Here is a 54896-nt window from a genome sequence, read left to right on the forward strand (position 1 = left end):
GACCCGGAGTTCGGGTACCGGTTCTTGGCCGATGAGGCCCGCGCTGCCGGCCAGCCGATGGTCGAGCGCACCGCCTGGAAAATCTGTTCCGGCATGGGCTGGTTCAGCGCGTTCAGCAAAAAGAAGCGTCGGGGCAAGGGCGGCAAGGTCGGTCCGCCCGTGCACGACGATCTGGTGCGCCGCGACTTCACCGCCCACGGCCCGAATCGGTTGTGGCTGGCCGACATCACCGAACACCGCACCGGTGAGGGCAAGCTGTATCTGTGTGCGATCAAGGATGTGTGGTCCAACCGGATCGTCGGCTACTCCATCGACTCACGCATGACATCGAGGCTGGCCGTCAACGCCCTGCACAACGCCGTAGCCCGCCGTGGTGACGTGGCTGGCTGCGTGCTGCACACCGACCGCGGGTCGCAGTTTCGAAGCCGGAAATTCGTCCGTGCCCTCAACCAGCACCACATGATCGGGTCGATGGGCAGAGTCGGCGCCGCCGGCGACAACGCCGCCATGGAATCGTTCTTCGGCCTGCTACAGAACAACGTCCTCGACCGCCGGACCTGGACAACCCGGCAGCAGTTGAGGACCGCGATCGTGACCTGGGTCGAACGGACCTACCACCGCCGCCGACGCCAACGATCCCTGTCCCGGTTGACCCCTATCGAGTACGAGACCATCATGACCCCACCGGCCAGTCAGGCCGCGTGACTGAAACTGTCACCTATCGGTGCAGCAGACCCCTGTGATTGGGTCAGCTTTGGAGTGACCAGTCGGCGTCGCCGTCTTTGACCGTGGCATCGCTGAACTGGCTTGGGGTGGCGTTGGGCCATTTGCCGCCGGGGAAGGCACTGACATCGATCGCTTCTCCGTGTAGGACCACCATCTGGCTGGCCTGGGCGCCGAGTACGGCGACGAGAGCACCGACCGCCGCAATGATCGCCTGAGAGACCGTGACAACTATTCGGCCCGATGCGTCCGTGCCGGTGCCGACAGCGGCCAACGGTGACGCCGCAGCGAGCGCGTCGACATCATCGGCGGCGCGCAGCACGTCCTCGACCAGGTCCTCAAGCGGGCGTGGCTGCACGCGGTTCACCTGATCCCGCCACTGGGCCGGCAGCGGCTCGACTGGCGCCGGCTCCGCCTGCTCGGCCAGGTGCTCGCGCAGCCGCTCGGCGCCGGGGTGTGCCATTTCGTCGTGCAACACCTGGGAGACGGCAGCCATGCGCTCACCGGCAGCTACCTGGCAAGCCTCCATCACCGCCACCGGGAACTCATCAGCGGTTAGACCGCGCTGCCAGGCCGGCCCCACCACGATAAACTCCGGCAACCCGTCAGGGCCGAGCACCGCTCGGACGGCACCGCTGGCATCTGTACCTCCACCCGTTCCGGCGCACCGGACTGGGCTTGAGCAAGAAGGTCCTGGATCCCGCCGGGATACCGCTGCAGTTGCTGCAGCGACATCACGATGTCGTCGGTCACGAGCGGTCCTCTCGTATCTGCTCGAACCGCTCCCGCAACCGGTCGCGACCCCCGGTCGCTCGTACCCGGACCAGGTGCGCTGCGACTGCCGCCATCCCTGCCGTTGCCACCAGCAGCAGCCCACCCAAAACCACGTCACCGCTTGTCTCAGAGCCGGCCATGCTGCCAATCCCCAGCACGACCACCGCAACCGCGACAGCAAGCAGCGGACCAGCAATGCTCCACCGGCGGCCGGACGACCAGTCTTGCCCGCCATACCACACGACCACCGACACCACCGCACCGATCGCTGTCAGTAACAGGGCCAAGACCAGCACCGTGAGCGAAACCGGACGGTCGAACACCACGTCGTCTGTCGTGTCAGACGACCGAAGCGACGCGAAGAGGACCGGTGCGATGCACACCGCGGCGACGATCCCCCACACCAGACCCGTGTCGCGTCCACGGGGGCCTGCCAGTCCACCACTCATGGTCAGCGAGCGTAATGGTTCGTGTCACCACAATCAGTCCCCATGAAAGGTCATCACGGCGAACAACGGGCAAGCTACCGCTGCAGCGTTCGGTGCCCTGCGACTGTTCGGCACGGGATATGACGCCCTGCTTACAAGTTCTGGGCGCTCCGTCCGGCAAGGTCCGTCCACGTCTGCGACCTCGGGCGGCTGTCCGTGATCGGCCGCCGGCGGTTGCCCTCGTCCCGGCCGGTTGCTGTCAGCGCTGCTGTCGGCGCCGGGCCCCATGCCGGTCAGGGTGTCCAACCCGCCGGCGGTGGGGGCAAATCTATGCGTCGGCAGGCAAGAGCTTCAGCGCCGGGCGCGGTTCCGCCGAGAGCCCTGATCGAGCTGGCTCGGGCCACTCCGGGAGGTCGTTCAGGTCACCACCGAAGGCCAGCACCGTCTGGGCAGATAGATCGCAGGCGGCTTGGATGAAACCTTCTGCGCCCATGAGCCGCATCGAATGGCCCCCGTTCGCCAGCGTCCACAGTGCGCCCGAAGCCTGAACGCCGGGGAGAGCATCAAGGCCCTGCCGACCTATCTGGGCCACGCCGACCCGGGCTTCACTCTGCGGACCTATACGCATCTCCTGCCGACCAGCGAGGACCGCACTCGCCGCGCCATCGACACCGCCTTCGACGAGGACCAGGCCGCTAAGGACGGCCCGGAAGCCGTTGACGGCCTGGAGACGGCATGATCATGGTTCAACGGCCTTCCTGACAGCCTCAGGCGCAGGTCAGGGCACCTGCGCCCGTTACTTGGCGTTGAAGTAGCTGGCCTCCGGGTGGTGGACCACGATCGCGTCGGTCGCCTGTTCCGGCATCAGCTGGAACTCCTCGGACAACTCAACCCCGATCCGATCCGCCCCGAGCAGGTCCACGATCTTCGCCCGGTCCTCCAGATCGGGGCAGGCCGGGTAGCCGAACGCGTACCGGCAGCCCCGGTAGTCGTTGCGGAGCAGCCCGGCCAGGTCCGCCGGGTCGTCGTGGCCGAGTGGACGGCCGTCGGGCAGGGTCATCTCGGTACGGATGCGCCGGTGCCAGTATTCCGCGAGGGCCTCGGTGAGCTGCACGGAAAGCCCGTGCACCTCCAGGTAGTCGCGGTACTCGTTGCGGGCGAACAGCTTTGCCGCGTACTCGCTGACTGGTTGCCCCACGGTGACCAGCTGCAACGCGACCACATCGAGCTGGTCGCCCTGGGGCTTGAAGAAGTCCGCAAGGCAGAGCCGGCGCTCCTGCCGCTGCCGGGGGAAGGAGAACCGGGCGCGCTCCGCGTGCCCGTTCTCGTCGAGCACCACCAGGTCATTGCCTTCGGAGTACGCGGGGAAGTAGCCGTACACCACGGCTGCCTCAAGCACCTGGTCGGCGATCAGCCGGTCCAACCAGTACCGCAGACGCGGCCGACCCTCAGTCTCGACCAGCTCCTCATAGGACGGACCGTTGCCGCCACGGGCGCCGTTCAGCCCCCACTGCCCGCGGAACGTGGCCCGCTCGTCGAGCAGCGCCGCGTAGTCGGCCATCGGCACGCCCTTGACCACCCGGGTGCCGAAGAACGGCGGGGTGGGCACCGCCACGTCGGCGGCCACGTCGGAGCGGACCGAGGAGTCGTGCAGCTCCGGCAGGGACTCAGACACCATCGACCGCTGCCGTTCGCGGCGGGCCCGCCGCGCCGCCAGGGCTGCCTCGCGCTCCGGGTCGATCACCGGGGCGCCGCCGCGCTTGGCGGTCATCACCTTGTCCATCAGGGACAGGCCCTCGAACGCGTCCCGCGCGTAGTGCACCTGCCCGGGGAACATCGACCGCAGGTCGTCCTCGACGTACGCCCGCGTCAGCGCCGCCCCACCCAGCAGGACGGGCCAACGCTCCGCGACCCCACGCGTGGCCATCTCGGCCAGGTTTTCCTTCATGATGACGGTGCTCTTGACCAGCAGCCCGGACATGCCGATCGCGTCGGCGCGGTGCTGCTCCGCGGCATCGAGGATGGCGCTGATCGGCTGCTTGATGCCGATGTTCACGACCTCGTAGCCGTTGTTGGACAGGATGATGTCGACCAGGTTCTTACCGATGTCGTGCACGTCGCCACGCACGGTGGCGAGCACGATGCGGCCCTTGCCGCCGTCCTCGGTGGTCTCCATGTGCGGCTCCAGGTAGGCCACCGCGGTCTTCATCACCTCGGCGGACTGAAGCACGAACGGCAACTGCATCTGCCCGGAGCCGAACAGCTCCCCGACGACCTTCATGCCGTCCAGCAGGATGTCGTTGATGATCGACAGTGGGGCCCGGCCGCCGGCCATCGCCTCGTCCAGGTCGGCCTCCAGGCCGTTGCGCTCACCGTCGATGATCCGCCGCTTGAGCCGCTCGTCGAGCGGCAACGCGGCCAACTCCTGTGCGCGGCTGGCCCGTGCGCTCGTCACGTCGACACCCTCGAAGAGTTCGAGGAAGCGCTGCACCGGGTCGTACCCCTCGCGGCGCCGGTCATACACCAGGTCCAGTGCGACCTCGCGCTGCTCGTCGGGAATCTTCGACATCGGCAGGATCTTGCTGGCGTGCACGATCGCCGACGTCAGGCCGGCTTGCACGCACTCGTGCAGGAACACCGAGTTGAGGACCTGCCGGGCCGCCGGGTTGAGCCCGAAGGAGATGTTCGAGATGCCCAGGGTGAAGTTGACCCCCGGGTAGCGGTGGGCGATCTCCCGGATCGCCTCGATCGTCTCGATGCCGTCGCGGCGGGTCTCCTCCTGCCCGGTGGCGATCGGGAACGTCAACGCGTCGATCAGGATGTCGGAGCGGTCCATCCCCCATCGACCGGTCAGGTCGTCGATCAGCCGCGCCGCGACCCGGACCTTCCACTCCTGGGTACGCGCCTGCCCCTCCTCGTCGATGAGCAGCGCCACCACCGCCGCGCCGTGTTCACGGACGATCGGCATCACCCTCGCGTACCGGGAGTCGGGGCCCTCGCCGTCCTCGAAGTTCACCGAGTTGACCACGCATCGACCGCCGAGCATCTCCAGCCCGGCCTCCACCACGTTCGGTTCGGTGGAGTCCAGCATGATCGGCAGCGTCGACGCGGTCGCGAAGCGGCCGGCCAGCTCCCGCATGTCCTGTGTGCCGTCGCGGCCGACGTAGTCCACGCACAGGTCCAGCAGGTGCGAGCCGTCGCGCGCCTGACTACGGGCGATCTCCACGCAGGCCCGCCAGTCGCCGGCCAGCATGGCCTCCCGGAACGCCTTCGAGCCGTTGGCGTTGGTCCGCTCCCCCACCATCAGCACCGACGCGTCCTGGGCGAACGGCACCGGGTGGTACACCGAGGAGACGCCCGCCTCGTGCCGGGGCTCGCGGGCCGGGGCGGTGACGCCGTGCAGCCGCTCCGCCAGCACCCGGATGTGCTCCGGTGTGGTGCCGCAGCAGCCGCCGATGAGCCCCACGCCGTACTCGGTGATGAACCGCTCCAGGGCCTCGGCCAGCTCCACGGGAGTCAGCGGGAAGTACGCGCCGTCGGCGGTCAGCACCGGCAGGCCGGCGTTCGGCATCACCGACAGCGGGATGCGGGAGTGCTGCGACAGGTACCGCAGGTGTTCGCTCATCTCGGCCGGGCCGGTCGAGCAGTTCAGCCCGATCAGGTCCACCCCGAGCGGCTCGATCGCCGCCAGTGCCGCGCCGATCTCGCTGCCCACCAGCATGGTGCCGGTGGTCTCCACGGCCACATGGCAGATGATCGGCACCGACTGGCCCAGCTCGGCCATCGCCCGCTTGGACCCGACCACGGCGGCCTTCACCTGGAGCAGGTCCTGGCAGGTCTCGATGATCAGCGCGTCCGCGCCGCCGACGATCAGACCGGCGGCGTTCTCCTGGTACGCGTCGCGCAGGGTCGAGTACGCGGCGTGCCCCAGGGTGGGAAGTTTGGTGCCCGGCCCGATCGAACCGAGCACGAACCGGGGCCGCTGCGGGGTGCTGGCCGCGTCGGCGGCTTCCCGGGCGATGCGGGCGCCCGCCTCGGACAGCTCCCGAATGCGCTGCGGGATGTCGTACTCGGCGAGGTTGGCGAGGTTGGCGCCGAACGTGTTGGTCTCGACGCAGTCCGCGCCGGCGGCCAGGTAGGCGTCGTGCACCCCGCGCACCACGTCGGGCCGGGTGACGTTGAGGATCTCGTTGCACCCTTCGAGGCCGTCGAAGTCGTCGAGCGTGAGGTCCGCGGCCTGCAGCATTGTGCCCATCGCGCCGTCGGCGATGAGAATTCGGTCGGCCAGCACATCCATCAACGAAGTCCGCACCCGTTCAGGTTAGTGCGGCACCCGCCGCACCCAACCCCCGTCAGCACCCGATCCCATATTGTGTCAGCGGGATCACGCTGTCTGGTTCGTTCGTGTATGACCGGGCCTCGGCGGAGCCGACCGGCGCGGCCGACAGGCCGTACCCCCGCCCGGCACGTAGGCTGACGGACGTGAAGGACAACAGGGACGCCGCCGTGCCCCACGGTAGGACGACCGGGCGCCATCCCGGCGCCGGCCGCGACAAGCAGGTTGAGGTGACGGCGTGACCGAGTTCGACGGACTGCCGGTGCTGCGGTCCCCGGTGGCCATCGCCGCGTTCGAGGGCTGGAATGACGCCGCCGACGCGTCCACCGCCGCGGTCGAGCACCTTGAGCAGGTCTGGAACGCCCGACAGGTCGCCGAGTTGGACCCGGAGGACTTCTACGACTTCCAGGTCAGCCGGCCCACCATCACCATGGCCGACGGGGAGACCCGTCGGGTGGAGTGGCCGACGACCCGGTTCATGGTGGCCAGCCCGGAGGGCACCGAGCGCGACGTGGTGCTGATCCGCGGGATCGAGCCGAGCATGCGCTGGCGGACGTTCTGCGAGCAGGTGCTGGAGATCTGCCACAGCCTCGAGGTGGAACGGGTGGTGTTGCTCGGCGCGTTACTGGCCGACGTTCCCTACACTCGGCCACTGCCGATCAGCGGCAGTGCCTCCGACGCGCAGGCCGCCGAGCGCTACCAGCTCACCCCGACCCGCTACGACGGGCCGACCGGCATCGTCGGCGTGCTGCATGACGCCTGCACCCGTGCCGACGTGGATGCCGTCTCGTTCTGGGTGCACGTGCCGCACTACGCCAACAACCCGCCCTGCCCCAAGGCCACCCTCGCCCTGCTGCACCGGGTCGAGGAGGTCGTCGACCTGCCGGTGCCGATGGCCGACCTGGCCGAGGAGTCCGCCGAGTGGGAGCAGCGCGTGCGCAGCGCCGCCGAGCAGGATGCCGAGCTCGGCGAGTACGTCCGCGAGCTGGAGGAACGGGTTGGCGACGAGGGGATCACCCCGCTGACCGGTGACGAGATCGCTCAGGAGTTCGAGAAGTACCTGCGCCGACGGGGCGGTTCGGCCGGCCCCACCGCCGGTTCCTGGTAGACGCCTCTCCCCCAGTTCTGTCGCGGGCCCCGGATCTGTCCGGGGCCCGCTTTCGTGTTCGCAGTCCTGTTTTCCTGCTCGCAGTCCCGTTTTCGCGTGTCAGGGGTAGCGCCGTCACACCCTCTAAGGCATCCTAGGAACCTAGATGTGATCAAGGAGGCGGGTGTGCAGATCAATCCCGGGGCTGCGGAGTTCCCGCACCGACAGATCGCCGCGCAGCTCAAGGCCCAGGTCCGCCGCGGCGACTGGGGACCCGGCGAGCGGTTGCCGTCCATCCCGGCCATCGCCGAAATGTTCGGCGTCGCCAAGCAGACCGTGCAACGCGCCGTCGACCAGTTGCGGGTCGAGGGCATCCTGATCACCAAGCCGGGCTCCGGTACGTACGTCCGGGGCACCCGACGCCGACTCAACCGCCTCTCCCGGGGCCGGTACGGCGGCTTCCGCGGCTACCACACCGATCTTGCCGCCCGATACCGTCAGCAGCTCGTCTCCGTCGGTCGCGCCCCCGCCCCCGCCGAGGTGGCCGACGCGTTCGGAGTGCCCGACGGCACCAACCTGCTCTGCCGCCGACACCTCGTACGCACCGACGACTCCCCCGTCGAGGTTGGCGCCTCCTGGTTCCTACCCACCGACACCGCAGGCACCTCTTTGGAGCGCACCGAGGCGTTCGGCCGGCCTCTCTACCAGGAAGCCGAGGAGGTCACCGGGCGGCGGTACGTCTCCGCCACCGACACGATCAGCGCCCGCCAGCCCAGCCGGGAAGAGGCCGAGACGCTCCAGATCCGGCCGGACACCCCGGTGCTGCACCTGCTGCACGTCGCGTACGACGCTCACCGCAAGCCGATCGAGGTCTCCCAGGCCACCTGGCCCGGCCCGATGACCACCCTCACCGAGGAGTACAAGATCCCCGCCCCAACCCCAGACCCCGACCCCAACCCCGGCCTAGTCCTAGGCTGACCGCCCAGCCCGGCCCGGCCCAGCCCGCCGATCTTGCACTTTCAGTCGCGGTTATGCCCGGGTCTGCCCCAAATGCGGGGACAGAATCTGCAAGATCGCGGGAAAGTCACGGTGCCCGGCCGGAGCCCGCCGGGCACAGCAGGGCAGAGCACGCAGGGCAGAGGTGGGACTACAGGTGGACTCCCAGGAGGGCATCCACCGTGTTCGCGAAGAGGGCTGGAGCCTCGGGGTCATCCGTGGCACCCGCGAGGACCGCATCGGCCCAACGGTCGGCCACCGCCAGGGCTCCGGGGGTGTCGAGATCGTCGGCCAGGCGTTCGCGTACCCCGGCCAGCAGCTCAGCCCCGGACGGCCCGGCAGGCGCGGCGGCGGCCCGCCGCCAGCGGTCCAGGCGCTCCTGCGCGGTGGACAGCAACTCGTCGGTCCACGTGCGGTCACTGCGGTAGTGCCCGGAGATCAGCGCCAGCCGGATCGCCATCGGGTCGACCTTGTCGGCGCGCAGCCGGGACACGAAGACCAGGTTGCCGCGGGACTTGGACATCTTCTCGCCGTCCAGGCCGATCATCCCGGCGTGCACGTAGTGCGCGGCGAACGGCGCCTGACCGGTGAGCCGCTCGGCGTGCGCGGCGGATGCCTCGTGGTGCGGGAACAGCAGGTCGTTGCCGCCACCCTGCACGTCGATCTGGTCACCGAGCAGGTTCAGCGCGATCACCGCGCACTCGATGTGCCAGCCCGGACGGCCCGCACCCAACTCGCCGCCCGGCCAGGATGGCTCGCCCTCGCGGGCGCCGCGCCACAGCAGCGGGTCCAGTGGGTCACGCTTGCCGGCCCGGTCGGGGTCTCCGCCACGCTCCGGGAAGATTTCCAGCATCTGTTCGCGGGTCAGGTTCGACTCGTAGCCGAACCGGCCGGTGGCGGAGATGTCGAAGTAGACGTCGCCGGTGCCGTCGTCGAGCCGGTACGCGGCGCCGTCCTTGAGCAGCACCTCGACCTTGTCGGCGATATCCGGGATCGACTCGACCGCTCCCACGTAGTGCGCCGGCGGGATGATCCGCAGCGCCTCCATGTCCTCCCGGAACAACGCCGTCTCGCGCATCGCCAGGACCACCCAGTCCTCGCCGTCGCGGGCGGCCCGCTCCAGCAGCGGGTCGTCGATGTCGGTGACGTTCTGCACGTAGCGCACCGGACGCCCGGCGTCACGCCACATCCGCTGCACCAGGTCGAACGTGATCATGGTGGCGGCGTGACCAAGGTGCGTGGCGTCGTACGGGGTGATGCCGCAGACGTACATGCTTCCCGCGTCGACCGGCTCGCTCGGGTGGACACCCTGCCGCGCCGAGTCGTACAACGCCAGTGGCTCGCCCCTGCCCGGCAGCCGTGGCACCTCGTGTCCCGCCCAAGACTCCATGGGATCAGCCTAGCCAGCCGGAGGACGACGTCGGAGCGCCAAACGGGTGATCAAGATGACAGCGGGTCACATGGGCGGCCAGGGCATCGCGGGCCAGTCCTCCGGCGGCTGGGGGAAGCGGCCAGTCTCCCGTAGCCGGTCGATCCGGGAGGCCAACTCGGTCACCTCGCTGATCGTCAGGTGGTCGGCCAGCTCCGCGCCGAGGGGCCCGGCGACCTGCCCGGCGAGCCCGTCGAGCATCTCCATCGCGTCCGGGGGCAACTGCTTGCCGGCCCAACCCCAGAGCACCGTACGCAGCTTGTCCTCCACGTGGAAGCTCACCCCGTGGTCCACCCCGTAGATCCGGTCGTCGGCCCCGACCAGCACGTGACCGCCCTTACGGTCCGCGTTGTTGATCACCGCGTCGAGCACCGCGAGGCGGGCCAGCCGTGGGTCGTCGGAGTGCGCCAACGCGTACGCGGCGCCGTCGTCGTCTCTGGCGGCGGCGATCGGGATCCAGCGGGGCGGCAGCTCCCCGGCAGGCAGGAAGCCAACCAGCGGCTCGGCGTCGTCCGGCTCGTCGATCCACAGCTGGCAGGAGCCGGGGCCGAATGGGCCATCGCGTAGCACGGTGGGCGGCACCAGGCCCCAACCGGTGGCCCGCGACACCAGGTACGCCGAGACCTCCCGCCCGGCCAGGGTGCCGTCCGGGAAGTCCCAGAGCGGACGCTCGCCACGGACCGGTTTGTAGACGCAGCGGGCGGTTGCCCCGTCCAGGGTCAGGATGCCGCGCAGCGTGGTGTTCGACGCGTCGACGAGGCGACCTTCCAGGTCGAGCACGCCGTCCAGCAGCAGCCGCAGCGCGGCGTCGCCGTCCTGGCGAGGCTGGAGGCCGGACGAGGTCACCGGTGATAACCGTTGTGCCGCGGGCAGAGGTGCCCGGCGGGGTCCAACGGTTGGCCGCAGAGCGGGCACGGAGGCCGACCCGCGTTGACCACTCGCCGGGCCCGCTCGATGAACTGGCGGGTCGCCTGCGGGGTGAGCCGGACCCGGAGCCGGTCCAGGTCCTCGTCCGGCTCTTCGTCCTCGTCGTCGTCTTCGTCGTCTTCGTCCAGCTCGACCTCGGGCTCCACCTCGCCCGCGGCGATCGCTTCGATCACCACGGTCGCGGTGTCCACGTCGAAGGCCAGCCCGAGGGTCCCGACCCGGAACTCCTCGTCGACAGGCGTGTCCAGCGGCTCGTTGTCGCCGATCACCGGCGCCAGCTCGGGCAGGTCCACCCCGAAGCGACGCTGCGCCTCGGTGAGTAGCTCCTCCAGCTTTTCGGCGAGCAGGGACACCTGGACCTTTTCCAGCGCGACGCTGACCAGCCTGCCGCCGCCACGGGCCTGCAGGAAGAAGGCGCGCTCCCCCGGCGGGCCGACAGTCCCGGCGACGAACCGCTCCGGCGGTTCGAAGGCGTGCACCTGGTGGGTCATACCCACGACCCTATCCGGCCCGCGATGGCGTCGCGCACCCCACCGACCCGAATCGCGTCAGGGGCGGCGCGCCCGGCGTACCAGCGGCTATAACCGGGCGTGGCGGCCCACCCGCTGGCGGCCGTCGACCGCTGCCGATGATCAGGCGCGGGTGTCGCGGCCTGGCGCGCACCAGGACGGCGGGCGGTCGGGATCGTCGTCACGAGGCCGCACCGGCCCCGCCGCCGACCGCGGCGTCCGAATCAGCCGCCCGGGGAGCCCGCCGACGCCGCTTGCGCGACGGCGGCGGCACCAGGGCGTGGAGGTCGCCGCCGGTGTCGTTGAGCCGGACCAGGAACGGCCGCAGCGGCGTGAACCGGATCGCGGTCACCGACGCCGGGTCGGCCACGATCCGTTGAAAAAGATCCAGATGTACGCCGAGCGCGTCCGCCACAATGGCTTTGATCACATCTCCGTGGCTGCACGCCAGCCACACCGCCTCGGGCCCGTGCTCGGCGCTGACCCGGGCGTCCCAGGAGCGAACCGCCGCGACCGCCCGCGCGGCCATCGCCGCCATCGCCTCCCCGTCCGGAAAGACCGCTGCGCTGGGGCGCTGCTGGACCACCGGCCAGAGCGGCTCCTTCGCGAGCTTCTTCAGCTGCTGCCCCTCCCAGCTGCCGTAGTCACACTCGATCAACCCGTCCTCGACGACCGGGGCGGCCTCCGGAAGCGCCAACTCCAGGGTCTGTCGGCAGCGGATCAGGGGGCTTGTCACCACGGCGGCCAGGGGCACCCCCCGCAACCGCTCGCCCACCGCGGCGGCCTGGGCGCGCCCGGTGTCGTCCAGCTCGACCGGTTGCCGGCCGGCCAGGCCGCCATCGGCGTTCGCCGTGGTCCGGCCGTGTCGCAGAAGCAGAAGGGTTGCCACGCTGACCACCCTAGGCCCGCTCATTGTTCCTGGTCGTCATGGGCTCCACTCCAGGTCGGCGATGTGGGGGTTTCCATGCGCCGGGATGCCCCCACGTCGGCGATCTGGAGCCGATCAAGCGGGCGGCGGGACCGAGGGCGGGCGGCGGGGACGAGGGCGGGCGGCGGGGACGAGGGCGGCCCCCGGCCCGCCAGCAGGCGGGACAGGGGCCGTCGACGGGTCGGCCGGTCAGGTGGCGTCGATCGTGCCGGTCAGCAGCAGAGCCAGGACCAGAGTGCCCAACGCGACCCGGTACAGCACGAAGACGTACAGGGTGTGGTGGGCGACGTAACGCAGCAGCCAGGCGATGGCCGCGTACCCGATGCCGAAGGCGATGGCGGTGGCCACGATCGTCTGGGCCACGGTGGGCACCGACGTGCCCGGCGCGGACGGCTCGAAGACGTCACCGAGGCTGAACACACCGGACATCACCACCGCCGGGATGGCCAGCAGGAAGGAATACCGTGCCGCCGCCTCCCGGGTGAGGTTGAGCAGCAGGCCGGCGGTGAGAGTGCCACCGGAGCGGGACACCCCGGGGACCAGCGCCATCGCCTGGGCGAAACCCATGACGATGCCGTCCTTCATCCGGAAGTTCTCCAGGGTGCGGGTCTGCCGCCCCCAGTACTCGGCGAACGCCAGCACGAAGGCGAACACGATAAGCGTGGTCGCCACCACCCAGAGGTTGCGCCCGGCGGTCTTGATCTGGTCCTTGAACACGAAACCGAACAGCCCGATCGGGATCGAGCCGACGATCACGTACCAGCCCATCCGGTAGTCGAGGCTGGAACGGACCGACTTGTCCCTGATGCCGACCAGCCAGGTACGGGTGATCCGCCAGATGTCCTTGGCGAAGTAGATGAGCACGGCCGCTTCGGTGCCGAGCTGGGTGACCGCGGTGAACGACGCGCCGGCGTCACGGTCGAAGAAGATCGCCGAGGTGATCCGCAGATGCCCCGACGAGCTGACCGGAAGAAACTCGGTCAGTCCCTGGACGATGCCCAGGACGATTGCTTCGACCCAGGTCACTCTCCGACTCCCGCAAGGTCGAGGGCCTCGGCGACGGTACGCAGGGTCTGCACACCGCTGTCCCGGTCAGCCACGAACAGGGACACCGACAGCGTGGTGACGCCGGCAGCAGCGTACTCCCGCATCCGCTCGGCGACGCGCTCCTTCGGGCCGAGCAGCGAGGTGCGGTCGATGAACTCCATGGGCACGGCGGCGGCGGCGTCGCGCTGCCGCTTGGCCAGGTACAGGTCCTGCACGTCGCGGGCGGCGTCGCCGTAACCCATCCGGGTGGCGAGCTGGTTGTAGAAGTTCTGCTCACGGCTGCCCATGCCGCCCACGTAGAGCGCGGCGTACCAGCGTACGAGCTCGGCGCAGGAGGCCACGTCGTCGCCGATCACCACGGGCACCGACGGCACCACGTCGAACCCGGCCAACTCCTTGCCGACCTTGGCCCGCCCGGCGCGGACCGAGGCGAGCTGCTCCTCGGCGAACTCCGGGGCGTAGAACACGGCCAGCCAGCCGTCGGCGATCTCGCCGGCCAACTCCAGGTTCTTCGGGCCGACCGCGGCCAGGTAGATCGGTATGTGCTCGCGTGGTGGGTGGAAGCCCAGCCGCAGGGCCTTGCCGGGGCCGTCCGGCAGCGGCAACGTGTAGTGCTCCCCGTCGTACGTCACTTCCTTGCGGGCGATGGCCAGCTTGACGATGTCGACGAACTCGCGGGTCCGGGCGAGTGGTTTGGCGAAACGCACGCCGTGCCAGCCCTCGGAGACCTGCGGGCCGGAGACTCCCAGGCCGAGCCGGAAGCGGCCGCCAGAGAGGGCGTCGATGGTGGCGGCGGTCATGGCGGTGGCAGCCGGCGTACGCGCGGGGATCTGCATCACCGCGGCGCCGACGTCGATCCGTTCGGTCTGGCCGGCCATCCAGGCGAGCATGCTGGGCGAGTCGGAGCCGTAGGCCTCCGCTGCCCACACCACCGAATAGCCCAGCCGGTCCGCTTCCTGCGCCAGGGCCAGGTGGTCGGCAGGTGTGCTCCATGCTGTCTGGTATCCGAGACTGAGCCCGAGTCGCACTGGTCCTCCCCCATCCGTGGCACAGGTCGCACCAGGTTACGCAATGCCGAAAACGGACTCGATCACCGGCTCGACACCTTTGATCCCCCGCCGACGCGGTGCCCGCCGTCGGCGGAACCGGCAGAACCGGCAGAGATGACGGGAGCGAGGATATCCGTGGAGGCAGGTTCGAAATAAGGTTCACCCATGCAACAGCGACCGCTCGGCCGAAGCGGGCTGGCGGTTTCCCGGCTCGCGCTCGGCACCATGACCTGGGGCCGGGACACCGACGCCGACGATGCGGCCGCCCAGCTGAAGAGTTTTCTGGACGCGGGCGGCAACCTGATCGACACCGCCGACGTGTACGGCGACGGCGACGCCGAGTCGGTGATCGGCTCACTGCTGGGCACCCTCGTGCCCCGCGATGACCTGCTCATCGCCACGAAGGCGGGGTTGCGCCCGGGCAGCGGCCGGCGCCGCGACGGCTCCCGGGGGCACCTGCTGCGGACGTTGGACGCGTCGCTGCGCCGGCTCGGCACCGACCACGTCGACCTGTTCCAGCTGCACGGGTACGACCCGGACACCCCGCTCGAGGAGACCATGGCCGCACTGGACCACGCGGTGGCCAGCGGCAAGGTCCGCTACGTCGGGGTGTCGAACTTCTCCGGCTGGCAGACCGCGCGTGCCGCCGCCTGGCAGACCGCCTGGCCGGGACGGGCACCGGTGGTCGCCACCCAGGTGGAGTATTCGCTGCTGGAGCGGGGCGTGGAGCGGGAGGTGCTGCCCGCGTGCGACGCGCTCGGCCTCGGCCTGCTGCCCTGGTCACCGCTGGGTCGGGGAGTGCTCACCGGCAAGTACCGGCACGGGCGTCCGGGGGATTCCCGAGCCGCGTCGCCGCACTTCGAGCGGTTCGTCTCGACGTACCTGGAGCCGCGTTGTTCCAGCATCGTGGAGGCGGTGGCGACCGCGGCCGGTGGTTTGGGCGTGTCGCCACTGGAGGTGGCGCTGGCCTGGATCCGGGACCGGCCCGGGGTGACCGCGCCGATCCTCGGCGCGCGGACGGTGGGGCAGCTGCTCGGCGCGCTCCAAGTGGAACGGATCACACTGCCGGAGGAGATCACCACCGCGCTGGACGACGTCTCGGCGGTGCCGGTGGGCTACCCCGAACGCGACGGCTGACCCACCGGCCGGGTCACGGCCGACCCGCCGGCCCGGTCACGGCGTCGGGCGCTGTCCGGGGAGGTCGTTGATCGCGGTCAGGAACCGCGACTGGTCGTCGCGGGTCGCGGGGTTGACGATCCGGATCCACGAGCCGTCGTCGAAGAAGATGGTGGACGGGAAACGCGTCAGACCGGCCATGCCCCCCTCGGAGTCGATGCGGGCCACCCGGCCGCGCTCGACGCTCCACAGCACCCGCGGTTGACGCCGGTCGGGCCGGTCGGGGTCGGGGCGTGGGCCCATCCGCAGCAGGTGAAGGTGGGTGTCGGTCACCGCCAGCGGTGTGCCCGTGTACCGCTCCAGGAAGAGCAGCAGGCTGCCGGCGAGGGTGGCGAGGTCACCGCTGAAGACGAACCGGCGCTTGTAGGCGATCTCGGCGAGCTGGTCGGCCAGCGGGCGGTACAGGCTGAGCCGGAACAGCGCCCGGAACGCCTCCTGCTCCTCGGTGAGCGGAATCGGCTCCCGCTGTGCCCGCTGCTGTGGCGGGCCCGGCTCCGGCTCGGCCGCCGCGGGCAGACCCACCGCGATGGCAGCGGCCTTGCCCGGCAGCAGCAGCACGCCCGCCGCCAGCCGGACGGGCGTCAGCACCGCTTCCACCCAGACCACCGGGTTGACGATGTTGAGCAGCCCGAACAGCACCTTCGGGTCGAGCCCGTCGACGAACTCGTTGGCCATCACGTCGGCGAGCTGCCGGCCGGCCTTGTGTGTCTCCGGGGCGCGGACCGGGCCGAGCCCCACGTAGCGGAGCTGCTGCCCGGGCAGCAGCGGCGCGACGAGGGCGCGTTCGGGTTCGTCGCTGGTGCGGAACTCGTCGCGCAGCTCACGGGCCTTGTCCCGGGCGGCCCGCGCGCCACCGAGCACCGCGTCGGTGAACCGACCGAGTCGGCCTCGCTCCTCTGCCATGACGCGTTCCTCCCCTAGCGGCCCGCCGGCTGGCCGGCCGGCGGTTGCCCGAAGACATTCTGGTCGATCCAGTCGGCGCCGCCCTGCACCGCTTGGTCGACCTTGTCGCCGAACTGGTCGCTGCCGGGTACGGAGAGGCCGCTGGTGAGGGCGACCGTGCCCCAGGTGACGCCGTGCACGACCGAGTTCGGCACGTTCCACGGCAGGTTGGTCGCCCAGTCCCGGGCGATCACCCGGGCGCCGTCGGCGACACCGTGCGCGCGCAGCGCGGCAGCCCGGTCCAGGGCACCCATGTCGAACGGTGAACCGGACTTGCCCAGCTTGTAGGTGCCCTTCGAGGGGTCGAGGAACTTGTGGTGCCACTTGTCGAGCTTGCCTGCGGCGCGGCGCTTATCGGCGTACTTCTTGCCGGCGCGCAGCCCCTTCTGCATGTCGACCAACTTGTCCAGGTGCGTCCGCAGCTTACGCAGGTACAGCATGACCCGCTGGAGCAGACGGATGACCTTCTGCAGATGCGTTGCGAGCGGCCGGATGACCTTCATCATCCGGGCGAGCACGATCATGCCCCTGGTCACGGCGACGCCCATGCCGGCAGCCCAGGACGCACCCATGGTGATCGGCGCCATCAGCAACGCCGTGACCAGCGTGACCAACAGGAAGTTCACGAACTCGACGCAGAGATCCACGAGCACGTCGTGCACCGTTTGCAGGCCGTCGGCGACACTCCGCAGGTACTCGGCGGTCGCGGCGAACTGCTCGGCCACGTCGAGCATCTGCTGCTCGACCTCGGCCAGCCGCTGGCCGTACGCCTCGCCGGCGGGTGAGCGCCACCCGGGCTGCGCGGCCTCGCGGACGCCGCGGTGCCCGTCGGCCAGGTCACGCACCTGCGCGGCCAGCGCGTCCCACTCGGCGGCCTTCGCGCGCAGCACGGCGGGCTCGCCGTCGACCATGTCGACGAGCTGGATGAGCGGCCAGGCCAAGGTCCGGCAGACGCTGTCGACCGCGTCCTGTACCCCGGAGAGCGCGCTGTCGAGGCCGTTCCACAACTGAACGGCGCTGCCGGCCGGCCCGCTCATCCGGGCAGCCCCGACTCGATGGCCTTGAACCCGGCGTCGAGGTCCTGCTCGTTACGCTCGTACGCCTCGACCGTGTCAGCCAACGCGCCGGCTACACGGTCGAACGCGGCATTCGCGGCGCCGAACAGCTCAACGCCGCCGGTGACCTGCTCGGCGTACTTGTCGCGGAGCATGTCGCTGGCGAACGGCAGGTGGCCGAAGGCGTCCGACGGCACGTCACCGGCCGAGGTGATCTGGCTCTCCAGCGCGGCGAGCGAGCTGGCGACCTGCTTGGCGGTCGTCTCCAATCGACGGACCGCCTGCACGTCGACATCGATATCCGGCGGCATGCCGTTCCTCCCCAATGAGTTGAGCGCACCGACGATACGATCTCCCGGCCACCGGGCACCACCCGGTCGCACGGTCCACTGGGGAGGATTCTCATGACTGACCCGACGTCCGCGTTCGATGCGCTCGCCGGGCGGATCGCCGACATCGAACGCCGATTCGCGGGCCTGACCGACGATCTGGCCGAGCTGTCCGGCACCGCGACCGACGAGAGCGGGCTGGTCTCGGCGACCGTCGACGCCACCGGTGCGCTGACCGGCCTCACCGTTGCGCCCGCCGCCCTGCGCGCCGGCACCGAGGGGTTGGCCGAGTTGGTGCTCGATGCGTACCGGCGTGCCCGTGCGGCAGCCTCCGAGCACGTCGACGAGCACGCCGAGGGGTTGGAGGTCGCGCTCGGCGCGGGCCTCACCGACCTGTTCGGCAAGCCCGGCGACTTTTCGGCGCTCGGCCGCCTGGAGGAGACCGTCGCCCGGCTCGGGCGGTTGGACGACCGCCTGCCAGGCTCGCCGACGTGACGTCGCCGACCTGGCCGGAGATCGTCGCGCGGCTGCGAAACACGCTCGCCCGATGCGCGGGCGACACCGATCTGGAGCTCTCCGCCGGTTCGCGCAAGATCCGACTGCTGGTGCGCCGCGAGGTGGTGGGGGTGCTCTGCCCGGGCTATGACGAGGCACGCCTGGCCGCGCTCGGCTGGCACCGCCCGACCGGCGGCGGGGGCTGGTGGTACGAGGCACCGCGCACTCCGGAGCAGGTGGCGCGTCTCAGCGTGTTCGTGGCCCGTACCGCCGCCGAGGTGCTGACCAACCAGCCCGGTGCGCTCTCCTGCCGGGTCGTGCCACCGGCCGCGCGCCCTGGCCCGACGGCACGCTCGGCTGCGAGCCCCGGCCCGACGCCGCGGCCGGTCGCCACCCGGTCAGCACCGAACGAGTCTGGACCGGTCGAGGTGACCCAGGTCGAGCCAACGCCGGCAAGGGTGACGCCGGTAAGGGCGGCACCCAGCGGGGCGGCGGAGCCTGCGGTGGCGGCGGTGCTCGCCGCGGCCGTCGACCGGCGTGACCTGCCCGGCTACCTCGGAGCGCTGGCCGGTGCCACGGTGTGCGTCCCGCTGGCCGGAGAACCGGCGCCTGATGCCGGCTTCCCGTGGACGGTGGTCGGCGACGCGACGGGCACGCCGCTACTGCCGGTCTTCACCTCGCCCGGAGCGCTCGCGGCGTTCACGGGGGACGGGGTGCCGTTCGTCGCGCTGCCCTGCGCGGACCTGTTCGAGGACTGGCCGGACCCGTCCTGGGGGCTGGCGGTCGACCCGGGCAGCGTCCGGGCGGTCGCCTTGGCCGCGCCGGCCCTCGCGGCCCTGCTGACGGCGAACGTCCCCACCGGCTGACGCCCTACCCAAACCAGACGACGCATTGTGTCAACGAGGACAGCGGGGCCCTGCCATCCCGAGGATCCACCAAACCGCCCAGGCCCGTCCCGTCGATCTTGCAGTTTCGGTCGCCGTTTTGCGTGACATGCCCCTTAGGTCGGGACAGAAAGTGCAAGATCGCGCGGGCGAGGCCCCAGCCCCGGTCGACCATGGAGTTGTGGTGCCCGTTAAGGGGTTATAACGGGTGTTTGGCGCGACCTGGGGGTCCGACACGGCAAACGGGCATCGCTCTACCGGTGGTCACAGAGACCGGCAGGGGCCGGCAGGGGCCGGCAGGGGCGGTGCTGTCCTTCTACGGCAATCAGTGGAGAGGCTTTGTTCAGGGCATCAGGGGCGGCAAGTTCGACGCCTGAGCGATGCGTTGGTCACTCCGGAGGGGGTGGCAAATGGCCGCTGGGCTGGGCAGCATGGGTGGCATGGACTACGAATACGCGCCGCTGCGGCTGCCGCCGAACGTCGACCGGTTGACCGCCGCGGCGCAGTTGGCGATCCAGGCGGAGTTCTCCGGATGGGAGTTGGCCCGGGTGCGGTTGTACCGGGACGGCACGCGGCAGGTGGTGCTGCGTCGGCGGCGAGTCAACCAGCCGCAGCCGGGTCTGTCCTACTGACGACCGGGGCGGTGCCGCCCGGGACCGAAGTCGACCCCGGGCGGCACCCAACCTAGTGCCGCCTTGCCTCGCCGATCATGGAGCTGTGGTGGGCGACAAACGACCCGTCAAGCACCAAACTGGGCACCACGCCCCCATGATCGACCTGGCCTTCTAGTGCTGGTGCCCGGCGTGGTCGTGATCGTCGTCGAGCTCCAGGAACGGGTGCTCGTCAAGCCGGCCGACCAGCCGGTCGTCGACCGCCGGCTGGAACGGGCCGACCGCGTCGTCGTCGTCGAACGACTCCAGGTCGACAGGGGTGCCCACCTCGCTGACCATGACCACCCCGTCGAGCGGTTCCAACTCGGGGACGTCAAGCGCACCGAGCGAGCCGTCGCCGCTCTGCAGCAGCTCCAGCACCGCCTCGCCGACGCCCTCCACCGGTGCCGGCTCGTCGTCCTCCGGGGTGCCCTCGCGGCGGGCCGCCTCGGCGACACGCAGCAGCGCGGAGACGCTCGGCACCCGGTAGTCACGGCGCTGCCGCACCGAGATCACCCGGGGGTGTGGGTCGCTGGCCTCGGCACCCTCGGCGCCGCCGAAGCGCTCGTCGGCTTCATCCGGGTCGATCGAGTCGACATCCCACGGCGTCACCTCGCCGAAGGCGTCGAGCAGCCGCTCGTCGTAGGCGAAGGAGGCGTTGTTCAACGCCACGTACGCCTGCCAGACGTCGTCGTCGTCGACGCGGCCCTGTGCGGCGCGTACGGCGGCCAGGTGGTGGCGGGCCGCTTCGATCACCCGCTCGAGAGCGGCGTCCAGCTCACCGTGCTGGTCGGTCATGTGGGGCAGTCCCTTCACGTTGGGGAGATTGCGTGCCGGCGACAGCTGCCGGGCACGGCTAGCAGGTCCGGAGGAACCGGTCGAGAACCCGCACGCCGAACTGTAGTCCGTCCACCGGAACGCGCTCGTCGATGCCGTGGAACAACGCCGAGAAGTTCAGGTCGGCGGGCAGCCGAAGCGGCGCGAACCCGAAGCAGCGGATGCCGAGCTGCGAGAACGCCTTGGCGTCGGTGCCTCCGGAGAGCATGTACGGCACCGGCCGCGCCCCCGGGTCCTCCGCTCGCAGGGCCGCCGACATGGCTTCGACCAGGTCACCGTCGAAGGTGGTCTCCAGCGCCGGCTGCCGCTGGACGTACTCGATCGCGATGTCCGGGCCGACCAGCTCACGCAGCTGCCGCTCCAGCAGCTCGGACTGGCCGGGCAGACTGCGGCAGTCGATGGTGGCGGTGGCCCGGCCGGGGATGACGTTGTCCTTGTAGCCGGCGCTCAACCGGGTCGGGTTGGCGGTGTTGCGGATGGTCGCGCCGATGATGTTGGCGATCGGGCCGAGCTTGGCGATGGCCGTCTCCGGATCGTCCGGGTCCAACTCGATGCCGAGCAGGTCGGAGACCTCCGTCAGGAAGGCCCGCACGGTATCGGTGACCACCACCGGGAAGCGGTGCCGGCCGATCCGGGCGACCGCCTCGGCGAGCGCGGTGACCGCGTTGTCGTCGTGCATCATCGAGCCGTGCCCGGGGCGGCCCTTGGCGTGCAGCCGCAGCCAGTCGATGCCCTTCTCGGCGGTCTCGATGAGGTAGAGCCGCTGGCTGTCGTTGACCGAGTACGAGAAGCCGCCGACCTCGCCGATCGCCTCGGTGCAGTCGTCGAAGAGGTCGCGGTGGTGCTCCACGAGGAAGCGCGCGCCGTAGTCGCTGCCCGCCTCCTCGTCGGCGGTGTACGCGAGCACGATGTCGCGCGGGGGGCGTACGCCGGTGCGCTGCCAGTGCCGCACCACGGCGAGCACCATCGCGTCGAAGTCCTTCATGTCGATCGCGCCCCGGCCCCACAGGTAGCCGTCGCGCAGCTCACCGGAGAACGGGTGCACCGACCACTCGTCGGCGTCTGCGGGCACCACGTCCAGGTGGCCGTGCACCAGCAGAGCACCGCGGCTCGGGTCGGTGCCCGGAATGCGGGCCACCACGTTCGCCCGGCCCGGGGCGGACTCGTGCAGGACGGACTCCACGCCCACTTCGGCGAGCTTCTCCGCCACGTACTCTGCGGCCCGGCGCTCGCCGACGCTGGTGTCGTTGTCTCCCGTGTTGGTGGTGTCGATACGCAGCAGGTCGCGGCAGAGGTCCACCACCTCTGCGGTGGGGTCGGGTCGGTTGGAGGCCGCATCGCTCGTCATCGCCTCTTCATACCAGCCGGAGGTTGCCGACCGGCGGGCGCACCGGCGCGGACGGGCCGGCGCGCCGGTGCCCGCGGGCCGACGCATCGACGGGTCGGTTTCGCCGTGACCGCGTTCGGGTACCGCCGCCCGTGACCGCACGTCCCTGCCGGAGCTTCCGCCCGCCAGTCGAGGAGGGCACCATGTCCGCCGTTCCCCTGCCGCCGCTGCCGCCCGCGCCCGCACCCGAGGAGGGCTACCGGCCCGGCGGCCCCAACATCGCCGAGATCGTCGACCGGGAGCACCGCCAGCTGCTGACATTGCTGGACCAGCTGACCGGCCCGGACGCCACTGGGCAGGAGGGGCTGGCTGTGCTCACCGCCGCGCTGTCGCGGCACCTGTCCGCCGAGGAGCAGTACCTGCTGCCGGCGGTGCGCGCCGCGCTCCCTGCCGCCGCCGAGCGGGTGGATGCCGAGATCAACGCTGACGCCAGCCTGCTCAGCGCCCTGAAAGGGATGTCGGACGAGGCGCTGACCGAGGTTGCCGACCGGGTCCGCCGGCACGTCGACGGGGTGGGCGCGCTCGTCACCGAGCTGCGCGCGGTCGCGACCGAGGAGGAACTGATCCGGCTCGGAAACCGGCTGGAGATCGCCGAGGAGGCGGCGCCGACCCGTCCACATCCGGGCACTCCGGCCACCCCTCCGTGGAACCGGGTCGTGGAGCCTGCGGTCGGGGTGGTGGACAAGGTGCTCGACGCGGTGACCCGCCGACCGACGTACCTGGCGGACCTGCCGGAGCCGCCCCGCGACTGAGGGGTGGCGACGGTCACCACTGCATTCATTATCACCGATCCACTCGGGCTATTCCGCCGGCTGACGCGTAGTCCTACCGTCACGGTATGAACCTGGAGCTGCGTCACCTGCGGGTGGTCTGCGCGATCGCGGAGACGGGAAGTGTGACGAAGGCGGCGTCGGCGCTCGGCTTGGCCCAGCCGGCGCTCACCGCCCAACTCCAGCGCATCGAGCGGACGCTGGGCGGCCCGCTGTTCGACCGGGACCGGCGCGGTGCCCGACCCACCGCGCTCGGTGAGCTGGTGCTGGCCCGGGCCCGGGTGCTGCTGCCGGCGATGAAGGGGTTGCAGGACGAGGCGGCGCGTCTGGCCGGGGCCGGCGACGCGCCACCCTGCTACCGGTTCGGTGGGGTGAACAGCCCGATCCTGGGTCGGATGGTGCACCGGTTGGCGGCCGAGCAGCCGCCCGCCCAGATCACCACGTTCGCCTCCTGGTCGGTGGACGAGTTGGCGCAGTTGGTGGCCGGCGGCCGACTGGACTTCGCGCTGGCCGGTGTGTGCGGCGACGCCAGCCCGTCGGCCGGGTTCGGGTTGAGCTGGCAGGAGGTGGCCATCGACCCGGTGCTGGTGCTGCTGCCGGAGACGCACCCCCTCGCGGCGCACGACGAGGTGCGCCTGGGGGACCTGCGTCACGAGCAGTGGGTGGCCGCGCCGGGCGACGGCTGCTTCAGCGACTGCTTCGCCGCCGCCTGCGCCCGCGCCGGCTTCACCCCGCGCAAGGTGTACGAGACCGACATCCGTGGCTGCGTCGACCTGGTGGACGCCGGTGTGGCGGTGGCGCTGTGCCAGGCGACGTTCCGCCCGGTGGCCGGGCTGGTCACCCGTCGACTCGCCGGCATACCGCTGCGCTGGCGGCTTCTGCTCGGCTGGCATCCGGACTCCCCCGCCGCCCGGGGGGCCGACCTGGTGTTGGAGACAGCGAAGGCGGCGTACGTCGACTCGTTGGCCCCGCATCCCGAATACCTGGCCTGGCTGCTGCGCAACCCGGGGTTCGGTGTCCGGCAGCCCAGCGGGGTCCGACCGGGCTGAGCGGGAGGTATCCCGGCCGGTGGCGGTGCGAACCGCCGCTGTCCGGGTATCTGGCGGACATGACCGATCTCTACCCGTCCGCAGACGACCGGGAGCTGCTCCGCCAGGCGGCCGCCGCGCACACCGCCGCCACCCGTGAGGTGGAGGCGTTCCTGCGCCGGCTGCCGGCGGTGCCCGACCCGGCCGACGTCACCGAGTACGCGAATCTGCTCACCCGGGAGGACCAGACTCGCGCCGAACGGGACGCCGCCGCCGACGCGGCGGGGCTGACCATCGCCAGCTTGGAGCCCGACCAGGGCCAATAGCCTGAAGCGACGGTGCCGTCCCCGCCCGGGACGGCACCGTCGCGCGTGGTAGCAATCAGCGTTCGACGAGCGGGTCGTGACCCAGGTCGAGCAGCGAGTGCCGCCAGTTGTCGTCGGCGTTGCCACGCGACGGCTTGGCGTCCATCAGCTCCCGGATCCGCTCGACCGCCTCCCGCATCACCTCGATGTCTTCCGGGGTGAGATCGACCTTGCGTTTGTTCAACACCTTGAGGATCTCCCGACCCGGCTGGGGCAGGTCGAGGTTCGGGCTCGGGCTGAACGACTCCTCCCCCGAACCCCGGGTCAGCAGCCACGTCCGCAGCTGCTCCGACGGGACGTTGACCTCGGCGTGGAAGTCCTCCCAGAGCACTTCCACCTCGGGGTCGAGCCGCGCTTCGCGTACCATCAGGTCTCCTCTTCGGGCGGCGGCCCGGACGTCTCCGGGTCGTCCTGGTGGGTCTTCGGATGCAGGCCCTCCGCGGGCACCCGCGTCCTGCGGGGGTTCGCGGTGGGCGGCGCCAGGATCGGGTCGGGATGGTCGTCCTCGTCCCGGGGTTTCGCGGACTCCGCGGGCTCGTGCGGGTCCTCGTGTTCGCCTCGTCGCGCCGGCCCGCTCATCGCGGGTGTGTGGTCGTGGCGGCGGTGTACCCCCGCTCGCCCGCGGTCACGTCGAAGGTGAGCGCGCCGTCGCGGACGTCCACGACGACCTTCTGCCCGGGTGAGATCGCCGACTCCAGCAGCATCCGGGACAGGTGGTTGTCCACCTCCCGCTGGATGACCCGGCGCAGCGGGCGGGCACCGAACTCCGGTTGGTAGCCATGCTCGGCCAGCCAGTCGATGCCGGCGGTCGTGAACTCCACCTGGAGGTCCTGTGCGTGCATGCGGCGGCGGGTCTCCTCCAGCAGCAGCGCGGTGATGTCGCGCAACTGCTCGGCTTCGAGCCGGCGGAAGATGATGACCTCGTCGATGCGGTTGAGGAACTCCGGGCGGAAGTTCTCCTGCAGGCGGCGCATCAGCCGCTCACGCAGTTCGTCGCTCTCCTGCTCGCTACCGGGCGCGCCAGAGCCGAACCCGACGCTGCGCTGGCTGCCCGTGATCAGCTCGGAGCCCAGGTTGCTCGTCATGATCAGTACGGTGTTCTTGAAGTTCACCGTGCGGCCCTGACTGTCGGTCAACCGCCCGTCGTCGAGCACCTGGAGCAGGATGTTGAACACGTCCGGGTGAGCCTTCTCGATCTCGTCGAGCAGCACCACCGCGTACGGACGGCGACGCACCGCCTCGGTGAGCTGACCGGCCTCCTCGTAGCCGACGTACCCGGGTGGGGCGCCGACCAGCCGACTGACCGTGTGCCGCTCCTGGAACTCGCTCATGTCCACCCGGATCATCCGGTCCGCCTCGCCGAACAACGCCTCGGCCAGGGCACGAGCCAGCTCGGTCTTGCCGACGCCGGTCGGGCCGAGGAACAGGAAGCTGCCCATCGGCCGTTCCGGGTCGGCCAGCCCGGCTCGGGAGCGACGGACGGCCTCGGCGACCGCGGTGACCGCGTCGTCCTGGCCGACCACCTTCTGGTGCAGGTGCCCCTCCAGTCTCAGCAGCCGATCCCGTTCCTCCTCGGTGAGCTGGCTGACCGGGATACCGGTGGCCCGCGACACCACCTCGGCGATCTCCTGCGGCCCCACTTCGGGCACCTGCGAGGTGGACGAGCCGTCGTCGCCGTTCGCGCGACGGATCTCCTCCTCCAGTTCGGAGATCCGGTCGCGCAGCGCGGACGCGCGCTCGTACTGCTCGTCGGTGACGGCCTGTTCCTTGTCCCGGCGTACCTCGTCGAGTTCCTGTTCCAGCTCCCGCACGTCGGAGGCGGGCGTACGGGTACGCAACCGCACCCGCGCGCCGGCCTGGTCGATGAGGTCGATGGCCTTGTCCGGCAGGAACCGGTCGGTGACGTACCGGTCGGACAGCTCGGCGGCGGCGACCAACGCCTCGTCGGTGAAGCGCACCTGGTGGTGTGCCTCGTACCGGTCGCGCAGACCACGCAGGATGGCGATGGTGTCGTCGACGCTGGGCTCGGGCACCAGCACCGGCTGGAAGCGACGGGCCAACGCGGCGTCCTTCTCGATGCTCTTGCGGTACTCGTCCAGCGTCGTCGCGCCGATCACCCGCAGCTCGCCACGGGCCAGCGCGGGTTTGAGCATGTTGGACGCGTCCATCCCGCCCTCACTGCCGGCGCCACCCGCCCCGACCAGGGTGTGGATCTCGTCCATGAAGATGATCAACTCGTCCCGGTGCGCCCGGATCTCGTCGATCACCTTCTTCAGCCGCTCCTCGAAGTCGCCCCGGTATCGGGTGCCGGCGACCAGACCGGCCAGGTCGAGTTGGACGACCCGTTTGCCGAGCAGGGTCTGCGGAACGTCACCGTCGCAGATCCGTTCGGCCAGCCCCTCGACGATGGCGGTCTTGCCGACACCGGCCTCGCCGATCAGCACCGGGTTGTTCTTGGTACGCCGGGACAGGATCTCCACGGCCTGCTCGATCTCGTCGGCCCGTCCGATGACCGGGTCGATCTGATCGTTGCGGGCCAGGTCGGTGAGGTCCTGCCCGTACTGGTCGAGGGTGGGCGTGCCACGGTCCGGTTTCGGCCCGGTCATCGGCCCCCGCTCGGCGTTGGCGGCCTGCAACGACTCGGGTTGGATCCGACCGGCGGCCAGCATCCGACCGGCCGGCGACTCCGGGTTGAGTGGCAGCGCCATCAGGATGTGCTCGGGGCCGATGTAGTTGGCGCCCATCGCCCGGGACAGCTGATGGGCGTCGAGCAGCGCCCGCTTGGCGGCTGGGGTCAACGACAGGTTCGGCGGCACCTCCCCGCGCGGTGCGCCGTCGCCCTTCCCGCCGAGCGCGTTGAGCAGGGTGTCCGGGTCGGCGCCGGCCCGGCGTATCAGGTCACGCAGCTGTTCGCGTTGCAGCGCCGCCCAGAGCAGGTGGTCGGTGTCCAGGTCGCTGCTGTGGCGTTGTGCGGCCCGCCGGGCCGCGTCGGCCAGCATCTCCCGGGCGTCGGCCGTCATCAGTCGGGTGATGTCGACCCGGTGCGGCGGTCGGCGCCCTCCCTCGCCCCGACCGAAGTACCTGGCCAGGAATTCATCCCACGGGTCGGAGCCGGTCTCACCGGGTCCCATCATGTCTGTCCTCCGCAGTAGGGCGCGGCACGGTCGGCAGGGGCTACCCGGCGCGCGCCCCGACAAACGCCGCGGGAGGCGGAGCGCCGGCATTCCGGGTGTGGCGTCGGGCCAGGGCCGGTCGTTGGTGGCAGGCTGACGGGATGGATGAGACCCCGCTGCTGATCGTGGATGGCGCCAACGTGGTGGGCTCCCGCCCGAACGGGTGGTGGCGCGACCGTGCGGGGGCCGCGGCTCGGTTACGTGACTCCCTCGCCCCGGTGGCGACCGTCGGGCTGCCGGCCCGGCTGACCGCCCCGGTGGAGGTGGTGCTGGTGGTCGAGGGGGCCGCGCGGGACGTACCGGGCACCGAGGGCGTCCGGGTGGTCTCCGCCGCAGGCTCCGGGGACGACACGGTGGTCGAGCTGGTGGAGGGGGCGCCGCGCCGCCGCCGGCTGGTGGTCACCGCCGACCGGGAGTTGCGCGGCCGCGTGACCGCGCTGGGTGCCGAGGTGTACGGCCCACGCTGGCTGCGCGACACACCGACCAGCAACTGAGAAAGTCTCGCACCGGGACTCCCACGGAACGGACTCCCGGCACTTCCGGGGCTCTTCCGGACAGGCGGGCAGGAACACCGACAGGGCGGATGTTCTTTCCCGACCGCCGATAGGCTCTAATGGAGATCTCCCCGCCCCCAGGAGGTTCCGCCGTGGCCAGCGTCGCTGAGCTGAAGGCTGCCATCGATGTCGCCCTCCAACAGATCGGAGACGGGCAGACAGCCGTGCAGGCCGCCGGCGAGAAACTGGCCGAGGCGCAGCAGACCCTGGCCGGTGCTCTGGAGGGCAGCGGGCACGAGACGGTCGAGGCGGCCCAGGCGTCGCTGACCCAGGCCAGCCAGGAGCTGGAGGAGTGTCTCGCCGCGACACTTGTCGCGGTCGAGCAGGCGCAGCTCTACGTCTCCACCCTGTAGGCCGCCATGTCCATCATCGAGGACGTCGGTGGGCAGGTCCGCGCCGCCAGCGAGGAGTTCCCGGTGGCCCTGCTCGGGCAGGCGCTGGAGAAGTTCGGCCTGGCCGCGGAGCGACTGCGCTGGGTACGCCAGGAGTCGGCCAACCCGATGGGAGTGCCCGAGTTGTCGGCCGCCACCGAGCACGCCGAGAGCGCCGGCTACGCGTTGCGGGTGGCACAGGAGCAGCTGTCGGCGTACCTGGGTGCGATCGGGCTCGCCGCGGACGGCGCCCCGGCACCCCGCCCACAACAGCGCGAACCCCAGCACGACAGATCACCGGCGGCCGGGCCGACCGCCGTGGCACCGGAGGCGGCCGAACAGGTCCGGCTGCGCCGCTGGTGGTCGGTGCGGGTCGCCGAGCTGACCGGCGGGCGTGACGGCGGCACCGACGAACCCGACGAGCAGCTGGGCGACTCCCAGGAGCTGCTGCGCCGCGTCGTGGGTGGGGTGCGTGCCGGCGACCGGGACCGACTGCGTACCGAGCTGCGCCGAGCCCCGGCCGACGTGGGGCTGGGCATGGCGGCGCTCGCACCACCGCTGCTGCGCGAGCTGGCCGGTGAGCTGCTGGGGCACCCGCCCCGCGCCACCGATCTCGGGCGTCTGCGCGGGGAGTTGGACGGGCGCGTCCGCGACCTGTTGCCCGGACTGCCGCCGCCGGTGCTGGAGACGCTGCTGACCCGGGTCTGCAGGATGCCGCCGCCGCGTGCGTCCGGGGAGCCGCCGCACGCCGCCGACTCCGCGGTGACGGCCGGGGTGGCGACCGGGTTGTTGCTCGCCCGCCTCGGCCGGGATCTGCCCGCGGGCGCCCGCCCGCAGCCAGCCGGCGCAGGCCAGCCTGGCACCGGGCCACAGCAAGCGGGCGGCAGCCGGTCACCAGGCACGGGTCAGCCGGGCGGCGTGGGCCAGCGGCCCGGCAATGTGGGCCCACGGCCGGGAAGCTCTGATGGGCTGCGCTCTGGTGGGTTGCCGCCGCGCTCGGGCAGCCCATGGCGGGACGCCCCGACTCGCCGGGGTTCCGATGGCTGACCGGCGCGGGCAGCTGGCCAGCCGGGTCCGGGACACCCTCGCCGAGGCGTTGGGCGCCACCCGTACCCGCCTGTCCGCCGCCCAGGCTGAGCTGACCGCCGGGCGGGAACGGCTGGCCCGGGTGCAGCGGGCGGCAGCCGCCGTACCGGAGCGGGTGGGCGCCCAGCGGGACCGCCGCATCGCCGAGATCGACGCCCGCTACTCCACTCGGATCGCCGAGCTGGCCCGGCGCGCCGCCGACGCCGCCCGTCAGGAGGCGCCAGGTTGCGCGGGGGCCGGCTGGGCGGGGTGGGCACCGACGCCGGCCCGGCGGGCGGAGCCGCCCGGCGCGTTGCGGGTCGGCACGGTCGGGATCGACGGCGTCGACCCGGTGCCCGCGCTGGTGCCGTTGCTCGACGCCGGGCACGTACACCTCTCCGGGGACGACCGGGCCGGCTGCGACGCGGTGGTCTCCGCGTTGCTGCTGCGGGCCGTCGGCCGCGCCGACCCGGGGGCGGTACGACTGATCGGGTACGACCCGGAGCAGCTCGGTGGCGGCCTGGCCGGTTTCGCCCCGCTGGGCACGGCGGGCCTGCTCACCTTCGTCGGCCCCGGCGGGCTGAGCCCACTGTTGGACGACCTGGTGGAGCAGATCCGCCGGATCAACGAGACGGTGCTCGCCGGCGAGTACGCCTCGCTGCGCGAACTGGCCGCGGCGACCGGCCGACGACCCGAACCGTGGCGGGTGGCGGTGCTGCTCGGCGGCGATGAGCTGAACCGGCATGAGCGCGGGCAACTGGACCGGGTCGTACGGGCCGGCGCGGCGTGCGGGGTGCATCTGGTGGTCCACGGTGTGCCGTTGCCGGAGGATCCGACGGTGACCCGGGTGGTGGCCGGGGTGTCCGGCGCGCGGATCGGCGGGTCGGCTGGGCTGCCGGTCCGGCTGGACCCGCCGCCACCGGCGACGCTGGTCACCGAGACCTGTCGGGAGATCGCCGCCCAGGTGAACGCCGGCCCACCGCCGACCCCGTTCGCCGACCTGCTGCCCCCGCCCGACCTGATGTGGCGGGAGGGCTCCGCCGACGGGCTGACCGCGCCGATCGGTGAGGGGCCGCACGGCCGACCAGTGCGGCTGACGCTGGGTGACTATCCACCGCACGCGCTGATCGGCGGGCCGTCCGGCACCGGCAAGACCAACCTGATCTTCGCGTGGATCGGTGCCCTCGCGGCCCGCTACTCCCCCGCCGAGCTGGAGTTCTACCTGCTGGATTTCAAGGAGGGGGTGTCCTTCGCGCGGTTCGCGCAGGGCCGGCGTGACCCGAGCTGGTTGCCGCACATGCGCCTGGTCGGCATCAACGTCAACACCGATCGGGAGTTCGGCTTGGCGCTGCTGCGCTTCCTCACCGAGGAACTCCGCCGGCGGGCCGACGCGGCCAAGAAGCACGAGGTGACCAAGCTGGCCGAGCTGCGGGCGGTCGACCCGACCGGGCACTGGCCCCGCATCGTCGCGGTGGTCGACGAGTTCCAGATGCTGCTGGCCGGCCGGGACGTGGTCGCCCGAGAAGCGGCCGACCTGCTGGAGGACCTGGCCCGACGCGGCCGGTCGCAGGGCATCCACCTGGTGCTCGCCTCGCAGGACGTGCGGGGCATCGAGGCGCTGTGGGGCCGCCCCGCACTGGTCGCCCAGTTCACCCTGCGCATCGCGCTGCCCAAGGCGCTGCGAATCCTCGCCGAACGCAACGACGCGGCGCAGTCGCTGCCCCGCTGGCACGCGGTGGTCAACGCCGAGTCGGGCATGGTGGAGGGCAACGAGATAGCACGGATCCCGTCGGCAAGCGACTGGGAGACGTGGAGCGGGTTGCAGCACCGGCTGTGGCGCATGCGCCCGGCCGACGCGGCACCGGCCCGACTGTTCGACGGCGACGCGATCCCCCGCCTGGCGGACGCACCGGATTTCCGGGCGCTCGGCGTACCCCCGGACGGGACGGTGCCACGTAACCCGGTGGCTCTGCTCGGCGAGATCATCGACGTGCAGTCCCGTTCGGCGGCGCTGCGGCTGCCGCGCGCCCCGGGGCGCAACCTCGCGGTGCTGGGCACCCGGGTGGACGAGGCGTGCGCGGTGCTGGACGCGGCAGCCCGGTCGCTGGCCCGCCAGCACCCGCCGGGCACCGCCCGGTTCTCCATCGCCTGTCTCGACCCGGACGCCGACCCGATCGCCCGCGCCCTCTACGACGACCTGGCCGACGACGCCGCCTGGTACGACGAGGAGACCGTGGGCGAGCTGATGGCCGAGACTGCCGACGGGCTGACCGGGCCGGGTGGCCCGCACTACCTGCTGCTGTTCGCGGTCGACGCGGCAGCCGGCGCGCTGGCCGCCCGCGCGGGTCGCCGCACCGGTCTGGAGCAGCTCCGCCGGATCATGCACGACGGGCCGGAACGACGGACGCACGTGCTGGCCTGGTGGCGGGGAGTGGCCCGGATGCGCGCCGACCTGGGCGGGCCGGCCGCCCGCACCGACCAGATCGGCGCCTGGGTGGCACTGGACGCGCACGGCGGCGAGCTGGGTGCTTCGCTCTACCCGGGCACCGGCGGCCCGGACTGGTATCCCCGCCCCTGGCGGGGGCTCTTCTTCGACCGGGCGGTCCACCGCACCGGGCAGGTCATCATCCCGTATGGACCGTCGCGATGAACGAACCAGTGGCCAGTGAGACGTACTCGGCGCAGCTGCGGCGGCTGGCCGACGTGACCGCGCGGGTGCGCGAGCAGCGCGCCGAGGCGCATGCCTGGCACGAGCGGCAGTGCGCGGCTGCCGAGCGGGCTGTCGCCGAGGCCGCCGCCGAGGTCCAGCGCGCCGAGGAGGAGTTGGTCGACGCGCGTGAGCAGCAGGAACGGGTCGACGCCGAGGTGGCGCACCTGTGGCAGCAGGTACGCGCCCGACTGGGTGCCCGTCGACTCGGCGGCCCGCCGGCACCCGCGAACGGCACCGGGGCCACCGACCCCGTGCCGTTGCTCGCGAGGGCTCGTGACCTGCTCGACCGGGCCGGGCAGCCGGGTGAGCTGCCGGGCTCGGTCAACCCGCTGCTGGCGCTCTGCGGAGTCGCCGGTGCCGTGGTGGCGTACGCGCTGGGCGCGGGTGCTCGGGCGCTCGGCGTCGGGTACGGCGGCGACCTGGCGGTCGGGTTGCCGGTGCTGGCGCTGGTGGTGACCCTGCTCGGGCCGTTGGTGGGCCTGGTGCCGGCGCGGGTGCTGGCCGACCGCCGGCACGCGGTGCTCGGCCCCCGGCCGATCACCGTGGTCGTCGGCGCGGGGGTGCTCGCCACCGGGCTGCTGCTGGCGCTGGGCCGCTGACCGAACTGGTCGAATCAGTCCACAAAGGGCTGTCGAATAGCCGACCGCCGGTGCGGCGAAAATCAGGAGGCGATCTTCGATACGGTAGGTCAAATGGTCAGCCTCTTCCTCAGTTACCGCGCCGACGGCGACAACGTCGTCGCGCGCCTGCTCGATGACGCGCTGACCGCTCGATTCGGCAGCGACAGCGTCGTTCGCGAGGATCCGGTCGCGGTCGTGTCCTCCGCCGAGCTTCAGCGCCGCCTGTCGGCCTCGGCGGCACTCATCGTCGTGTTCGAAGATCGCTCAATCGACGTTCCGGCAGGCTTCCCGGAGCACTTTCCGCACACCAGCCGCCGGACGATCGAGGCCGCCTTCGAACAGCAGGTCCCGGTCATTCCGGTGCTGGTGGACGGCGCCGCGCTGCCACCCGAGCCGGTTCTGCCCAAAGCGCTCGGGCCGCTTGTCCACCAGCACTACCGGCGGATCTACACGAGCACCGTTGATGCGGACATCCGCCACCTGATCGACGACCTCGCGACGAGTTTCGGCGCGGAGACCGAGACCGCTGGGCCTGCGATCCCGCTGATCCTCAGCGCGGAACCGGTGCGCTGGTTCATGCCGCCCCCCAGGCGCGGGCGAGCGGCGGCGATCGTCTACGCGACCCGCCAGGGCGGTCTGGAGGTCGCCGACAGCGGCCGGTCGATGGCGTGGTGGCACCCAGGGTTCGTTGCTCGATACGCGACGCGCTACGAGGTGGACACCAGCGACCACCAGGTCGTCTTCGACGTTCGGCTGCCCGCGAAGGGCGCGTACCATTTCGAGGCGTCGATCACCGTCGGCTTCCGGGTGACCGACCCGGCGCAGGTCGTCCGACGCGCGATCACGGACGCCGCGGGCGCGATCCGCGAGTTCGTGCTGGACGCCTGCCGGCCCATCAGTTCGCAGTACGCCCTCGACGAGGTGATCCAAGCCGAGACAGCCATCGACCGACGGCTCAACCGAGACACGTACGCTCTCGACGGCATCACCCTCTATCGGAGAGGCGCACGGCTTTCCCTCGACGAACGAGGTCGTCGCTATGCGCGAGAGCGTGAACTGGAGCGGGAGCGGAACGACCTGCACGAACGAGCCGCGTACCGGCTGGTGCGGCCCCGGTTCGTCGGGGAGGCCGACATGGATTTCGCCGCCGATGAGGCGGACGTTCCGGTATTCGGCGGGAACTGGGCGGCGGGGATACCTACGTATACCGGGCCGGTGACCTCGTCATTCCCGGGCGATACCCGAGCAGCGGAGCGGCTGTTGGTGGCGCGCGCGCCCACCCAGGTTCCGGCGGGTCGGGACCTGAGCGTCGACGTCCGGCTCGTCACCGAAGGGCGGCCGGTTCACCCGGACGCCGTGACCGCGCGATTGGCGAACTTCCTCGTCAGCGACGGCGGCACACCTGTCACCGTGACCGTCCACGCGCCCGCCGGCCTGCACGCCGAGGGCCCGCTCCAGCAGACCGTGCTGGTCCTGCCGGACGAGGATCCGAATCCGATCCGATTCGGCTTCGGTGCGCGTACCCCCGGTCTGCATCGCATCGACGTGACGGCCTGGGCCGGCGGCACGTTCCTCAGCGAGGTGTCCGTCGAGGTCTCCGTCGCGGACGGTGGGCCGTTCCGTGACGGCCAGCCGAAGACGGCCCCGATGGGTGCCCCGCAGGCACGACCGGGCGAGGTCACCATGGAGGTGCGGTTCGACGGCGGCCGCTACACCTTCCAACTGCGCTCCGACGCAGCCCTGTTCGCCCCGGTCGTCGAGTCGATCACGAACACGCCGAACGCCGCGGTGGAGAACGCGATCAAGGAGTTGCAGCAGCTCGCCGGGGGTGGTTCCCGCTACAACGCGACGATGACCCGCGAGGTCATCCGGTCGGCGGGCATCCAACTGTGGTCGGAGATGGTGCCGGCCGACGTGCAGGACCAGTTCTGGCAGGTCGGCGCCGACATGAGCGCCTTCACGATCGCCACCGACCACGACGTGGTCCCGTGGGAACTGCTCTATCCGCTCAGTGCCCAGCGGGATGCCGGCTTCCTCGTCGAGCAGGTCCCCGTGGTCCGCCGCACCTATGGTCAGCACCGCAACGCGAAGGTCGGCCTGCGCAACCCACGCTTCGTGGTGCCGACGAAGGCTCCCACCGGCGCGCACGACGAGGTCGCCGCCATCCGCGCGATCCTCGGCGCGGCCGACAGCGAGCCCATCACCAGGGCCGACGAACTCCTCGCCTTGATCAACTCTGGGGTGTTGGGGGCGACCCACTTCGCCTGCCACAACACATTCTCCTCGGACGGCTCGTTCATCGACATGGATGGTGGCCGGTTCAAGCCGGCCCTGCTCGCCGAGGCCAGCATCCGGAAACTGCTGGCGGAAACCGGCCCCCTCGTTTTCATCAACGCGTGCCGGAGTGCGGGCGTGGCACCGACGTACACGAAGATGCTCGGCTGGGCGCAGCAGTTCATGTCGTCCGGAGCGGGCGCGTTCGTCGGCACGCTCTGGGCGGTGCGCTCGGACAGCTCAGCTCGCTTCGCGACCTCGTTCTACCGGTCCCTCGCCGACGGTGCCACGCTCGGCGCGGCGGCTCTCGCCGCACGGATCGAGCAGCAGGACGATCCGCTCGATCCGACCTGGCTGGCCTACACCGTGTACGGCGACCCGTTCGCCACCGCCGCCGTCTGAGCGGTCGGCAACTCAACTCGCGCAGAAGGGGCAGGTTCGGCATGGACGTGATCGACTACAGCGTGCCGGTCGAGGAACTGGTGTCGGCGGTGAAGAACGCGGTGAAGCAGGCCGGCATCTCCGCGACCGACGAGGGCCGGGACCTACGGGTCGGCTCGGTTCAACTGATCTTGAGCGTGGTCGCCACCACGAAGCTCGGCGGTGGCGTGGACTTTCGAGTCCCGGTGATCGGCTGGAAGGTCAAGGTGGGCGGCAGCCAGTCCCGCCAGAAGACCCACACGATCGACATCACGCTCGTCGCCGAGGATCTCCAGGATCGGCACGAGCTGCGCGACAGCGGCGTCGAGGCGACCCTCGTGGACGCGATCACCACGATCCGCGCGGTGGTTGCCGCCGGCACCGGGGGCGACGACCCGCTGGTGCTGAAGGCCGGCACGGTGGAACTCGTCTTCGGCGTCACCGACCAGGGCACGATCTCGGTCGGCGCGGAGGGCGAGCTGACCGACGAGGTCACGAACACGCTCAGGATCGAGCTGGTCGGGGCCACCGCCGGGTAGCTCATGCCTGCTTGCGCAGGCCGGGTAGCTCAGGCCGGGACCAGGACGGCCTCGCGGAGCAGTCGGCGGGCCAGGGTCACCCGGTCGGCGTCGTCGGGCAGCCCGGGCAGGTCACCGACGCGGGTGACCGTGCCGCTGAGCACGGCACGGGCCGCCGGCTCGCAGTCGGCGGGCAGGGTGATGGTGCGGTCGAACAGCCGCAGCGCCACCGTGTCCGACCCGTGCGGCGCGAGTTGCCAGCGCAGACCCGGGCGCAGGGTGACCCGGGAGTCCGCGTTCAACGCGGCCGCCGCCTCAGCCTGGGCGAGCGGCCGGATGGGTGCCGGGCGGGCAGCCGACCAGGCGCGCTGCCGCAGTCGCGCGGCGACCGCACTCGGATCGGCGCGCAACAGCCAGTCCCGCAGTGCCTCCACCGTCTCGGTCAGCTCCGGCTCGATGGCGTCCGGGTCGGCGACGTCGGTGCCGAACGGCAGGCTGGCCCGCAGCCGCTGGTCCTCGGCTGCCAGCGCGAGCAACTCCTCGACCAGGGCGTACCGGGTGAGAGCACGGATGCCCACGGTCAGGTGCAGCGAGCTGGCGTCCTGTGCCTGCGCGCTGTGCAGCCACCCGCGGGGCAGATAGAGGGCGTCGCCGGGGGCGAGCACCACGTCCAGCGCGGCGGGGCCCTGCGCGGTGGCGCCGACCTCGTCGGCGCGGCCACCCCACGTCTGCTTCTCCAGCGGATCGGGCAGCACCGGCGGATGGATCCGCCAGTGCTTACGGCCGTCGACCTGGAGGACGAAGACGTCGTGGGTGTCGTAGTGGGTGGCGAAGCCCTGGCTGCCGGCCGGGGTGAGGTAGGCGTTGATCTGCAACGGTTGGTTGAGCGCGAGGCCCAGGTCCCGGGCGAAGTCGACAAGCGGTGGCCAGATCCGGTGCAGACCCTGCAGCACCAGCGTGGCACCGGCGGCGTACTGCTCCAGGATCCGCTCGTCGAGCACCTGGTCGCCGATCTCGGCACCGGCACCGCCGCCGCCGGTCCAGCGCGCCGGGGGCACCAACTGGCCGTCCTTGGCGACACGCAGGAATGGGGTACGCAGACCGCGCCGGCTCAGCAACTCGTCGGCGTCGGCGGGGCTGAGCAGGTCGGTGAAGCCGGCCGGGTCGGGCAGCTCGGCCGCGCGGGACAGTAGCGGGGTGTGTCCCCAGTGCGCGGCGGCGAACTTGGCCGGTTCGACCGAGACGCAGCGGGTCAGGGCGGCGGTGGCGTTTGCGGACGGAACCGCCGGGCGGCCGTGGCCGCCCGGCGGGTCGAGGTGCGTCATCGTGTGCCGCTACCGTGCGCTGCCGTCGGCGCCGCCGTCCTGGTGACCCGGGGTCGCACCACCGTCGGCGGGACCTTCCGCGCCACCATCGGCGCCGCCGTCCTGGTGACCGGGCGTCGCACCACCGTCGGCCGGGCCCTCCGCGCCACCGTCAGCGCCACCGTCCTGGTGACCGGGCGTCGCACCACCATCGGCCGGGCCCTCCAGGCCGCCGCCGCCAGTGGTCTGCATGTCGTCGTCGTTGAGTGCCATCGGTACTCCCTCGGGTGTGCCGCCCCGCCGTACGCCGGGGTCCGTCGTGCTGCGGGTGGTACCCCACGCGCGATCTTCTCTAACCCTCACCGTAGACGTCGAACCGGGGCGACACGGGCGGTTCGGCGGGCAGCGCAGCAGCTGAGCCCGCCCGATGTCGTCGGGCGGGCTCAGGCCGTCACGTCGTCACGTCGTCACGTCGTCACGTCGTCACGTCGTCACGTCGTCACGTCGTCACATCGTCACATCGTCACGGCATCATCGTGGCGAGATCGCTGGGCATGGTGTCCTTCACGTCCTGCCACTCGCCCTGGGTGACGTGTCGGCGCAGGGTGTCCAGCACCACCTGCGTCACCCGCTCCGGGCCGCCCTCCGCGTCGTACGGGAAGCCCTGACGGACCTCGTACAGGAAGTCGTCCCGGTTGAGCTTGATCGGCACGTCGGACGGAACCCAGCCGTCGAAGTAGATCCCCCGGACCAGCACCGGCAACTGCTGGGCGAACTCCACGCTCTCGTCCACCGGCAACCGGTCGCGCAGCAGGTGCAGCACCGTGCGCAGGGCCGCGTACGACTGGTTGCGCCGATCCTTCGGCCAGCCGTAGGCGTTCTCGATGTCCTTGAGAATGAGGTTCGTCTTGTCCAGCGAGGACTCGAACGCTGAGATCATCGCGTCAGCCATCGGTCGACCCCCGTTCCGTGCTGTCCCACCGTCGGTCATCGGTGCGACGCGGTGGCCCCACCGGGCCGCGCCGGGCTCGCACCGGGCTGCCCTGCGGGGCACGCCGGGCGTTGTCGGCCGTACCGACCACGTGCAGGACGGCACCACGCCGTCGATCCGTCACCACTCGAACCGTCATCCCCCGTCACCTCCGTGTCGTCTCCGGGCGTCGGCCGCCTCGGGCCGCCGTACCCACCGTCTCCACCCTGCCGGCGGGCTGGGTGAGTCGACCCCACCCCGATCGGGTGAGACGGGGAGCGCGGCGGGCGCGTGCCTGCCCTACCTGTCCCCACCCAGCAGCGCCGTTAGCTGCTGCGCGTTGGTCTGCGCGAAGTCGCGGTAGCAGTTGTTCATGAGCACGTGCGTCTGGCCGGCCTCGTCGGCAAGCTCACGCAGCTTCGGCGCCCAGTCGGCCAACTCCCGCTCGGAGTAGTGGTAGCCGAACTTCTCGTGGATGTCCTTGCTGGTCCACTTGTCGCTGTGACCGTGGAAGCGCATCACCGCGAGATCCGCGGTGGCGGCCAGCACCGGGGGCAGCGACGAGCGGTGGCCCTGCGGCATGTCCACGCAGACGTACGGCAGTTTGTGCTCGCGGAGAAAGGCCAGGGTTTCGTCGGCATTGTCGCCGTCGAACCAGGACGCGTGCCGAAACTCGTAGACACCGCGCAGCGGTGCGCAGCGCTTCGCCACCTCCAGCAGGTACTGCTTGTTGGCCCGCTTGATGGTGAACCAGGGCGGGAACTGGAACAGCAGCGCACCCAGCTTGCCCGCCTCGACCAGCGGGTCCAGCGCGGACAGGAAACGCGTCCACACCTCCTCGTACGCCTGCGCGGGCAGGTCGTCGGGGTAGACGTTCTTCTTGTCGGTCTCCGGACGAAGGTCCTTGTAGAGGGCGCTGACCCGGGTGGGATGCCCGGTCAGCAGGCTGAACGCCTTGATGTTGAAGGTGAAGCCGGCCGGAGTGCGCTCGGCCCACAACCTCGCGGTCGCCTCGGCGGGCGGGGAATAATACGTGGCGTCCACTTCGACCAGCGGAAACTGCCGGGCGTAGTAGGCCAGCCGCTTCTCCGGGGTGTCCGCGGTCTGCGGATACCATCCCGAGTCCAGCAGAGTGCGGTCGGTCCAGGACGCGGTGCCCACCAGGATGTCACCCATGGGTGAAGTCCATCGCGTTCCGGATCGGCCGGCAACCGCTGGCGTCGCTCAGGCCGCCCGCCGTTCGCGGGTCTGCTTGCAGGTCACACAGGTGGTGGCAGACGGGAAGATCTCCAGCCGCTCCACCGGGATTGCCGCCGCGCAGCCCTCGCACCAGCCGTAGGTGCCCTCCTCAAGTCGGCCGAGGGCGTGCTCGTACTGGGCGCGGCGGTCGAGGATGGTGCGCAACAGGGACTGCGCGGTGTCCCGCTCGGCCGTCTTGGTGCCGCTGTCGGCCTGATCGTCGCCGGCGGTGTCGCCGACCTCCACGAGCCGCAGCACCTGGCTCTGGAGCACGGCCTGGTCGTACTCGGCGGTCAGCTCGTCGTAGTGCGACTGGAGGGAGAGCTTGATCTGGTCGATCTCCGTCTGGGGACGGGCCGTACCGACCGTGTCGTGGGCGACCATCGCTGCCTGCCTTTCCTGGGCCTGAGGCTCAAGGTGAACCGGGTGCCGGCGGCGTCAGGCCCCGGTCACGGTCGCAGTAGGTGCGCGGGCGATCACCCGCGCTCTGTGAGCCGGGCGAGTACCCGCCGGATCAGCCGCACAAACCGACGAATTTTCGGTGGTTGTCAGCCGTCGCCGTCGAGCTGCACCAGCGCGGGGCGGCGGGGGTCGTCGGCCCGCACCACCACGTCGGCGAAGCTCGCTGGGACGACTTCCTCCGCGTACCGGTCGAAGGCCGGCAGGGTCCACTCCTGGGCCTTCTCCGTGCGCCGACGCAGCGCCGCCGAGGACAACTCCAGGTGGACGGTGACGTCGAAGGGAAGGCCACCACCGAGCAGCAGCGGGCCGCTGACCAGGACGACGCCCCCGGGTGGCAGGTCGACGTAGCGGGCGCGGCTGGCCCGGTCGGCGTCGGCGTCCCAGAGCGACGGGAGGAGCCGGCCGGTGCCGCCCGGGCCGGCCGGGTCGAGCACCTCCCGGCGCAGCCCGGCCTCGTCGACCCAGGTCTCGTAGAAGGAATCCGGGTTGGTGCGGCCCAACTCGAAGCGCAGCGACGCGGGGCGGAGGAAGTCGGTGGCGCGTACGTGCAGGACCGGGCGGCCCTGGGCGCGCAACGGGTCGACGAGCGCGGCGGCCAACTTGTCAGCGCCTGACGCTGGAGCGCCGTCCACCGCCACCCGCAGCCGCGCGGGCCCGGCGGCGGCGGTCGCGGCACGGGTCGCCGCGTCGGACAGCCGTCCGGTCAGCTCGTCGATGAGCAGGTCGGGCGAGATGGGGCGGATGCGCACCGGACCATCCTGCCCCGTGCGGTTGGGGTCGGTGCCGCCGGTCAGCCGGTGCGGTCGATGGTGACCCGGGCGTCGTCGGCCAGCCGGTAGCCCACGCCGTAGACGGTGGTGACCAGGGGGACGTCCACGCCGACCTTGCCGCGCAGCCGACGCACGTGCACGTCGACGGTGCGTACGCCGGCGTGCTCGTAGCCCCAGACGGCGTTGAGCAGTTGCAGCCGTGTGAACACCCGACGCGGATGGGCGACGAGGTGCAGCAGCAGGTCGAATTCCAGCCGGGTCAGCGGCAGCGGCTCGTCGTCGCGCAGCACCGAGCGGGACGAGGCGAGGATGTGCAGGGCGGGGATGGTCGGGCTGAGCGCCCGGGTCGGCGACCTGTTGGCGGGCACCTGGTCGGGGCGGCGTTCGACCGGAACACCCCCGATGATCACGCCCTCGCCCCGCTCGAGCATTTCGCGTGCGGCCTCGAGCAGTCGATGTGCCGCCGGGGTCAGCGACTCCTCACAGGCCAGCGGAATGGACAGCGTCACGGTGAGCACGGGCGCGGCGGTGTTCGCCGGGCGACGCTGGCCGCCGGGAGGTCGACCGGGCACCGGAGGTTGGGACGTATGCCATCCGGCGCGCGACGAGGCAGGGCTGACCGACATGGTCCTCCTTGGGCTGGTCCGGGTAACTCCCCACGGCCCGGGACGCCGCTTCATCGATGTTTCCCGGCGCTCGGGCGAGGGTCAAGAGGCGGCCGCGTTGCATGAATGTGACAATTGACGAACGCATCGGAGCCGGATGCTCGCTCTGCGTACGAGGTCTGATGATTACAGCAGAGCCCTTGAGATGCCCCGATACGGGGGTCCCCGTCCGGTTCACCTGCGCGTTCGCCCGACCCGGGACCACGGGTCAGCGGCTGTGATCCACGCTGATCCGCGCCTCGTCGGCCAGCCGGTATCCGACCCCGTAGACGGTGGTGACCAGCTCCGAGCCGTCCAGCTTGGCGCGCAGCCGGCGGACGTGCACGTCCACGGTCCGGGCCACCGCGTGCTCGTAACCCCAGACGCTGGACAACAACTGCAGGCGCGTGAAGACGCGGCGTGGCCGCTCGGCGAGGAACAGCAGCAACTCGTACTCGATGCGGGTCAGCGGGACGACCCGGTCGCCGCGGCGGACCACCCGCGAGCCGGCGAGGATCTGGACGTGGTCCGCGTCGGCGGACGGCTCGCCGATCGCGGGGCGCGGGGCCGGTCGCGGCCTCGGCGCGAGGTCCTCGACGGTGCGCAGCTCGCCCTCCCCCGACTCGGCCAGCTCACCGAGCAGCTGCACCAGCCGGGCCAGCCGCGGGCTCAGTGGCCCCGGGACGAGGTCGACGGTGATGGTCAGGGTCGGGCCGGTGCGCGGACGGGGTGGGCGCGCCCCGGGGTGACGGCGGGTGGGGATGGCGACGACGGACATGGTGCCTCCTGAAGTGGCGGTACGCCCGCCACGCCCGGTGGGGCGTGACGGTCAGCGGCGTGCCCACCCGGTGTTGACCGGGGGCGCGAGAGGAGTGGCGCGGTGCAGCGGGGTGGGGCCGAGGGCCGGCAGGCCGGCGATCCGCCAGGCCGCGAACCCGCCGACCACGTCGGTGGCCCGGTGCAGGCCGACGTCCTGCAGGGCGGCGGCGGCCAGCGACGAGGTGTAGCCCTCCTGACAGAGGATGATCACCGGTACGTCGTAGTCGACAGCCTGCGGCAGTCGGGCCGGACAGCGGGGGTCGAAGCGCCACTCCAGCACGTTGCGCTCGATCGCGAGCGAGCCCGGCACCACCCCGTGCGCGGCCCGCTGCGCGGCCGGCCGGATGTCGACGAGCAGGGCGCCGGCCCGGCACGCCAGGTGCGCCTGCTCCGGGTTTAGTCGGTGCAGTTGGGCGCGCGCGGCGACCAGGATCTCGTCGATGCCCCGGGAGCCCGGCGGCGGCACGGGGGCTGGACGGTGCTCGGCGGTTACCTGCATTCTCGGTTCCTTCCGGTGACAGGGGTTGGATCGGTGCTCGCCGCGCTCACCAGGAACGGCCCGCTTCGGCGACCTCGGCGACCCGCAGCCGCCCGTCCACGAGGTGGTAGCGGGTCATCCGCAGCAGCGCTGGCCGGTAGACGTGCACGCTGACCGCCGGTGTCGCGCCCCGGTTGGTCACCTGGTGCACGTGCCGGGGGCCGAAGCGGCGACCGGCTGCGGCGGGCAGCAGCCGTGGGCGTAGTCGACCACCGGCGACCGTCTCCTCGGTGAGCGCGCCGGTGACGACTCGGAACGCTCCGGCGGAGCCGCCGTGGTCGTGCAGATCGGTGCCCTGTCCGGGCAGCCAGCTCAGTGCCCACACCTCATGGTCGTCGCCGACGGCGAGGCGGGCGTACCAGCGCTCGGCGGGGTCGAAGCGCAGCGCGACCGGCCAGCAGGCCGGGTCGACCCATCGAGCGGCAACGGTGAGCAGGTCGGGCTCCGGGCGGTGCTGGGTCATGGCGGTTCCTCGCGGATCGTTCGGCGGGGTGCCCTCGTACTCTAGACGGCAAAGCCTATAGGTTTAGTAGGTAATTCCGCCTGTTGGGACGACCGACCTGGCCAGAGCGGATCAGTGCAATACCGGAGGGTCCACCCGGTAGCCCGGCAGCGACGGCCACCGCACGGTCAGCACCACCGAGGCACGCTCGGCGAACCAGGAGTGGTCCACCCCCCGGGCCCACACCACGTAGTCGCCCGGCGCGGACAGCCGTACCGTCCGGTCCGGGAGCTCCACCCGAAAACACCCCTCGACGAGTACGAGCAGAGTGGTCCGCCGTTCCCCGGTCGCCCACCGCGACCGGGCCTGTCCGGGCGGATGCACGCCCCACTTCACCTCGACGTCGGTGCTGTGCCGGATCTCCCCCGGCGGCGCGAAGTGCCCGAGCAACCAGCCGGCGTTGGAGGCACCGTCGACACCCGCGTTGCCCACGTACACCGTCTCACCCATCGGACCCTCCCCGCGCGCCGGTCGAGCAACCTATCAGGGCCGGCGCCTATCCTGGTCCGGTGACCGACGATCTCGACGCCGAGACGCTGGCGTTCGCGCACCGGATGTTCGACCTGGCCCGGGCCGGCTCCACCGAGGATCTGGCCGCGCAACTCGACGCCGGCCTGCCGGTCAACCTCACCAACGACAAGGGCGACACGCTGCTGATCCTGGCCGCCTACCACTCCCACCCGGACACGGTGGCCGCCCTGCTCAGTCGGGGTGCCGACCACTCCCGGGCCAACGACCGGGGTCAGACCGCACTGGCCGCCGCGGTCTTCCGCAGCAGCACCGAGGCGGTCCGCGCCCTCCTCGCCGCCGGAGCCGACCCGGCACACGGTGACCCGTCGGCCCTGGAGACCGCGCAGTTCTTCGGCCTAAGGGAGATGACGGAGCTGCTGCGCGCCGGCTGACACCGGCACGGACATGGCGGTATACAGGGTCGGTGGAAGATCCTTTGCCCGAGCAGATGCGCGCCGCCAGCACCACGCTGCTGGCCACGCTCACCCCGGAAACCCGCGAAAGCGCCATGCACCCGTTCGACGACGAAGCGACCCGCCGCTGGCTGGAGTACCGGCCCCGGCCCCGACCCGGCGTGTGCCTCGCCGAGCTGGACGTCGCCGGCCGCAAGGCCGCACACCGGCTGCTGGCCACCGCGCTCAGCCCTTCGGCGTACGCGCAGGCGATGGCGATCATCGCCCTGGAGGAGGTCCTCGATCGGGCTGAGGGCTGGCATCGTGGGCGGCACAGCGGTGACTACTGGGTGGCCGTCTTCGGCGACCCCACGCGCGACGACCGCTGGGCGTGGCGGGTCGAAGGGCACCACCTGTCGGTGAACATGACCGTAGTGGACGGCCAGGTGTCCCCCGCGCCGATCTTCTTCGGCGCCAACCCGGCCGCGGTCCGGTACGCCGGCCGCCCGGTTTCCCGCCCACTCGGCGTCGAGGAGGACCTGGCCCGAGCACTGCTCGACGCGTTGGGGCCAGCCGAGCGAGCCGCCGCGATCATCGCCGACGAGGCGCCGGGAGACATCATCAGCGCCACCCGCGGGCGGGTCGACGGACTGCTGGAACCCCTCGGCGTACCGGCGGATCGGCTGGGGCCGACCGGCCGCGCGTTGCTCGACCAGGTGGTCGCGCTCTACCTGGACCGGCTGCCGCCCGAGCTGGCCATCCGTGAGGCCGCTCGACTGGACGCCGGGCAGTTGCACTTCGCCTGGGCCGGCCCCACCCACCCCGGGCAGCGGCACTACTACCGGGTGCAGGGCGACGACCTGCTGATCGAGTACGACAACACCACCTCGGACGGCAACCACGCGCACACCGTGCTGCGCCGCCCCGCGAGCGACTTCGGCGCCGACATCCTGGCCACCCACCACCAAACCCACCCGCACTAACCCCCAACCCGCACGCCGTCGATCATGGAGTTGTGGTGGGCCGTTTGCCCGGTGCGCGGCTCCTGTACGTCAGCACACCTCCTTGATCGACGGTCGGGCGTCAGCAGCGGGTCGCTTCGATGAGGAAGCGTTGGGCGTGGGCTACGAAAGGGCCCTCGTCGACGATGTGGCGGTGCAGGTTTCGCAGTTGTTCGCGGTAGCGGTCGACTGTGAACCCGGGCACCGTCCAGATCACCTTGCGCAGAAACCAGACCACCGCGCCAATGTCGGAGAAGACCGCGCGCAGGGTGGCGTGACGCAGGTCGACCACCCGCAGGCCGGCCGCTTCGGCGGCGGCGGCCGCATGCTCGGGGTGCCGCTGGGTCGGCGGCGGCAGGGGCCCGAGGATCGCCTCACTCAACTCCCGCATGGTGCCCGCACCGATCTGCTGCGACAGGAACGTCCCGCCCGGCCTCAGCACCCGGGCCGTCTGCGCCCAGTCGGTACGCACCGGATGCCGGCTGACCACCAGATCGAAGGAGCCGTCACGAAACGGCAGCGGCGCGTCCTGGGCGACCGCCACCACCGTCGCGCCCACCCGGCGCAGAGTCCGCCGGGCGACCTCGACGTTCGGTGGCCAAGCCTCGGTGGCCGTCAGCAGCTTCGGCGCGTGCGGCACCTCGGCGAGCACCTCCCCGCCGCCGGTGTCCACGTCCAGTGCCGAGTCGGCGCGCGCCATCCTCTCGCCGATCAGCCGGGCGTACCCCCAGGGCGGGCGTTCCTCGGTGGCCCGGCCGGCCAACCAGCCGAAGCCCCAACCGTCGACCGGTGCGGCAGCCGCCTCCGCGATCAACTCCTCGGCAGCACGATCTACGTTCATGGCGGTCAGCCTCGCCGGCCGGCCCCACGGCCGGCAACTCAATTGCCGCCGGCCCGAAGAGGACCGAGCGGCCGCCGCAGGCCGGGCCGAAGCGGACCCGGTTGCAGTTCTTGGTTCGAAGGTGCCGGTAGCGCCGTCAGGCCGGCAGGCGGTGCGGGCGTTTGCTGGCAGCCGCAGGTCTCAGCCGAGGCCAAGGTTGTGCTGTGCGAGGGCGGCCTGGAGGATGCCGAGGGCCTTCGGCCCCATGCCGTGCAGTTTCGCCAGGTCCGACCGGGGGACGCCGGCGAGTTGGCGCAGTGTGGTGTAACCGGCGCCGTGCAGGGCGCGCGTCGCGGGCGCACCGATCTTCGGAAGCGTGTCCAGAGACGAGGTCATCCGCGGATGGTAAGCCAGCCAGCTCCACGAGGGCTGACGCTGCGCGCCAGGCCCGGTCGGATCACGAGCGAGGGTGGACTATCTCGATGGTGGAGTTGACGCCGGCGAGCGCGTCCAGGCTGCTGGCCTCGACCCGGCCGGTGTCGAACTGGCGCATCAGTCGGGCGCCCAGGTGCACGCCGACCCCACCCACGGCCAGCGCGACCAGCTCGGTGATCAGGATCGCGGTTGACGCGCCGCGCTGCGGGGAGTGTGACCGGACCAGGCAGGTGAGCAGGAACATGGCGGCCATCAGCGTGTTGACCAGGTTGAAGGCGATCGCCGTACGGCGGGTGCGGTCGCTCGGCACGTCCCACAGGTCGACCATCCCGGCCATTGCGGTCAGCGCGGCGGCGATGAGGGCAGCGACTCCCGTCCAGTAGCCGACCTCGCCGAGGAACGCCGGCCCACCGACGGCGTTGGTGAGGTCGAAGACGGTGGCGCTGACGAAGAGCCCGAGTGGGAACGTCACAAGCATCGGTTGGATCGGGTGCCCGTGCACCCGCAGCCGACTCTGCATCGGTCCTCCCCCGGGTCGGCGCACCTCGCTGACCAGAGTGCTACCCGAGCGTGGTCCGGACGAAACGACGCCGCCCGACTCGCCGCGGACCGGGAGAACGGGCACCCTACCGCGTCAGACCGCGAGAACAGCGGGTGATCGACTCCGTATCGGCGACATGGGGGTGTCCCAGCGCCCGGATACCCCCACATCGGCGACCTGGAGTCGATCAAACGGCGCCCACGCCAGGCGGGCGGACGCCAGGCGGGCGGACGGTCAGGTGTCGCGCTGGCGGGAGACCGTACGCACCAGTCGCTCGGCCACCTCGCGCAGCGGGATGTCCAACGACGACGCGGCGGTACGCAGCACCTCGAGTGCCTCGGCTGGCGGGCACCCGCGCTGGGTCATGATCACGCCGACGGCCTGGCCCACGACCCCGTCGTTCAGCAACGAGGCGTCCCGAACGCCGGCGAGAACGAGTTGCCGGTTGCGGTCGCGGACGGCGGCCAGCAGCAAACCGGCGTGTTCGGCGAGCAGCATCGCGGTCAACTGGTGTTGTGGAGTCAGCAGGTCCGGTGCATCGGCGTACAGGTTGATCGCACCGATCACCTGCTCGTCGATGTCGACCGGCGCGGAGATCACCCCGCGTACGCCGAGGTCGCGGGCTCGCGCCGTCCAGGCCGGCCAGCGAGGCTCGCCGGCCAGGTCGGCGGCGAGGATCATCTCGCGGCGTCGGATCGCGCTCATCGCCGGCGAGTCCGGCCCGTGCCGCAGGTCGTCCAGCCCAGCCAGCCGCTCGTCGGAGGCGGCCACGCCGGCCGGTTCGCCGGCGCGCAGGGCGGTGAACCCGCACCAGTGCACCCCGGCCACCGCGTCCCGGGTGACCCGGACCAGCGCCAGCAGCGCCTCATCGAAATCGGTCAGCGCAATCAGGCCGGCGGTCAGCTCGCGCAACAGCGCTGCGGTTTCCAGGACCCCGAGGTTCTGCACCACCGGTTCCTGCGTGTCGAGGTTCACCGGTCTGCGGCCTCCGTGCACCCTCGTGCCAGCCCAGCGGGCATCGTCACCTGTGTCATCGTCTGCTCTCCCCCGACTTGACCGACCAGCCCTACTACCCTGCGAAGCTCAGGTCGAAACGGTGCAAATCAGAGCCCCTGCCGCATGCGGACGCGCGACAGGGGCCTGACTGCCTACGTCAGCGCGACGCGCCGCTGAGCCGCCGACCGATGGACGCGATCAGCCGGTCGAGCTCGGAACCGAACGGATTGTCGTGCACCAGGTACGTCCACGTGGCGGTGGGCCGGACCAGGGTGCCGTCGTCGGGCTGCCAGTCCTCATCGAATTCGGTCTCGTTGAAGGTGGCGATGGTGCGGGCCTCGATCTCCGGGATCAGGTCGTTGAACGCCGGCACCGCGGCCCGGTGGAACTCGTCCAGCGGGTCGAGCCGGCCCAGCGCGCGCAGGTGCACGCCCTCGCGGACCTCCGACAGCTCGGCCAGGTGCTCAGCCCAGAGCCGGTCCAGGTGGTAGAGCGCGATCGACCGGGCCGCCCGGGCGAGCAGGTCCTCGTCCATCTCGCTGGCCTTCTCCGGCTCCTTCTCCAGCAGCATGACCGCGGCCACGTCGCTGGTCAGCAGCCGCTCCCGCCGTGCGGCGAGGGCGATGCGCTGCTGCTCGATCACCACGCTGTAGCGCCAGGTGTTGCGGTGGATCTCGTGATTGACGCCCTCGGCGACACGCTGGGCGTGCTCCACCGCGTAGTCCACCTGCTCGTCGGTCACCAGGCCGTCGGCGTTCATTCGCGGCGACGGCGGCACCGCGTCGGCGGCGTGCCGGACGACCAGGTCGTCCTCCAGGCTGACGAGGAAGACCGAGCCACCCGGGTCGCCCTGCCGGCCGGCCCGACCGCGCAACTGGTCGTCAACCCGGCGGCTGTCGTGTCGGCCGCTGCCGATCACGTAGAGCCCGCCCAGCTCGGCGACCCGCTCCTGGTCGCTCTGGTCGCTGCCGCCGAGCCGGATGTCGACACCCCGGCCGGCCATCTGGGTGGAGACGGTCACCGCGCCGTACGCGCCGGCCTCGGCGATGATCGCCGCTTCCTCGTCGTCGTTCTTGGCGTTCAGCACCACGCAGGGCACCCCGGCCGCGTTCAGCCCGGCGGCCAGCCCTTCGGATTCCTTGACGTCCAGCGTGCCGATCAGCATCGGCCGCCCCTTGGCGTGCCAGCGCTGGATCTCGTCGATCAGCGCCTCGTCCTTCTCCGCCCGGGTGGCGTAGATGCGGTCCGGCTCGTCCTCGCGGATGCACGGGGTGTTCGGCGGGATCACCGCGACCTCAAGGCCGAAGAACTCCCGCAACTGGTCGCCGACCAGCACCGCCGTGGCGGTCATCCCGCAGACCTTCGGGTAGAGCGCAATGTACGCCTGCATGGCGATGGTGCCCAGCACCTCGCCCTCGGCGGTGGCGTCCAGGCCCTCCTTCGCCTCGACCGCGGCTTGGAGCCCGTCCGGCCAGCGGCGGCGCTGGGCCACCCGGCCGCGCATCTCGTCGACCAGCTCGACCGAGCCGTCCCGGACGATGTAATCCACGTCCCGGTTCAGCAGTACCTGCGCGTGCAGCGCAACGTGGACCGCCGAGAGCTGCGCGACGTGCTCCTCGTCGTACAGGTCGATGCCGAGCTTGGCCTCGACGGCGGCCAGGCCGGCGGAGGTGAACGCCACGCTCCGCCCGTCCTCGGCGACCGTGTAGTGCTTGCCCTTGCGCAGGCCGCGCACCAGCGCGGCGGCGGCGTGCACCGGGTCCTGCTCACCCGGCACCGCGCCGGCGAGGACCATCGGCACCCGGGCCTCGTCGATCATGATCGAGTCGGCCTCGTCGACGATCGCGGTGGCCAGCGGGGGCTGCACCCGGTCGTCCACGTCGGTGACCAACTGGTCGCGCAGGTAGTCGAAGCCCGCCTCGCTGACCGAGACATAGGTGACGTCGCAGGCGTACGCGTCGCGCCGCTCCTGCGGGGTGGAGGCCTCGTTGACCCAGCCGACGGTGAGGCCGAGCAGGGTGTAGACGGGCTCCATCCACTGAGCGTCGCGGCGGGCCAGGTAGTCGTTGATGGTGAGCACGTGCACCGGCCCGTTGCCGAGCCGGACATGCCCGTACGCGGCGATCGTGGCGGTGAGTGTCTTGCCCTCACCGGTGGCCATCTCGGCGACCTTGCCGGACAGCAGCGACATCGCGCCGAGCAGCTGCACGTCGTACGGCCGCTGGTCCAGGCCACGACGGGCGGCCTCGCGGCCGACGGCGCAGATCTCCTCGTAGCCGACGGCGGCACCCGCGGCCTCGGTCAGCTCGGCGTCGTCCAGCGCGGCGAGCTCGTCCTCGCGCGCCGCGATCGCCGGCAGCAGCTTCTCCAGCGGAGCAAGATCCACGGTCGAGCCGGGGCGCTGGAGGAACCGCCGGAACTTGCTCTTGAACCGTTGCGACACACCCATGAGCGGCAACGGTACGCGATTCGCGCCGGCTCGCGCGGCCCGGCTGCCGGCAAGTCGACCCCGACCCGACGAAGTCAGCCGACGAGCAGCTGATGGGTGGCGAGTTCGCGGTAGAGCGGATCGGTGGCGGTCAGCTCGGCGTGGGTGCCCACGGCCACCACCCGGCCGCCGTCGAGGACGACGATCTGGTCGGCGTCGACCACGGTGGCGAGCCGGTGCGCCACGATCAACAGTGTTCGGCGGACGGCCACCGCGTCGATGGCGCGGCGGAGCGCGGCTTCGTTGCGGGAGTCGAGGTTGCTGGTCGGCTCGTCGAGCAGCAGCACCGGTGGGCCGGCGAGCAGCGCCCGGGCGATGGCCAGCCGCTGCCGCTCGCCCCCGGAGAGCAGCACTCCCCCCTCCCCCACCTGGACGTCCAGGCCCTGGGAGGTGCGGTCGGCCAGGTGGCTCAGGTTGACCTGGTCGAGGACACCCCGCAGCCGGTCGTCGGTGGCGTCAGGGGTGGTGATCAGCAGGTTCTCCCGCAGCGTGCCGGCCAACACGGGCGCCTCCTGCTCGACGTAGCCGAGCCGGGCCCGCAGCGCGTCGCGGGGCAGGTCCCGCACGTCGCTGCCGTCGATCCGGACCGCTCCGGCGCTCACCTCGTAGAAGCGCTCGACCAGGGCGAGCAGCGTCGACTTGCCGGCGCCCGAGGGGCCGACCAGCGCGGTACGGGTGCCGGCGGGCACCGCGAAGCTGACCTCGTGCAGCACCGGGTCGCCGCCCGGGTAGCCGAACCCCACCCGATCAAACTCGATCATCGGGGTGGGGCCGCGCCGGGTCGCCGTCGCGCCCGCGGGTGCCGGCCGGTCGGCCGCGTCCTCCGCCGGCACGGCCAGGATCTCCTCGATCCGCTGCAGAGCGCCCAGACCGGACTGCAACTGGGTGTACGCCCGCAGCACCTGGGCCAGCGGTAGGGCCAGGAAGAACAGGTACATGACGAAGGCGACCAGGTCGCCGACGGTGATCGCCCCGGCGGCGACCCGTGCCCCGCCGATGCCGAGCACCAGCAGGAAGGCACCCTGCACGGTGACGGAGCCGATCGGCCCGACCACCGACTGCACCCGGGCCACCCGCACCCCCGCGTCGTACGCGTCGCGGGCGCTGCCGGTGACGGTCTCGGTCTCCCGGCCCTCGGCGCGGCTGGCCCGGATGGTCCGGGCGGCGGAGATGGCCCGCTCGATCGCCGAGGTCATCTCGCCGATCCGCTCCTGCGCGGTGCGGGCCAGCGCCCGGACCCGGCGGGCGAACGTGAGAGCGAAGCCCAGCCCCGACGCCACCCCGAGGAGGGTGACACCGAACAGCAGCGGGTCGAGCAGCACCATCGCCGTCGCGGCACCGACCACCATCACCGCCCCGGTGACCGTCTCGAAGAGCCCGGAGGTGACGACCGCTCGCAGCAGCGTGGTGTCCGAGCCGACCCGGGAGAGCAGGTCGCCGGTGCGCCGGCGGTCGTACTCGGCGATGGGCAGCCGCAGCAGGTGCCCGGCCAGTCGTTGCCGGGTGCCCAGCACCAGCCCTTCGGCGGTGCGTTGCAACAGGTAGTCGCGCAGCCCGCCGATCACCGCGCCGAGCACCACGAGGGCCACCAGCACCGCCACCAGGTCGGACACCGGATGGTCGGCGCCGATCCGGTCGAGCACCGACCGGGTGAGCAGCGGTTGCGCCAGCGACGCCGCCGCGCCGACCAGCGACAGCGCGCCCACCACGACCAGGGTGCCGCGGTGCGCACGCAGGTACGGCAGCAGCGCGGCCAGACCGACCGACCGGCCATTCGGGGTGCTCATGGCCGGAACGGTAGCCCGCCCCGTCACCCGACGAGCGTGCTCCGGCCCCAGGTCAGGCGGACAGCACCACCTGTTGCTCCTGGCGGCGACGGTCGGCCAGGTCGGTGAGCAGGGTGGGTGCCTCGTCGAACGGCACGACCGCCGAGACGAGGTGCTTGCGGATCACGTCCCCGTACGCCCGGAGCAGGTCGATGGTTTCGGCGGAGAGCCGCTCGCGGTCCCAGGTGGGGGCGAGCCCGCGCGGGACCCGACCGATCTGCGCGCAGCGCAGCGACAGCCCGTTGTGGTGGAACTCCTCACCGAGCCGGACCGCCTCCGCGCCGCCCTGATAGAAGGCGAGGTCGATGACGGTGCCCTGGGGCCGCAGCAGCCGCAGGGCGAGCTGCAACGCCCACGCCTGCCCTCGGCACTGGAACACCACGTCGGCGCCCCGGTCACCGGCGGTGTGCGCCCAGCGGGTCTTGAGCACGACCGCCGGATCGTCCGCGTCCGGGTCGAGGGTTTCCAGGCCGAGCGCCTCGGCGACGTGGCGGCGTTGCGGGGTGGGGTCGAGCACCACGACCGAGGCAGCGCCGTTGCGCCGGGCGAACAGCGCTGTCAGCAGCGCCACCACACCGGCGCCGACCACGGCGACCCGTCGGCCGCGTACCCCGTCGCCGAGCGCGCGGACGTCGGCGCCGTGCAGGTCGGCGGCGGCGTGCAGCAGACCGTTGGCGCAGATCGGGCCCATGTGCGCGACGTAGACGCCGAGCAGCGGGTCCAGGTCGTCGGGCAGCGCCACGAACCGCTCGGCGACCGGGTCGGCCAGCCAGCCGGTGCGGTGCCCGTACGTCATCGCACCGACCGTGCCCACCGCGACGGCTGGGGTGTCGCTCTCCACCACCCGGCCGACCTGCATGTAACCGAGCCGGGTCACCGGGTACGGCGTGCTCGCCGCGCCCGGCTGGAACAGCCCCAGCTCGGCGTTCCAGGTGACGTTCAGGTAGGGGTTGGTGCCCTTGACGTAGCTCAGTTCGGTGCCGGCGGAGACGCCGCTGAACAGCGTCTGGACCCGGAACGTGCCGGGGCGCAGCGGCGCGGCGTCCTGCTCTACCAGCTCGACCCGGCCGGGGCCGGTGACGACCACGACCTTGTCACGCATCGACGGTCACCCCCGTGCTGAGCACCGCCGGCCCGGTCGTGGTGGCGAGACGCACGGTCGCGCCGCTGCGGGCCGAGTCGGCCACCGCGAGGGCCAGCCGTTGGGTGGCCAGCGCCTCGGCGTACGGGACGCGTACGTCGTCGCCGATGCCGCGTACGGCGTCGATGAAGGCGCGGTCCACCGCCACCCGGGCGGCTTCCGGGTCGGCGGGGACGTGTCGTTCACCGTCGGCGTCCCGGATCGACAGGCCGTCCTCGGTGAGAGCGAGGGCCAGCCCGTCGGCGAGGATCTCCAGGCCGGCGCGATGCTTCCACCCCAGCACGCAGGCGGCGCTGAGCGTGCCGACCGCGCCGTTGGCGAAGCGCAGCGCGGCGGTGGTCACCGAGTCGATGTCGGCGCCGTCGACCGGCGGCGGGGTGCCGTTTCCGTACGCGGTGACCTCGGTGACCTCGCCGGCCAGCACGCGGATCAGGTCCAGCACGTGGGCGGCCTGCTCGACCACCGGGCCGCCGGAGCGGTCCCGCCGCGACCACCACGCCACCGGGGGGACCTTGTCCAGCCAGGCGCCGCTGACCATCCGCACCGGGCGGTCGGCGAGCAGTTCGCGGGCCTCGTCGAGCACGCTCAGGTAGCGCCAGTGGTGGCCGACGGCGGTGCGCAGGCCACTGCGCGTGACCAGGTCGGCGATCCGCTCGGCGGTGCCCAGGTCGACCGCGACGGGTTTCTCCACGAACATCGGCACGCCGGCGTCGATCACCGCCTCCTCGGCTGGGCCGTGCGCGAACGGCGGCACGCAGACGTACACCGCGTCCGGTCCGGTGGCCAGCAGCTCGGCGACGTCGGCGCAGGCGCGCGCGCCGTGTTGTACGGCCAGCGTGGACGCCACCTCCGGCGCGACGTCGGTGACCCCGACGAGTTCGACGTCGTCGAACTCGGTCAGCACCCGCGCGTGACGTTGTGCCACTCCGCCGGCTCCGACCAGACCCACCCGGCATGCACGCATCCGACACCCCTCCTACGACGTTTCATATGCGATGGGAGCAGTCCCCTGGGGTGTGCGCAATCAAACGTTCACCCCCCGGGAACGCAGCGATGTCACCTCCGTGATCAAGCTGTTGCCAAGGAAGCGGTTAGCGCGTGATGAGGAGTGGGAACAACCAATTTCGGTTTTTCCACGCACGAACGGAGGGGTGCCCGTGCGGGATACGACACCGAGCGTGTCACCGGTCGTGGAGGCCTGGGCCACGTACCGGACGACGTCGGCGGCGGACTGGCCGGCACGTCGGCTGCTGCGCGCCAAAGGAGCGACCCGGGTCAGTGTGGTGCTGCCGGCACGCAACGAGGAGGCCACCGTCGGCGCGATCGTGTCGACCATCCGGGAGCACCTGATGGATCGGGTCGCCCTGGTCGACGAGCTGATCGTGGTGGATTCACGCTCGACCGACCGCACCGCGCAGGTGGCCCGCGCCGCTGGTGCGGAGGTGGTCAGCCAGGACGCGATGACCCGGGGGCTGCCCCAGCTCACCGGCAAGGGTGACGCTCTCTGGGCTGGTCTGGCCGCCGCCGAGGGAGACGTGGTGGCGTTCATCGATGCCGACCTGCGGGAGTTCCGGCCGCACTTCGTGAGCGGGCTGCTCGGCCCGCTGCTGACCGATCCGTCGGTCGATTTCGTGAAGGGCTT

Annotated in this window: 57 protein-coding genes and 1 pseudogene (1 of these 58 running past the window's edge); 21 read left to right on the plus strand and 37 right to left on the minus strand. The window is 71.5% G+C overall.

The features are described from left to right. Positions 1-705 (plus strand): IS3 family transposase (locus ACLQ28_RS30305; protein WP_425689687.1); only part of this gene is annotated, 705 nt, incomplete at its 5' end. 43 nt (positions 706-748) lie between these two features. On the opposite strand, the gene ACLQ28_RS30310 is transcribed toward ACLQ28_RS30305, so the two are convergent. Both ACLQ28_RS30310 and ACLQ28_RS30315 read right to left on the minus strand, forming a co-directional pair. After that, on the minus strand, positions 749-1342 hold the full coding sequence (locus ACLQ28_RS30310) for a hypothetical protein (protein WP_425689688.1): 594 nt from the start codon (positions 1340-1342) through the stop codon (positions 749-751). Between the two features lie 130 nt (positions 1343-1472). After that, positions 1473-1946, minus strand: coding sequence for a hypothetical protein (locus ACLQ28_RS30315; protein ID WP_425689689.1), 474 nt, complete (start codon positions 1944-1946; stop codon positions 1473-1475). A gap of 448 nt (positions 1947-2394) precedes the next feature. Between ACLQ28_RS30315 and ACLQ28_RS30320 the strand changes: the two genes are divergently transcribed. Further along, on the plus strand, positions 2395-2664 hold the full coding sequence (locus tag ACLQ28_RS30320) for a hypothetical protein (protein WP_425689690.1): 270 nt from the start codon (positions 2395-2397) through the stop codon (positions 2662-2664). Between the two features lie 57 nt (positions 2665-2721). On the opposite strand, the gene metH is transcribed toward ACLQ28_RS30320, so the two are convergent. Further along, positions 2722-6222, minus strand: a complete 3501-nt coding sequence (gene metH, locus ACLQ28_RS30325; protein WP_425689748.1) for a methionine synthase — start codon at positions 6220-6222, stop codon at positions 2722-2724. Between the two features lie 277 nt (positions 6223-6499). Here metH and ACLQ28_RS30330 point away from each other — a divergent pair, with 277 nt between their 5' ends. Together ACLQ28_RS30330 and ACLQ28_RS30335 are read left to right on the plus strand one after the other, a co-directional pair. Further along, the gene (locus ACLQ28_RS30330; protein WP_357812529.1) at positions 6500-7369 is read left to right on the plus strand and encodes a PAC2 family protein; all 870 of its coding nucleotides are present in this window, start codon (positions 6500-6502) and stop codon (positions 7367-7369) included. Positions 7370-7534: 165 nt separating this feature from the next. Next, positions 7535-8326, plus strand: coding sequence for a GntR family transcriptional regulator (locus ACLQ28_RS30335; RefSeq protein ID WP_393136594.1), 792 nt, complete (start codon positions 7535-7537; stop codon positions 8324-8326). 169 nt (positions 8327-8495) lie between these two features. Here ACLQ28_RS30335 and mshC read toward each other — a convergent pair whose 3' ends face one another. The 6 genes from mshC to ACLQ28_RS30365 all read right to left on the minus strand — a co-directional run bounded on the left by mshC (position 8496) and on the right by ACLQ28_RS30365 (position 14212). Continuing rightward, a complete protein-coding gene (gene mshC / locus ACLQ28_RS30340; RefSeq protein ID WP_425689691.1) occupies positions 8496-9734 on the minus strand; it encodes a cysteine--1-D-myo-inosityl 2-amino-2-deoxy-alpha-D-glucopyranoside ligase in 1239 nt (412 codons plus the stop codon). A gap of 66 nt (positions 9735-9800) precedes the next feature. Then, positions 9801-10619: an SCO1664 family protein gene (locus ACLQ28_RS30345; RefSeq protein WP_425689692.1), complete on the minus strand. Its 819-nt coding sequence runs from the start codon at positions 10617-10619 to the stop codon at positions 9801-9803. Next, complete coding sequence (locus ACLQ28_RS30350; RefSeq protein ID WP_425689693.1) at positions 10616-11191, minus strand: DUF3090 domain-containing protein; 576 nt, start codon at positions 11189-11191, stop codon at positions 10616-10618. Before ACLQ28_RS30350 ends, ACLQ28_RS30345 begins: the two co-directional genes overlap by 4 nt. 199 nt (positions 11192-11390) lie before the next feature. Beyond that, positions 11391-12107, minus strand: coding sequence for an MSMEG_4193 family putative phosphomutase (locus tag ACLQ28_RS30355; protein ID WP_425689749.1), 717 nt, complete (start codon positions 12105-12107; stop codon positions 11391-11393). A 219-nt stretch (positions 12108-12326) separates the two neighbouring features. After that, positions 12327-13163 (minus strand): undecaprenyl-diphosphate phosphatase, encoded by an 837-nt coding sequence (locus tag ACLQ28_RS30360; protein WP_357101225.1) that lies wholly within the window; start codon positions 13161-13163, stop codon positions 12327-12329. Next, complete coding sequence (locus tag ACLQ28_RS30365) at positions 13160-14212, minus strand: LLM class F420-dependent oxidoreductase (RefSeq protein ID WP_425689694.1); 1053 nt, start codon at positions 14210-14212, stop codon at positions 13160-13162. The genes ACLQ28_RS30360 and ACLQ28_RS30365 overlap by 4 nt, the downstream gene beginning before the upstream one ends. Positions 14213-14398: 186 nt before the next feature. On the opposite strand from ACLQ28_RS30365, the gene ACLQ28_RS30370 reads away from it, so the two are divergent. Continuing rightward, positions 14399-15370 carry an aldo/keto reductase gene (locus ACLQ28_RS30370; RefSeq protein WP_425689695.1) on the plus strand — a complete coding sequence of 324 codons (972 nt, stop codon included), beginning with the start codon at positions 14399-14401 and terminating at the stop codon, positions 15368-15370. A gap of 36 nt (positions 15371-15406) precedes the next feature. Here the strand turns inward: ACLQ28_RS30370 and ACLQ28_RS30375 are convergent, their stop codons facing one another. Genes ACLQ28_RS30375 through ACLQ28_RS30385 form a run of 3 tightly spaced genes read right to left on the minus strand, consistent with a single transcriptional unit; the run spans position 15407 to position 17717 of the window. Further along, on the minus strand, positions 15407-16312 hold the full coding sequence (locus tag ACLQ28_RS30375) for a hypothetical protein (RefSeq protein ID WP_425689696.1): 906 nt from the start codon (positions 16310-16312) through the stop codon (positions 15407-15409). 14 nt (positions 16313-16326) lie between these two features. Then, a complete protein-coding gene (locus ACLQ28_RS30380; protein WP_425689697.1) occupies positions 16327-17388 on the minus strand; it encodes a WXG100 family type VII secretion target in 1062 nt (353 codons plus the stop codon). Beyond that, positions 17385-17717 carry a hypothetical protein gene (locus tag ACLQ28_RS30385; protein ID WP_425689698.1) on the minus strand — a complete coding sequence of 111 codons (333 nt, stop codon included), beginning with the start codon at positions 17715-17717 and terminating at the stop codon, positions 17385-17387. Before ACLQ28_RS30385 ends, ACLQ28_RS30380 begins: the two co-directional genes overlap by 4 nt. A 93-nt stretch (positions 17718-17810) precedes the next feature. On the opposite strand from ACLQ28_RS30385, the gene ACLQ28_RS30390 reads away from it, so the two are divergent. From ACLQ28_RS30390 to ACLQ28_RS30400, 3 genes are all read left to right on the plus strand, one after another. Next, the gene (locus tag ACLQ28_RS30390) at positions 17811-18230 is read left to right on the plus strand and encodes a YbaB/EbfC family nucleoid-associated protein (protein WP_425689699.1); all 420 of its coding nucleotides are present in this window, start codon (positions 17811-17813) and stop codon (positions 18228-18230) included. Further along, positions 18227-19096 (plus strand): SseB family protein, encoded by an 870-nt coding sequence (locus ACLQ28_RS30395; protein WP_425689700.1) that lies wholly within the window; start codon positions 18227-18229, stop codon positions 19094-19096. Before ACLQ28_RS30390 ends, ACLQ28_RS30395 begins: the two co-directional genes overlap by 4 nt. A 458-nt stretch (positions 19097-19554) precedes the next feature. Further along, positions 19555-19746, plus strand: a complete 192-nt coding sequence (locus tag ACLQ28_RS30400) for a DUF5703 family protein (RefSeq protein ID WP_013734349.1) — start codon at positions 19555-19557, stop codon at positions 19744-19746. A gap of 153 nt (positions 19747-19899) precedes the next feature. On the opposite strand, the gene ACLQ28_RS30405 is transcribed toward ACLQ28_RS30400, so the two are convergent. Together ACLQ28_RS30405 and ACLQ28_RS30410 are read right to left on the minus strand one after the other, a co-directional pair. After that, positions 19900-20562, minus strand: a complete 663-nt coding sequence (locus ACLQ28_RS30405) for a hypothetical protein (RefSeq protein ID WP_425689701.1) — start codon at positions 20560-20562, stop codon at positions 19900-19902. A gap of 58 nt (positions 20563-20620) precedes the next feature. Further along, complete coding sequence (locus ACLQ28_RS30410; RefSeq protein ID WP_425689702.1) at positions 20621-21949, minus strand: M20/M25/M40 family metallo-hydrolase; 1329 nt, start codon at positions 21947-21949, stop codon at positions 20621-20623. Between the two features lie 182 nt (positions 21950-22131). Here ACLQ28_RS30410 and ACLQ28_RS30415 point away from each other — a divergent pair, with 182 nt between their 5' ends. The 3 genes from ACLQ28_RS30415 (at position 22132) to ACLQ28_RS30425 (ending at position 24112) form a co-directional block, all read left to right on the plus strand. Continuing rightward, positions 22132-22740, plus strand: coding sequence for a hemerythrin domain-containing protein (locus tag ACLQ28_RS30415; RefSeq protein ID WP_425689703.1), 609 nt, complete (start codon positions 22132-22134; stop codon positions 22738-22740). An 86-nt stretch (positions 22741-22826) separates the two neighbouring features. After that, positions 22827-23807 (plus strand): LysR family transcriptional regulator, encoded by a 981-nt coding sequence (locus tag ACLQ28_RS30420; RefSeq protein ID WP_425689704.1) that lies wholly within the window; start codon positions 22827-22829, stop codon positions 23805-23807. Positions 23808-23866: 59 nt separating this feature from the next. Then, on the plus strand, positions 23867-24112 hold the full coding sequence (locus ACLQ28_RS30425) for a hypothetical protein (RefSeq protein WP_425689705.1): 246 nt from the start codon (positions 23867-23869) through the stop codon (positions 24110-24112). A gap of 55 nt (positions 24113-24167) precedes the next feature. Here ACLQ28_RS30425 and ACLQ28_RS30430 read toward each other — a convergent pair whose 3' ends face one another. From ACLQ28_RS30430 to ACLQ28_RS30440, 3 genes are read right to left on the minus strand one after another with little or no spacing between them, the layout of a single operon-like run. After that, positions 24168-24518: a DUF3140 domain-containing protein gene (locus ACLQ28_RS30430; protein WP_425689706.1), complete on the minus strand. Its 351-nt coding sequence runs from the start codon at positions 24516-24518 to the stop codon at positions 24168-24170. After that, the gene (locus ACLQ28_RS30435; protein WP_425689707.1) at positions 24518-24730 is read right to left on the minus strand and encodes a hypothetical protein; all 213 of its coding nucleotides are present in this window, start codon (positions 24728-24730) and stop codon (positions 24518-24520) included. Before ACLQ28_RS30435 ends, ACLQ28_RS30430 begins: the two co-directional genes overlap by 1 nt. Further along, complete coding sequence (locus ACLQ28_RS30440; RefSeq protein ID WP_425689708.1) at positions 24727-27285, minus strand: ATP-dependent Clp protease ATP-binding subunit; 2559 nt, start codon at positions 27283-27285, stop codon at positions 24727-24729. Before ACLQ28_RS30440 ends, ACLQ28_RS30435 begins: the two co-directional genes overlap by 4 nt. Before the next feature lie 140 nt (positions 27286-27425). Here ACLQ28_RS30440 and ACLQ28_RS30445 point away from each other — a divergent pair, with 140 nt between their 5' ends. From ACLQ28_RS30445 to ACLQ28_RS30475, 7 genes are all read left to right on the plus strand, one after another. Continuing rightward, positions 27426-27818 (plus strand): hypothetical protein, encoded by a 393-nt coding sequence (locus ACLQ28_RS30445; protein WP_425689709.1) that lies wholly within the window; start codon positions 27426-27428, stop codon positions 27816-27818. Between the two features lie 152 nt (positions 27819-27970). Continuing rightward, positions 27971-28231 carry a hypothetical protein gene (locus ACLQ28_RS30450; RefSeq protein ID WP_007076395.1) on the plus strand — a complete coding sequence of 87 codons (261 nt, stop codon included), beginning with the start codon at positions 27971-27973 and terminating at the stop codon, positions 28229-28231. Positions 28232-28237: 6 nt separating this feature from the next. Then, the gene (locus tag ACLQ28_RS30455) at positions 28238-29296 is read left to right on the plus strand and encodes a hypothetical protein (protein WP_425689710.1); all 1059 of its coding nucleotides are present in this window, start codon (positions 28238-28240) and stop codon (positions 29294-29296) included. Beyond that, positions 29289-31964 carry an FtsK/SpoIIIE domain-containing protein gene (locus ACLQ28_RS30460; protein WP_425689711.1) on the plus strand — a complete coding sequence of 892 codons (2676 nt, stop codon included), beginning with the start codon at positions 29289-29291 and terminating at the stop codon, positions 31962-31964. The genes ACLQ28_RS30455 and ACLQ28_RS30460 overlap by 8 nt, the downstream gene beginning before the upstream one ends. Beyond that, the gene (locus ACLQ28_RS30465) at positions 31961-32623 is read left to right on the plus strand and encodes a hypothetical protein (RefSeq protein ID WP_425689712.1); all 663 of its coding nucleotides are present in this window, start codon (positions 31961-31963) and stop codon (positions 32621-32623) included. The genes ACLQ28_RS30460 and ACLQ28_RS30465 overlap by 4 nt, the downstream gene beginning before the upstream one ends. A gap of 93 nt (positions 32624-32716) precedes the next feature. Continuing rightward, positions 32717-35320 carry a CHAT domain-containing protein gene (locus ACLQ28_RS30470; RefSeq protein ID WP_425689713.1) on the plus strand — a complete coding sequence of 868 codons (2604 nt, stop codon included), beginning with the start codon at positions 32717-32719 and terminating at the stop codon, positions 35318-35320. A gap of 41 nt (positions 35321-35361) precedes the next feature. After that, positions 35362-35877, plus strand: a complete 516-nt coding sequence (locus ACLQ28_RS30475; RefSeq protein WP_425689714.1) for a trypco2 family protein — start codon at positions 35362-35364, stop codon at positions 35875-35877. Between the two features lie 29 nt (positions 35878-35906). Here ACLQ28_RS30475 and ACLQ28_RS30480 read toward each other — a convergent pair whose 3' ends face one another. The 12 genes and pseudogenes from ACLQ28_RS30480 to ACLQ28_RS30535 all read right to left on the minus strand — a co-directional run bounded on the left by ACLQ28_RS30480 (position 35907) and on the right by ACLQ28_RS30535 (position 43554). Further along, positions 35907-37181, minus strand: a complete 1275-nt coding sequence (locus ACLQ28_RS30480) for a cupin domain-containing protein (protein WP_425689715.1) — start codon at positions 37179-37181, stop codon at positions 35907-35909. A gap of 15 nt (positions 37182-37196) precedes the next feature. Further along, positions 37197-37433 (minus strand): annotated as a pseudogene (locus tag ACLQ28_RS30485) (hypothetical protein); the annotation flags it as partial. 250 nt (positions 37434-37683) lie between these two features. Beyond that, positions 37684-38112, minus strand: coding sequence for a DUF2267 domain-containing protein (locus ACLQ28_RS30490; RefSeq protein WP_184186757.1), 429 nt, complete (start codon positions 38110-38112; stop codon positions 37684-37686). Continuing rightward, a complete protein-coding gene (locus ACLQ28_RS30495; RefSeq protein ID WP_425689716.1) occupies positions 38105-38290 on the minus strand; it encodes a hypothetical protein in 186 nt (61 codons plus the stop codon). Before ACLQ28_RS30495 ends, ACLQ28_RS30490 begins: the two co-directional genes overlap by 8 nt. Positions 38291-38430: 140 nt before the next feature. Then, positions 38431-39306, minus strand: a complete 876-nt coding sequence (locus ACLQ28_RS30500) for a DUF72 domain-containing protein (RefSeq protein ID WP_425689717.1) — start codon at positions 39304-39306, stop codon at positions 38431-38433. Between the two features lie 48 nt (positions 39307-39354). After that, the gene (locus tag ACLQ28_RS30505; protein ID WP_184186748.1) at positions 39355-39753 is read right to left on the minus strand and encodes a TraR/DksA family transcriptional regulator; all 399 of its coding nucleotides are present in this window, start codon (positions 39751-39753) and stop codon (positions 39355-39357) included. A gap of 164 nt (positions 39754-39917) precedes the next feature. Next, positions 39918-40580, minus strand: coding sequence for a uridine kinase (locus ACLQ28_RS30510; protein ID WP_425689718.1), 663 nt, complete (start codon positions 40578-40580; stop codon positions 39918-39920). A 41-nt stretch (positions 40581-40621) separates the two neighbouring features. After that, positions 40622-41227: a winged helix-turn-helix domain-containing protein gene (locus ACLQ28_RS30515; RefSeq protein WP_425689719.1), complete on the minus strand. Its 606-nt coding sequence runs from the start codon at positions 41225-41227 to the stop codon at positions 40622-40624. 247 nt (positions 41228-41474) lie between these two features. Beyond that, entirely contained in the window at positions 41475-42023 is a 549-nt protein-coding gene (locus tag ACLQ28_RS30520) for a winged helix-turn-helix domain-containing protein (protein WP_425689720.1), read from the minus strand. Between the two features lie 51 nt (positions 42024-42074). Beyond that, the gene (locus tag ACLQ28_RS30525; protein WP_425689721.1) at positions 42075-42563 is read right to left on the minus strand and encodes a rhodanese-like domain-containing protein; all 489 of its coding nucleotides are present in this window, start codon (positions 42561-42563) and stop codon (positions 42075-42077) included. Positions 42564-42609: 46 nt separating this feature from the next. Beyond that, positions 42610-43065 carry a cysteine dioxygenase gene (locus ACLQ28_RS30530; protein ID WP_425689722.1) on the minus strand — a complete coding sequence of 152 codons (456 nt, stop codon included), beginning with the start codon at positions 43063-43065 and terminating at the stop codon, positions 42610-42612. Between the two features lie 111 nt (positions 43066-43176). After that, the gene (locus tag ACLQ28_RS30535) at positions 43177-43554 is read right to left on the minus strand and encodes a signal peptidase I (protein WP_425689723.1); all 378 of its coding nucleotides are present in this window, start codon (positions 43552-43554) and stop codon (positions 43177-43179) included. A 59-nt stretch (positions 43555-43613) separates the two neighbouring features. On the opposite strand from ACLQ28_RS30535, the gene ACLQ28_RS30540 reads away from it, so the two are divergent. Together ACLQ28_RS30540 and ACLQ28_RS30545 are read left to right on the plus strand one after the other, a co-directional pair. Continuing rightward, positions 43614-44006: an ankyrin repeat domain-containing protein gene (locus tag ACLQ28_RS30540; protein WP_425689724.1), complete on the plus strand. Its 393-nt coding sequence runs from the start codon at positions 43614-43616 to the stop codon at positions 44004-44006. 32 nt (positions 44007-44038) lie between these two features. Beyond that, positions 44039-44989 (plus strand): DUF3500 domain-containing protein, encoded by a 951-nt coding sequence (locus ACLQ28_RS30545; RefSeq protein WP_425689725.1) that lies wholly within the window; start codon positions 44039-44041, stop codon positions 44987-44989. Positions 44990-45089: 100 nt separating this feature from the next. Here the strand turns inward: ACLQ28_RS30545 and ACLQ28_RS30550 are convergent, their stop codons facing one another. The 8 genes from ACLQ28_RS30550 to ACLQ28_RS30585 all read right to left on the minus strand — a co-directional run bounded on the left by ACLQ28_RS30550 (position 45090) and on the right by ACLQ28_RS30585 (position 54218). Beyond that, a complete protein-coding gene (locus tag ACLQ28_RS30550; protein ID WP_425689726.1) occupies positions 45090-45848 on the minus strand; it encodes a class I SAM-dependent methyltransferase in 759 nt (252 codons plus the stop codon). Between the two features lie 180 nt (positions 45849-46028). After that, on the minus strand, positions 46029-46223 hold the full coding sequence (locus tag ACLQ28_RS30555) for a DNA-binding protein (RefSeq protein ID WP_425689727.1): 195 nt from the start codon (positions 46221-46223) through the stop codon (positions 46029-46031). A 61-nt stretch (positions 46224-46284) separates the two neighbouring features. After that, positions 46285-46782 (minus strand): DUF2231 domain-containing protein, encoded by a 498-nt coding sequence (locus tag ACLQ28_RS30560; protein WP_425689728.1) that lies wholly within the window; start codon positions 46780-46782, stop codon positions 46285-46287. A gap of 255 nt (positions 46783-47037) precedes the next feature. Beyond that, positions 47038-47778 carry a GAF and ANTAR domain-containing protein gene (locus ACLQ28_RS30565; RefSeq protein ID WP_425689729.1) on the minus strand — a complete coding sequence of 247 codons (741 nt, stop codon included), beginning with the start codon at positions 47776-47778 and terminating at the stop codon, positions 47038-47040. A gap of 178 nt (positions 47779-47956) precedes the next feature. Further along, positions 47957-50248, minus strand: coding sequence for an accessory Sec system translocase SecA2 (gene secA2 / locus ACLQ28_RS30570; RefSeq protein WP_425689730.1), 2292 nt, complete (start codon positions 50246-50248; stop codon positions 47957-47959). A 74-nt stretch (positions 50249-50322) separates the two neighbouring features. Beyond that, a complete protein-coding gene (locus ACLQ28_RS30575) occupies positions 50323-52074 on the minus strand; it encodes an ABC transporter ATP-binding protein (RefSeq protein ID WP_425689731.1) in 1752 nt (583 codons plus the stop codon). Between the two features lie 52 nt (positions 52075-52126). Then, on the minus strand, positions 52127-53215 hold the full coding sequence (locus tag ACLQ28_RS30580; protein WP_425689732.1) for a zinc-dependent alcohol dehydrogenase: 1089 nt from the start codon (positions 53213-53215) through the stop codon (positions 52127-52129). Beyond that, positions 53208-54218 (minus strand): Gfo/Idh/MocA family protein, encoded by a 1011-nt coding sequence (locus ACLQ28_RS30585; protein WP_425689733.1) that lies wholly within the window; start codon positions 54216-54218, stop codon positions 53208-53210. The genes ACLQ28_RS30580 and ACLQ28_RS30585 overlap by 8 nt, the downstream gene beginning before the upstream one ends. A gap of 226 nt (positions 54219-54444) precedes the next feature. Between ACLQ28_RS30585 and ACLQ28_RS30590 the strand changes: the two genes are divergently transcribed. Beyond that, on the plus strand, positions 54445-54896 hold the 5' end (the start) of the coding sequence (locus tag ACLQ28_RS30590; protein ID WP_425689750.1) for a glucosyl-3-phosphoglycerate synthase. The gene runs 532 nt beyond the window's last position; only the first 452 of its 984 coding nucleotides appear in the window; it begins with the start codon at positions 54445-54447; its stop codon lies beyond the right edge, outside the window.

The organism is Micromonospora sp. DT201 (assembly GCF_049841575.1).
Lineage (GTDB): Bacteria > Actinomycetota > Actinomycetes > Mycobacteriales > Micromonosporaceae > Micromonospora.

What these genes read in the sequence shown, in the direction of transcription:
- ACLQ28_RS30315 (WP_425689689.1), bottom strand. Translation starts at nt 1,946, where the DNA reads ATGAGTGGTGGACTGGCAGGCCCCCGTGGACGCGACACGGGTCTGGTG.
- metH (WP_425689748.1), bottom strand. Translation starts at nt 6,222, where the DNA reads ATGGATGTGCTGGCCGACCGAATTCTCATCGCCGACGGCGCGATGGGC.
- mshC (WP_425689691.1), bottom strand. Translation starts at nt 9,734, where the DNA reads ATGGAGTCTTGGGCGGGACACGAGGTGCCACGGCTGCCGGGCAGGGGC.
- ACLQ28_RS30350 (WP_425689693.1), bottom strand. Translation starts at nt 11,191, where the DNA reads ATGACCCACCAGGTGCACGCCTTCGAACCGCCGGAGCGGTTCGTCGCC.
- ACLQ28_RS30370 (WP_425689695.1), top strand. Translation starts at nt 14,399, where the DNA reads ATGCAACAGCGACCGCTCGGCCGAAGCGGGCTGGCGGTTTCCCGGCTC.
- ACLQ28_RS30375 (WP_425689696.1), bottom strand. Translation starts at nt 16,312, where the DNA reads ATGGCAGAGGAGCGAGGCCGACTCGGTCGGTTCACCGACGCGGTGCTC.
- ACLQ28_RS30380 (WP_425689697.1), bottom strand. Translation starts at nt 17,388, where the DNA reads ATGAGCGGGCCGGCCGGCAGCGCCGTTCAGTTGTGGAACGGCCTCGAC.
- ACLQ28_RS30385 (WP_425689698.1), bottom strand. Translation starts at nt 17,717, where the DNA reads ATGCCGCCGGATATCGATGTCGACGTGCAGGCGGTCCGTCGATTGGAG.
- ACLQ28_RS30390 (WP_425689699.1), top strand. Translation starts at nt 17,811, where the DNA reads ATGACTGACCCGACGTCCGCGTTCGATGCGCTCGCCGGGCGGATCGCC.
- ACLQ28_RS30400 (WP_013734349.1), top strand. Translation starts at nt 19,555, where the DNA reads ATGGACTACGAATACGCGCCGCTGCGGCTGCCGCCGAACGTCGACCGG.
- ACLQ28_RS30405 (WP_425689701.1), bottom strand. Translation starts at nt 20,562, where the DNA reads ATGACCGACCAGCACGGTGAGCTGGACGCCGCTCTCGAGCGGGTGATC.
- ACLQ28_RS30410 (WP_425689702.1), bottom strand. Translation starts at nt 21,949, where the DNA reads ATGACGAGCGATGCGGCCTCCAACCGACCCGACCCCACCGCAGAGGTG.
- ACLQ28_RS30415 (WP_425689703.1), top strand. Translation starts at nt 22,132, where the DNA reads ATGTCCGCCGTTCCCCTGCCGCCGCTGCCGCCCGCGCCCGCACCCGAG.
- ACLQ28_RS30420 (WP_425689704.1), top strand. Translation starts at nt 22,827, where the DNA reads ATGAACCTGGAGCTGCGTCACCTGCGGGTGGTCTGCGCGATCGCGGAG.
- ACLQ28_RS30425 (WP_425689705.1), top strand. Translation starts at nt 23,867, where the DNA reads ATGACCGATCTCTACCCGTCCGCAGACGACCGGGAGCTGCTCCGCCAG.
- ACLQ28_RS30430 (WP_425689706.1), bottom strand. Translation starts at nt 24,518, where the DNA reads ATGGTACGCGAAGCGCGGCTCGACCCCGAGGTGGAAGTGCTCTGGGAG.
- ACLQ28_RS30435 (WP_425689707.1), bottom strand. Translation starts at nt 24,730, where the DNA reads ATGAGCGGGCCGGCGCGACGAGGCGAACACGAGGACCCGCACGAGCCC.
- ACLQ28_RS30440 (WP_425689708.1), bottom strand. Translation starts at nt 27,285, where the DNA reads ATGATGGGACCCGGTGAGACCGGCTCCGACCCGTGGGATGAATTCCTG.
- ACLQ28_RS30445 (WP_425689709.1), top strand. Translation starts at nt 27,426, where the DNA reads ATGGATGAGACCCCGCTGCTGATCGTGGATGGCGCCAACGTGGTGGGC.
- ACLQ28_RS30455 (WP_425689710.1), top strand. Translation starts at nt 28,238, where the DNA reads ATGTCCATCATCGAGGACGTCGGTGGGCAGGTCCGCGCCGCCAGCGAG.
- ACLQ28_RS30460 (WP_425689711.1), top strand. Translation starts at nt 29,289, where the DNA reads ATGGCTGACCGGCGCGGGCAGCTGGCCAGCCGGGTCCGGGACACCCTC.
- ACLQ28_RS30465 (WP_425689712.1), top strand. Translation starts at nt 31,961, where the DNA reads ATGAACGAACCAGTGGCCAGTGAGACGTACTCGGCGCAGCTGCGGCGG.
- ACLQ28_RS30470 (WP_425689713.1), top strand. Translation starts at nt 32,717, where the DNA reads ATGGTCAGCCTCTTCCTCAGTTACCGCGCCGACGGCGACAACGTCGTC.
- ACLQ28_RS30475 (WP_425689714.1), top strand. Translation starts at nt 35,362, where the DNA reads ATGGACGTGATCGACTACAGCGTGCCGGTCGAGGAACTGGTGTCGGCG.
- ACLQ28_RS30480 (WP_425689715.1), bottom strand. Translation starts at nt 37,181, where the DNA reads ATGACGCACCTCGACCCGCCGGGCGGCCACGGCCGCCCGGCGGTTCCG.
- ACLQ28_RS30490 (WP_184186757.1), bottom strand. Translation starts at nt 38,112, where the DNA reads ATGGCTGACGCGATGATCTCAGCGTTCGAGTCCTCGCTGGACAAGACG.
- ACLQ28_RS30495 (WP_425689716.1), bottom strand. Translation starts at nt 38,290, where the DNA reads ATGACGGTTCGAGTGGTGACGGATCGACGGCGTGGTGCCGTCCTGCAC.
- ACLQ28_RS30500 (WP_425689717.1), bottom strand. Translation starts at nt 39,306, where the DNA reads ATGGGTGACATCCTGGTGGGCACCGCGTCCTGGACCGACCGCACTCTG.
- ACLQ28_RS30505 (WP_184186748.1), bottom strand. Translation starts at nt 39,753, where the DNA reads ATGGTCGCCCACGACACGGTCGGTACGGCCCGTCCCCAGACGGAGATC.
- ACLQ28_RS30515 (WP_425689719.1), bottom strand. Translation starts at nt 41,227, where the DNA reads ATGTCGGTCAGCCCTGCCTCGTCGCGCGCCGGATGGCATACGTCCCAA.
- ACLQ28_RS30520 (WP_425689720.1), bottom strand. Translation starts at nt 42,023, where the DNA reads ATGTCCGTCGTCGCCATCCCCACCCGCCGTCACCCCGGGGCGCGCCCA.
- ACLQ28_RS30525 (WP_425689721.1), bottom strand. Translation starts at nt 42,563, where the DNA reads ATGCAGGTAACCGCCGAGCACCGTCCAGCCCCCGTGCCGCCGCCGGGC.
- ACLQ28_RS30530 (WP_425689722.1), bottom strand. Translation starts at nt 43,065, where the DNA reads ATGACCCAGCACCGCCCGGAGCCCGACCTGCTCACCGTTGCCGCTCGA.
- ACLQ28_RS30535 (WP_425689723.1), bottom strand. Translation starts at nt 43,554, where the DNA reads ATGGGTGAGACGGTGTACGTGGGCAACGCGGGTGTCGACGGTGCCTCC.
- ACLQ28_RS30550 (WP_425689726.1), bottom strand. Translation starts at nt 45,848, where the DNA reads ATGAACGTAGATCGTGCTGCCGAGGAGTTGATCGCGGAGGCGGCTGCC.
- ACLQ28_RS30555 (WP_425689727.1), bottom strand. Translation starts at nt 46,223, where the DNA reads ATGACCTCGTCTCTGGACACGCTTCCGAAGATCGGTGCGCCCGCGACG.
- ACLQ28_RS30560 (WP_425689728.1), bottom strand. Translation starts at nt 46,782, where the DNA reads ATGCAGAGTCGGCTGCGGGTGCACGGGCACCCGATCCAACCGATGCTT.
- secA2 (WP_425689730.1), bottom strand. Translation starts at nt 50,248, where the DNA reads ATGGGTGTGTCGCAACGGTTCAAGAGCAAGTTCCGGCGGTTCCTCCAG.
- ACLQ28_RS30575 (WP_425689731.1), bottom strand. Translation starts at nt 52,074, where the DNA reads ATGAGCACCCCGAATGGCCGGTCGGTCGGTCTGGCCGCGCTGCTGCCG.
- ACLQ28_RS30580 (WP_425689732.1), bottom strand. Translation starts at nt 53,215, where the DNA reads ATGCGTGACAAGGTCGTGGTCGTCACCGGCCCCGGCCGGGTCGAGCTG.
- ACLQ28_RS30585 (WP_425689733.1), bottom strand. Translation starts at nt 54,218, where the DNA reads ATGCGTGCATGCCGGGTGGGTCTGGTCGGAGCCGGCGGAGTGGCACAA.